The following is a 56,856-nucleotide window of genomic DNA, read 5'->3' as shown; positions in this document are numbered from 1 at the left end:
CTCGCCTGATGAAGTGGCCAACGCCGTGGTGTGGCTGTGCTCCGAAGGCGCGTCGTCCATCACCGGGCAGGCCATCTCGGTGTCCGGCGGGGAGGTCATGTGAGCAAGCCACGCAAAACCGTTTTGGCCACGCGTGCGTCCGGCTACCACGCCGTGGCGCAGGCGCTGGGCGACGAGCACATCGGCCTGGAAGCCCGTGCGCATGTGGATGACCACATCGATGTAAAAATCTGGCTTCGCCTGCTCGCGTGCAGCACGCAGATCGAACAGCAGATCCGCCAGCGCCTGCGCACGCGCTTCAACACCACGTTGCCGCGCTTTGACTATCTGGCGCAGCTTGACCGCTATCCGGACGGCATGCGCATGAACGTGCTGTCGCGCTACCTGATGGTGACGGGCGGCAACGTCACCGGCTTGACCGACCAGTTGGAGAAGGAGGGGCTGGTCAAGCGCGAGCCTGATCCGGACGACCGCCGGTCTTTCCGCGTGTCGCTCACCGAGGCCGGCCGCCGCAACTTTGCCGAGATGGCCGCTGAACACGAACGCTGGCTGATCGAGATGTTCGACGGCCTGGGCGCTTCGAATAAAGACGCACTGTATGCGCAACTCGGCAGGCTGCGCATGCATCTGGCCGAGCGCGAAGCCGAGCTCGACGCCCGCGAAGATCAACCTTGAACGAACTCGATCCAACCATGACCGACCGCATTGATCCGGCCCTGCTGGCCGGCAACCGCCGCCCGCTCGCGGGCTATCAGGCCAAGCACTTTCTGTGGAGCGTGCAGGGCGGTGTCGCCACCATCACGCTCAACCGGCCCGAGCGCAAGAACCCGCTCACGTTCGATTCGTATGCCGAGCTGCGCGACTTGTTCCACCAACTCAAATGGGCGGATGACGTAAAGGCCATCGTGCTCGTGGGCGCCGGCGACAACTTTTGCTCCGGCGGTGATGTGCACGAGATCATCGGCCCGCTCGTGCAACTGAAGGCGCCCGAGCTGCTGATGTTCACGCGCATGACGGGCGAGCTGGTGAAGACGATGCGGGCGTGTCCCCAGCCGATCGTTGCCGCGATTGACGGTGTGTGCGCGGGCGCCGGGGCCATCCTGGCGATGGCATCGGACCTGCGCTTGGGCACCGTACGCAGCAAGACGGCTTTCCTCTTCAATCGCGTCGGCCTGGCGGGCTGCGACATGGGCGCGTGCGCCATCCTGCCGCGCATCATCGGCCAGGGCCGCGCGAGCGAACTGCTGTACACCGGCCGCTCGATGAGCGGTGAAGAGGGTGAGCGTTGGGGTTTCTTCAACCGCCTGTGTGACCCCGCTGAGGTGCTGACCCAAGCGCAAGCGCTGGCTGCCGACCTGGCCGCCGGCCCCACCTTCGCCAACGGCATCACCAAGACCATGCTGCATCAGGAATGGACGATGACGATCGAGCAGGCGATCGAGGCCGAGGCGCAAGCGCAGGCCATCTGCATGCTGACCGAAGACTTCTCGCGGGCGTACCACGCGTTCGTCGCCAAGCAAAAACCGGTATTCGAGGGCAACTGACATGAGCGACAAGGACTACCTGCAGTGGCCGTTCTTTGATGACAAGCACCGTCAGCTTGAAGCCGAGCTGGATGCGTGGGCCACAAAGCATATCCCGCACGACCACGGCGCTGATGTGGATGCCGAATGCCGTGCGCTGGTAAAGCTGCTCGGCCAAGGCGGCTGGCTGCGCCATGCGGTGGGCGGCACGGCCAACGGTGGTGCGGGCGAGACCATCGACACGCGCGCCATTTGCCTGATCCGCGAGACGCTGGCCCGCCATTCCGGCCTGGCCGACTTTGCGTTTGCGATGCAGGGGCTGGGCTCGGGTGCGATCTCGCTGCACGGCACGCCCGAGCAGCGTGAGCGCTATCTGACGAAGGTGGCGCGTGGGGAGGCGATCTCCGCATTCGCACTGTCCGAGCCCGACGCCGGCTCCGACGTGGCCGCCATGGCCTGCGCCGCACGCGAAGATGGCACCGACTACGTGCTCGACGGCGAGAAGACGTGGATCTCCAACGGCGGTATTGCGGATTTCTATGTCGTGTTTGCCCGAACGGGCGAGGCACCGGGATCGCGCGGCATCAGCGCGTTCATTGTTGAGGCTGGCACGCCAGGCTTTGAGATTGCCGAGCGCATCAACGTGATCGCGCCGCACCCGCTCGCACGCCTGCGCTTTACCAACTGCCGCATCCCGGCCAGCCAGCGCGTGGGCGCGGCGGGCGAGGGCTTTAAGGTCGCCATGCGCACGCTGGATGTGTTTCGCACGTCGGTTGCGGCAGCCGCACTGGGCTTTGCGCGCCGCGCGCTCGATGAGGCACTGACGCGCGCCACCACCCGCAAGATGTTCAGCGGCGTGCTGGCGGACTTCCAGCTCACGCAGGCCAAGCTCGCGCAGATGGCCACCGCCATCGACAGCGCTGCGCTGCTGACCTATCGCGCCGCCTGGCAGCGTGATCAGGGCCGCAACGTCACGCGCGAAGCGGCCATGGCCAAGTTGACCGCTACCGAGAACGCACAGCAAGTGATCGACGCCGCCGTGCAGATGTGGGGCGGCCTGGGCGTGGTGAGCGAGCAGCCGGTCGAGCGTCTGTACCGCGAAATCCGCTCGCTGCGCATCTATGAAGGTGCGACCGAAGTGCAGCAACTCATCATCGCGCGCGAACTCTTGCGCACCGCCACGCCCGCAGCGCACTGATACGTTTCAGAGACGGAGAGCTCGCCATGCCCAGCGCCCATATCGACACCTTCGCCCGCGACCGACTGCCGCCGGCGGAGCAGCAACCGGTGTATCGCTTCGATCTGCCATCGCTGCAGTTTCCGGCGCAGCTCAACTGCGCGACCGAATTGCTCGACAAACGCGTTGCGGCGGGTGAGGGCGACCGCCTCTGCATCCAGGCGCCCGGTGGTATCCGCTGGACCTACGCCGATCTGCAGGAGCACGCCAACCGCATTGCTAACGTGCTGGTGAATGAGATGGGCGTGGTGCCGGGCAACCGCGTGCTGCTGCGCTCGCCCAACAGCCCGATGCTGGCGGCGTGCTGGTTTGCGGTGATGAAGGTGGGCGCGATTGCCGTGGCGACCATGCCGTTGCTGCGCGCGAAGGAACTGGGGCAGATCATCGCCAAGGGTGAGATCGGCTTTGCACTGTGCGATGCGCGGCTGTTCGATGAACTGCGGGATGCTGTCGCGCAGGCGGCCAAGCCGGTGCAGGTGCTGTGCTTCCACGATGACACGCCGGAAGGATTGGAAGCGGCCATGGCGCGCCAGCCGGCCATCTTCACCAACGTCGATACGGCGGCCGATGACACCTGCCTGCTCGCCTTCACCTCGGGCACCACTGGCGTGCCGAAAGCGACGATGCATTTCCACCGCGACATCCTGGCGATCTGCGCATGCTGGCCGCCACACGTGCTCAAACCGCGTGCGGATGACATCTTCATCGGCAGCCCGCCCATGGCGTTCACGTTCGGGCTGGGCGGCCTGCTGCTGTTTCCAATGAGCGTGGGCGCGTCGACGGTGCTACTGGAGAAGGCATCCCCGAACGATCTGGTGGAGGGCATCCGCAACTTTGGCGCGACGGTGCTATTCACCGCGCCCACCACGTACCGCAACATTGCCGCGCGTGGGGATGAGCTGCGTGCCACGCCGCTGCGCCGCTGCGTATCGGCTGGGGAAGCACTGCCCGTGGCCACGCGCACGCTGTGGAAGAACGCCACCGGCATCGAACTGATCGACGGCATTGGCGCGACGGAGATGCTGCACATCTTCATCTCCGCTGCGGATGCCGACGTGCGCCCCGGCGCCACTGGCAAGGCCGTCCCCGGTTACGTCGCCCGCGTGGTGGACGACCAAGGCAACACCGTGCCGCCGGGCACCGTCGGCCGTCTGGCCGTGCAAGGCCCGACTGGCTGCCGCTACCTGGCCGACGACCGCCAGCGCGCCTACGTGCGCGACGGCTGGAACCTCACGGGCGATGCCTACGTGATGGACGAGGAAGGCTACTTCCACTACCACTCGCGCACCGACGACATGATCATCTCGTCGGGCTACAACATCGCCTCGCCCGAGGTGGAAGATGCGCTGATGCAGCATCCGGCCGTGGCCGAGTGCGGCGTGATCGGCGTGCCGGACGAGGAGCGCGGCCAGATCGTCAAGGCCTTTGTGGTGCTGCATCCTGGCCACGAACCGGGGCCGGAGATGGTCAAGACGCTGCAGGATTTTGTGAAGCAGACGGTGGCGCCGTACAAGTACCCACGTGCCATCGAGTTTCGCGCTGCACTGCCGCGCAGCGAAGTGGGTAAGTTGCTGCGCTATCGCCTGCGCGAGAACACCAAATCATGACGTATCACTTCGAGCGCACTGCGCGCATCCGCTTTGGCCACTGTGACCCGGCCGGCATTGTGTACTTTCCGCAGTACCTCGTGCTGTTCAACGGGCTGGTCGAAGACTGGTTTACCGATGGCCTGGGCATCTCGTATGCCAACATGCTGGGCCCGCGCCGCATCGGCCTGCCCATCGTCAAGCTGCATTGCGAGTTCAGCGCCATCAGCCGCATGGGCGACGATGTGCAGTTCAAGCTGAAGTTGGACCGGCTGGGTGGCAAATCGCTGTCGCTGTCGCTCGACTGCTGGGCCGGTGATGAGCAGCGTGTGCGCTCACAGCAGGTGCTGGTGTTTACCGATCTCAATACGCATCGCGCGATTGCGGTGCCGCAGGATGTGCGGCAGGCAATCGAGGCGCGCGTTCAACAGTAGAAATCGAACTAGAAGGAACCGCATCATGGAAGTACTCCTCCCCCCCGGCTGGCCGCGTCCGAAAGGTTATGCCAACGGCGTGTCCGCAAGCGGTCGCATGGTCTTCGTGGCCGGCATGATCGGCTGGGATGCGCAGGGCGTGTTCCATACGGATGACCTTGCCGGCCAGGTACGCCAGGCGCTGCAGAACATTGTCGAGGTGCTGGCGGCGGGCAACGCCAAGCCCGAGCACATCGTGCGCATGACCTGGTACGTGACCGACAAGAAGGCCTACGTGGCCGCGTACCCGGAAATCGGCCAGGCTTTCCGCGAGTTGATTGGCAGCTTCAGCATTGCCATGACCGCGGTGGAGGTGGTGGCGCTGGTGGAAGATCGGGCGAAGGTGGAGATCGAGGTGACGGCGGTGGTGCCGGACTGAGCATGGTCGCCAGGCTTCGGGCACCTCAGCCACGCAACCACCGTTGGTGTTATTGCACGCCGTCCCGGCGCATCACGAATGTCTCTTTGCGGTTGCCGTGGCGCTTCGTGATTTCCGCTTCCGTCATCAGTGTGGATGACTTCAGGATGGGTTTCGCCACGCCATAGAGTCGATCGGGATCGGGGCCATACATATACAAATAGCCCTCATTGCCATCGAGGTGGAGTTCGGTCTCGCCGAGTTCGCCGGCGCCCGCCCGCTGGATCGCCTTTTGCAACCGCTGTTCCAGCGCACGAATGAGCGGGTGGTCCTTCGGGTAGTAATCGAAGTGGACCATCAGCGCTGGCTCCGGTGGCTTCTGCGGCTGCGCAGAAGCCACCTTGCCGGCAAAGAAAACGCCGCAAAGGAGTACTGCAAGTACGAAATTCTTCAGCATGAACATGGCAGCGACGCCACGACAAGCGTGCCTTCGCGTTGAAGTCCGTGAAGTGCCATCAAGGTTCGTGCCGCAGATACCCTTCCTTGCTCGGGTCAGGCATGAAGTACGTCACGATGAACGACACGGCGCACAGCGCGGTCACGTACCAGTAGAACGTCGATTCGCTGCCGGCCTGCTTGAACCACAGCGCCACATACTCGGCCGAGCCGCCAAACACCGCATTAGCAATCGCATACGACAGGCCCACGCCCATGGCGCGCACTTCCGGCGGGAACATCTCGGCTTTGATCAGACCGCTGATCGACGTATAGAAACTGACGATGGCCAGCGCCACCGTGATCAGGCCGAATGCAGCGACCGGGCTTGACACCGTAGCCAGCGCGTTCATGAGCGGCACCGTACCGATGACCGACAGCGCCCCGAACAGCAGCATCGAATTGCGGCGGCCGATGCGATCGGACAGCGCGCCGAACGCCGGCTGCAGCACCATGTACACGAACAGCGCCACCGTCATGACGTTGGAGGCGGTCTTCTTGTCCATGTGAGCTGTGTTGACGAGGTACTTCTGCATGTACGTCGTGAACGTGTAGAAGATCAGCGAGCCGCCGGCGGTAAAGCCGATCACGCGCAGGAACGCGCCTTTGTGCTTCCACGCGCCGCGGATCGTGCCTGCGCCCTCTGCCTTGCGCGATGCGGTGGTCTGCGTTTCGTGCAGCGATTTGCGCAGATACAGCGCAATCAACGCAGTGAGTGCACCCACCACAAACGGAATGCGCCAGCCCCAGGCTTCCATTTCAGCGGTGCTCAGGAACTGCTGCAGGATCACCAGCACGAGCACCGCGCCCAACTGACCGCCGATCAGCGTCACGTATTGGAATGAGGCAAAGAAGCCGCGTCGCCCGGCCAGTGCCACTTCGCTCATGTACGTGGCGCTGGTGCCGTATTCCCCGCCCACCGACAGGCCCTGGAACAGGCGTGCCACCAGCAGCAGGAACGGTGCGAGTGCGCCGATCTGTGCATAGGTGGGCAAGACCGAGATCAGCAGCGAGCCGCCGCACATCATCAGCACCGAGATCATCATGGCCGTGCGCCGGCCGTGCCGGTCGGCAATGCGGCCGAACAGCCAGCCGCCAATCGGCCGCATCAGGAAGCCTGCTGCAAACACGCCGGCCGTGTTCAGCAACTGCGTTGTCGGATCCCCTTTGGGGAAGAACGCCGGCGCGAAGTACAGCGAGCAGAATGCGTAGACGTAGAAGTCGAACCACTCGACCAGGTTGCCCGACGATGCACCGACGATCGCAAGGATGCGGCGCCGGGTGTCATGTGGGTCGGCGGCTTGCTGGGTGGCTGTGATGTCCATGGGAGCGTCTCTGGTGAATGTTCTTGTGGAGCGGCTTTGGCTGGGTCTAAGCCGGACCTCAGAATTGTAGCGACAAGTGACGGATTGCCGCGCCCCGGAATTGCCCCGATTGGGGGATATGGCACGTTGCCGGAAGTGCGCGAAACAGGGCACTTCCAGCGGTTTTTGGCTACGCAGAAACGGGTACGCTTTGGCGATTCAGGCTGGCACAGCGTGTAACCGAATACCCAACGCACGCATGACCTTGAGCACGGTGGCGAAGCTTGGATTGCCTTCTTCCGACAGTGCTTTGTAGAGGCCTTCACGTGTCATGCCAGTGTCACGCGCGAGTTGCGTCATGCCGCGTGCACGAGCAACCACGCCCAGCGCGTGCGTGATGAAGGCGGGGTCATCGCCGGCTTCTTCGAGGCAGGCGTCGAGATACTCGGCCATGTCGGCCTCGGTTTTGAGGTGTTCGGCAGAGTCCCAGAGGCGGGTTTTGACAGATTTGTCGGTCGGCATGATTACTCCACGTCGAGATGGCGCGACAAGTCGATCGCGCGCCGGATGTCCGCTTCCTGTGTCGACTTGTCGCCGCCGCAAAGCAGGATGATCAGCACCGCGCCACGCTGTACGAAATACACGCGATAGCCGGGGCCATGATCGATCCGAAGCTCACCGATGCCATCGCGCACCGCCTTCGCATCGCCCGGATTGCCCAGTTGCAGACGGTCGATGCGCACCTGGATGCGCCGCTGCGCAGTCTTGTCACGCAGCTTCGCGAACCAGGCATCGAACACTTCGGTGGTGCGGATCGTCAGCATGCGGGCATGCTAGGCACCACAAATCAACCTGTAAACTATAGTTCACAGATGATGACATCGGCAAGTGCTGCCCGTACTCGTGCGTGCATGCGTGTTTGTCAGCGCGCCCCTTGCCGCGCGTTGAACACCACCCGCAGCACCAGCGCTACGAGCGACGCCACCGCGCAGAACGTCATCAGCCCCGACCAGCGCGCGCTGGTCCACGCCAGGCTGGCGCCGTAGGCCCCCACCGACATGCCGATGAACAGCGAGGTCATGAACACCGCGTTGATCCGGCTGCGCGCTTCGGGCGCGAGCGCATAGATGATGGTCTGGTGCGAGACCAGTGCCGCCTGCACGCCCACATCAAAGAGCAGCGTACCGATCACGATGGCGATGAGCGAGTGTGGAAAGAGCGTCATCGTGGCAAACGTCACCGCCATCAGCAGCGCACCGCCCACGACGATATGGCCTGGCGCGACGCGGCCCGATAGGCGTCCGGCGATGCTCGCGCCCAGCGCACCCGCCGCGCCCGCCAGCCCCAGCAGACCGGCTTGCCCGGTCGACAGCCCGAGCGAACTTGTCAGATGCAGCGCCACGGTTGACCAGAACCCGGAAAACGCAATGCCGATGAACGCCTGCGTGAGTGCCGACGCCCGCAGCCGTGGATGCTGCATGAACAGCGTACCCAGCGAGCGCAGCAGCGTGAAGTACGGTTGCCGCGTGGCCGGCGCCACACCAAAGTGGGATGCGCGCACGGCAATCGCCAGCCCGACAATCGCCACGGCCGACACGCCAAACGCTGCACGCCAGCCAAAGTGATCCGCCACGATGCCGCTGAACACGCGCGAGCTGACGATGCCGATCAGCAGCCCCGTCATCACCGTGCCGATGTTGCGGTTGCGGTTCAGGTCTGTGCTGATGGCGGCGGCGCTGGGCACGAAGTCCTGCGCGATGGTGGCCGACAGCCCGATCACAAAGCCGGACGCTGCCAGCAGCGGCAGGTTGGGTGCCAGGCAACTGCCGATGAGCGCGAGCGTGAGCAGCACTGCCTTCCATAGGATGACGAGGCGGCGGTCGTAGCGGTCCCCCAGCGGGCCGAAGAAGAAGATGCCGCTGGCGTAGCCGGCCGCCGTGAGCGTGGGCAGCACGCCCAGCGCGTGTGGCGCGATGGCGAGGTCGCGGCTGATGAGCCCGAGCAGCGGGTGGTTCAGGTAGATGCACGCTACGCTGATGCCGGCACCGGCCGTGAGCAGGCGGATCAGCCCTTGCGTGTCGCCATGGGAGGCGGCAGTCGCGGCGGTTGCAGTGGAGGCGGGGGGCGTGGGGGGCGCAGGCGAGGCCGACATGGGAACCTCATGCAGAAGGTTGCTGCATCGCAGCGAAGCGGCGATCCTAGCAACTTTCCTTTGAGATTGCTGACGGCGGAATAACCCCGTTGCCGGTGATGTCGGCCAGATCCGACCAGGAAATCAGGCGCGCGTGAATCAGGCGCGCGTGCTGGCGGGGGTGGCCGACGCGGGGGAGGCGTCTTCCACGTCTTCACTGTGGCCGCCCTGCACGTCGTGGCCGGCGTTGTCGATCCACAGGCGGGCACGGTCTTCGCCCACGCGCGAGAGTTCCATGCGGTATTCGTAGCGGTCGGGCCGGTACAGGCCCTGCAGCAGTTGCACCGGGCGCCCGCTCATCTCACGCACGATGCGCTGCACCGACAGCAGCGGCGCGCCGACGGACACGTCCAGGTACTGCGCCGTCGCCACGTCCGCCAGCCGTGCGGAGACCACCTGCGATGCGCGATCAATCCGCACGCCAGAGGCCTCGATCAGCCGCAGCAGCGATTGGTTGGCCAGCCGCTCCAGCGTGAGCTTGCTGGTCACGTCCAGCGGCAGCCACGTGGTGATGAGCGCCATGGGTGTGTCTTCCAGATGGCGCACGCGCACGAGTTTCTTGATCGGCGTGCCGGGGGCCAGGTCCAGGCACTTGGCCTCGTCGGGCGGGGCCAGCACGTCTTCAAATTCGACGACGACGGCGGAGGTGCGCTCGCCCACGTCGATGATGTTCTGCAGCAGCGTCTGCCCGCCGCCCATCACCAGCGGGTCATCGGGCTTGACCACGAAGGTGCCCATGCCGCGGTGGCGCCGCACCAGACCTTCCTTGACCAGATAGTCGAACACGCGCCGCATCGTGACGCGTGACGCGCCAAACTGACGGGCGAGTTCGATCTCGCCCGGCATCGGCCCATCCCCGAATTTGCCTTCGAGAATCTGCTGACGCAGGACAACGTAGATCTGGTGGTAGAGCGGTACCACGGCATCGGGCATGGCGGTCGTGGGTCCGTGCGTGTGCGGCGAGGTCGAGATCGGAAAGGGTGGTCGTTAGGAGAGAACGACCAAGTGCGGGATGACTTTAGAAAAAGACGACAAAAAGCCGGGCGTACGCCCGTCCATACGCGACGATAGGGGGTTTTGGTTAGCGTGTAAAGTTGTGTGTTACCCGCTTGTTACCCGTTCGTTAGCCGTTGGCCACTGGCGTGTCGGCGTCATTCGCCGGCGGATGCTTGCCATGGCTGTAACGCGGGTTCGGCTCGCGCATCGAGTTCTTGGGCGCCACCGGTTCGCCCAGCGCGTTGACCAGCGCCACATGGATCGGCGTGCCGCTTTCGCGGTCGCGCAGCAGCATCGGGCCTTCACCATCGGGGGTGAGATAGCGGTCGCCCCATTGCATGAGCGCCACGATGGCGGGCAGCAGATCGACGCCCGCACGCGTGAGCCGGTACGCATCGCGCACGCGGTCGCCCGGCTCCTGGTAAGGCACGCGGCGCAGGATGCCGTACGCCACCAGCGCCTTGAGCCGTGACGACAGGATCGCCGTCGAGCATCCCGTACGGCGCAAGAACTCATCGAACCGCGTCACACCTGAGAACGCTTCGCGCAGCACGAGCAGCGTCCACTTCTCGCCGACGATCGATACCGCCGCCGCGATCGAGCAGGGCTCCTCCATCGACGTTACCAACGCGGACGCTGCAGGGACGGGGAAGGGTTCCGGGATTTTCATACCAAAATCATAGTCAATTCTGACTTTACTTGCAAAAGTTAGGGTTTCTGCTAATCTAGGTTCAAATTGAAAAGTCAGGTGGTGATCCCGCGCTGGCAGCCATAAGACGATCCATCGCGTGAGGAGATCCCCATGCTTTACACCATCTACCGCTATCCCGCCGAATGGATCGACCGCTGGACCATGCACGACGGCTCCATCGCTACCGTGCGCCCGATTTTGCCGCAAGACGCGCCACTGGAGGCCGCCCTGGTCGAGGGGTTGTCGTCTGAGTCGCGCTATGCGCGGTTCCTGGTGGGCGGCGGGCGGCTGTCCGACGAGATGCTCGCCGCCTACACGCAAATCGATTACGTGAACCACATGGCGCTGGTCGTGAGCGTGGCCCGCGCAGACGGCACCGGCGAAAACCTGATTGCCGATGGCCGCTTCGTCATTGAAGACGGCGTGGCCGAGTTCGCCATGCTGGTGGCCGATGCATGGCAGGGCAAGGGCGTGGGCCGACGCCTGTTCGCCACGCTGGTACGCGCGGCGCGTGTGTCCGGCGCCCGCGAAGTCTTTGGCGAAGTGCTCTCCACCAACCGTCGCATGATCGGCTTGGCGCGCGACGCCGGTTTCCGTGTCGCCGCCGTGCCGGGCGACGCCACCGTGTGCACCGTGCGCCTGCCGCTGGCACAGGTTGAGGCAGCCATCACGCCTTTCGTTTTCGCCTGATCTTTCCTCCTTCGCGTGCCTGCTGCCCATGCAGGTGCGCCTACCGTGTGTCTCTTTCGCCGCCGTTGTGCGGCTTCTTTTTTGCCTGATTCATCGAAATTTATGGTGCTCAGTGCAAAAAAACATCGCTTTTATGGATGAATGGATGCGCATAGACTCGTTCGCGTGGCCTGGTGCGTGGGTGGCCCCCCCTCCTGCGTGCCGGCGCCGCCTGATTCCAACCATTCAAGATCCATAGCCCCATACCATGAGCGACCAAAGCGACGTCCGGCCTGTGCTTGCCCCATTCCATCTGGCCTTCCCCGTGCACGACATTGCCGCCGCGCGCGCGTTCTATGGCGACATCCTCGGTTGTCCTGAGGGACGCAGCTCGCCGGACTGGGTTGACTTCAACTTCTATGGCCACCAGATCGTCGCCCACCTCGCGCCGGACGAAGTCGGCCACCGCCAGACCAGCGCCGTCGATGGCGACAACGTGCCGGTGCGCCACTTTGGCGTGGTGCTTTCCATGGCCGAGTGGGAAGCCGCCGCCGACAAGCTGCGCGCCGCCGGCATCGACTTCATCATCGAGCCGCACATCCGCTTCAAGGGTGAGGTGGGCGAGCAAGCCACGATGTTCTTCCTCGACCCGTCGGGCAATGCGATGGAGATGAAGGCGTTTGCCAATATGGCATCGCTGTTTGCCAAGTAAGGCGGCGGGGCGCGCGTATCCTTGCGGTTCTCTTCTGATCTGCGCGCGCCATGCTTCGAGAACTCAAGACCTTCATCGCCGTTGCCCGGCACGGCACCTTTGCGGGCGCGGGCGAGCGCATTGGCCTCACGCAATCGGCCGTGAGCGCGCAGATCCAGCGGCTGGAAGAGTCGCTCGGCTTCCAACTGTTTGACCGTACCGGCCGCTCGGCCACGCTCAATGCCGCCGGGCGCGATGCGCTGGCGCTGGCCGAGCATATCGTCACCCTGTACGACCGGCTTGGTGAACAGGCCAGCGGCAGCGAGCAGCGCGGCCTTGTTCGCGTTGGCGCGATTGCTTCTGCGCAAACGTCGTTCCTGGTGGATGCGCTGGTGCAGTTCCGCGCCGAATTCCCGCACTGCCGCGCGCGCGTGTTGCCCGGCGTGTCGCTTGACCTGCTCGGTCTGGTGGACGCGGGTGAGATCGATCTGGCCGTGCTGATCCGCCCGCCGTTTGCGGTGCCGGCCGATCTGGAATGGCGCACGCTGGTGGCGGAGCCTTTCGTACTGCTTGTGCCTGACAGCCTGCCCGGCGACGACTGGCGCGTCTTGCTGGAGCACCAGCCGTTTATTCGCTATGACCGCCGCTCGTTCGGTGGCCGCCGCGTCGACCAGTTCCTGCGCGATCAGCGCATCACCACACACGACGTGATCGAACTCGACGAGCTGCAAGGCATGACGCTGCTCGTGGCGCGCGGGCAAGGCGTGGCACTTGCCCCGCAGACCGCTGCACAGGGCGCCTGGCCGCCCGGCGTGCGCGCCATCAGCCTGGGCGACGACACCTTCACCCGCGAGATCGGCCTGATCGAACGCCCGCGCCACAGCCGCCAGCCGATTGCCGGCCGCCTGGCCGATTGCATCGATGAAGCGGCGCGCGGCGTCTGAACCAGCCATGAGCATCGCGTGATACCTGGCATGCGTCACTGCGCGTTGACCAGGCGTTATATCGGCTCGTATATTACGGCGATCCTTCCACCGTTCCTCTGGGTCTTTCATGCAACGTTTCTCGCTTCGCCCGCACGTGCGCGCCATGGGTCTGGTTGCCGTGCTGTCGTTGGGCCTGGCCGCGCCGGCACACGCTGCTGATCTGGTCGTCTCGGCCGCCGCCAGCCTGACCAACGCCTTCAAGACAATCGCCCAGCAATACGAAGCGCAGCATCCGGACACCAAGGTCGTGCTCAACTTTGGCGCGTCGGACGTGCTGATGCAGCAGATCGTGCGCGGCGCCCCCGCCGACGTGTTTGCCTCTGCCGACCAGGAAGCGATGAACAAGGCCGTGGACGAGAAGGCCATTGATACCAAATCGCGCCATGACTTCGTGGCCAACCAGCTCGTGCTGATCGTGCCGACCACCGGCACGGTGCCCGTGCACGCGTTGACGGATCTGACCAAGCCCGAGGTGAAGCGTGTGGCGATCGGCAACCCGGCGTCGGTGCCGGTGGGCCGCTATGCCAAGCGTGCGCTGGAAGCCGCCAAGCTGTGGGAGCCGGTGGAAGCCAAGGCGGTGCTGGCGCAAAACGTGCGCCAGGCGCTGGACTATGTGTCGCGCGGTGAGGTTGAGGCCGGCCTCGTGTTCTCCACCGATGCCGCCATCGCTGCCGACAAGGTGAAGGTGGCGAGCCCCGTGCCGCTGAACGTGCCGCTCACCTACCCGATTGCCGTGACGGCCGGCACGAAGCAGCCGCAGCAGGCGGCCGAGTTTGTGGCCTTCGTGATGTCGCCGGCTGGCCAGGCAGTGCTGGCCAAGTACGGTTTCTTGAAGCCGTAATTACGCCGAGGGTGCGGTAACTGGCTGACCTGCACGCCCAGCATCCTGCTTGGGGCCACGGTGGATGCGCAGCACCAGGAAGGCGCCTGCCACGCACAGCCCGCCCGAGATCATCGAGGCCAGCGTGTAGTTGCCCAGCGTGGAGCGCATCATGCCCGCGCCCAGCGTGGCAAACGCCGCGCCCAACTGGTGCCCAGCAACGATCCAGCCGAAGACGATGGGCGCTGCAGCCTTGCCGAACACATCGTTGGTCAGGCGCACGGTCGGCGGCACGGTGGCAATCCAGTCCAGACCGTAGAAGAGCGCAAACACCGGCAGGCCGAAGAACTCGAAGCCGAATGCATACGGCAGGTAGATCAGCGACAGCCCCCGCAGGCCGTAGTACCAGAACAGCAGCACGCGGCTGTTGTAGCGGTCGGACAGCCAGCCCGACAGCGTGGTCCCCACCAAGTCGAAGATCCCCATGACGGCCAGCAGGCTGGCGCCCTTGACCTCGGTCAGGCCGTGGTCTGCACACATGGCGATGAAGTGCGTGCCGATATAGCCGTTGGTGCTGGCGCCGCAGATGAAGAAGCTGAAGAACAGCAGCCAGAAATCGCGCTTGCGTGCCGCTTGCACGAGCGTGTTCATGGCCAGCACGATTGGGTTGGCGCGGGGGCCTTGATCGACTTCCGGTGCATCGGCGGGTTCACCATAGGTGCGCAGGCCCACGTTCTTGGGCGACTCCGGCAGCAGCATCGCAACGATCGGCAGCAGCAGCGTCAGCGCGCCAGCCACGATCAGCACCACCGGGCGCCAGCCGTAGCGCTCGACCACCGCCGCCATCATCGGCAGGAAGACGAGCTGACCGGTGGCAGAGCTGGCCGTCAGGATGCCCATGGCCAGCCCGCGGTGGCTCGTGAACCAGCGGTTGACCACCGTTGCGCCCAAGGTGATGGCCGCCACGCCCGTGCCGCCGCCCACCATCACGCCCCACAGCAGCACCATCTGCCACGGCTGGCTCATCATCGCCGAGAGCGCCGTGCCCGAGACCAGCACGGCCAGCGCGACCAGCACCGTGCGGCGAATACCGAAGTACTGCATCGATGCCGCCGCAAACGGCCCCGTCAGCCCATACAGCGCAATGCCGATCGAGATGGCCAGCGAGATCGTGCCGCGGCTCCAGCCAAACTCGTGCTCAAGCGGCAGCATCATCACGCTGGGCGTGGCGCGCGTGCCGGCCGCGCACAGCAGGATCAGGAACACCACCGCCAGGGCGATCCAGCTGTAGTGAAAACGTGGGGCGATGAGGCGGGCAAGTCTCTGCATGGGGGCGTCCGATTCCGGCGTTCGATTCTTGTGGGCTCGACAATGCGCTATTCGTTACCGACCGGTAACAACGTGCTTGCGATGGTAGGTACCGCTCGGTAACATGTCAAGCAGCAATCGAATGTCATCGACACGGCTGGGGTTTGTGACCCGCCGTGTCTGCAGGAGCACCCACATGGCAGCACGCGGTCCACGCGCCGTTTCTCCTTCCGTCGAGCAACCCAAGCCGACTTCCCGCCGCATCAGCGGTGAGGATGCGCATGCCAGCCTGCTCGAAGCCGCGCGTGAGTTGTTTTACTACGAAGGCGTGCGTGCCGTGGGCGTGGAGGCGGTGGTTGAGCGCGCAGGCGTCAACAAGATGAGCCTGTACCGCCAGTTCAAGTCGAAGGATGACCTCGTCCTCGCTTACCTGGAGCGCAGTGACGAGAACTTCTGGGGCTATTTCAACGCGAGCATGGCCAAGCACCCGGACGATGCGCGCGCGCAACTGCTGCAGTTCTTTATTGATGTCTCCGAGCGTGCCTCGCGCCCAGGTTACCGGGGCTGCCCGTTCGTGAATGTGGCGGCGGAGTTTCCGGACCTGTCGCATGCAGCGCGGCAATTCGTCCAACGCAACAAGGCCCTGTTGCTCGCGCGCCTGCGTGATCGTGCCGAAGCTGCCGGCGCCACTGACCCGGATGCGCTGGCCGATGATCTTGCCTTCCTGATCGAGGGGGCCTATACCGCCAGCCAGACGTTCGGCACCGACGCGCCGCGCCTGATCAAGAGTTTGCCGCGTACGGCACGCGTGCTGCTGGACGCCGGTATTCCCGCAGCCAAGTCGAACTGATGTTGTAGCCGCAGCACGGAGTGGAGACGGGCGCGTACCGGCGCAGCACGATGCCGCTACACTCGCTGGCATTGTTGCTTCGGCCGCACCCGACTCGATGACGCCCAACCAAGTCCCGCTTTCTCCCGTTCGTTCGACGCCGGTTGCTCCGGTGCAGCCGCCTGCAATGCTGTCGCTGTCGGCAGCGTTGTCGCAGGCGCAACGCGCACTCGACCGCATCGTGCTCGGCAAGCCGCTGCAGATTCGTTTGGCGCTGGCGTGTCTGCTGTCACGCGGGCACCTGCTGCTGGAGGATCTGCCGGGCGTGGGCAAGACCACGCTTGCACACGCGCTGGCCCGCACGCTCGGGCTGCAATATCAGCGCGTGCAGTTCACCAGCGATCTGTTGCCGACCGACCTGATCGGCGTGTCGATTTACGTAAAAGAAAAGAGCGCGTTCGAATTCCACCCCGGCCCGCTGTTCGCCCAGGTGGTGTTAGCCGACGAAATCAACCGCGCCACGCCCAAAGCGCAGAGTGCGCTGCTCGAAGCAATGGCCGAAGGGCAGGTGACGCACGATGGCGCCACGTATCCGCTGCCCGAACCGTTCTTCGTGATTGCCACGCAGAACCCGTTGAACCAGATTGGCACGCATCCGCTGCCGGAGTCGCAGTTGGATCGCTTCACGATGCGGCTCTCGCTCGGGTATCCCGACCAAAGCTCGGAGCGCGCGCTGTACCTGGGTGGCGGCGCGCCGCAGGACATCCAGCCCGTGCTGACTGCCGCGCAGGTCGTCGCGCTGCAAGCGGCTGCGGATGCCGTGCACGTGGCACCCGCGCTAGTCGACTATGTGCTTGCGCTGGTCAATGCCACGCGCACCGATACACAGGTGCAGATGGGCCTGTCGCCGCGCGCTGGTCTGGCGCTGCTGGCGGCGGCCCGCGCGTGGGCGCTGATCGACGGCCGCGATGTCGTGCTGCCCGAAGATGTGCAGGCCGTGTTCAAGGCCGTGGCGGCGCACCGGCTGCTGCCGACGGGCGGTACGTTGTCGGCCACCGCGCTGGCGCAGCGGCTGCTCGATACGGTCGCCATTCCATAAGTGCACGGCGCCATGGCGCGTTTCACCTCCCGGCTGGCGGCACCGTTCCGCGCGCTGTTTCGCATCCTGGGTGCGGGCTTGGCGGCGTTGCCCGGCGTTCGCTTTGCGCGAGCACGCGTGCAGCGCTTTCTGCAACGGCCGCGCAAGCCGCGCGAAGGCCGCATTCGTCTAGACCGCAACCACGTCTACATTCTGCCCACGGCGTCGGGTGCCGGCTTTGCGCTGCTGCTGGTGGTAATGCTCGTCACCTCGCTCAACTACAACGTGAGCCTGGGCTTTCTGCTGACGTTCGTGCTGGCTGGTGTGGCGGCCTCTGCCATGTGGCAGACGCACCGCAACCTCGTCGACCTGGAAGTGCGCGGCGCGGCGGGCGAGGCGGTGTTTGCCGGGCATGCGCTCAACGTGAGCGTGGCGTTGGCCAACGTAACACCCTGGGCGCGCGTGGGTTTGGATGTGAGCGCGCACGAGGCCGCACCGGTTGAAGCCGCGCTCGATGCGCAGGACGCCACGGTGGCGGCATTGGCGTTTGCCGCACAACCGCGCGGCTGGTTCAAACTGCCGCGTCTGACGGTGTCGACGCGCTTTCCGCTGGGCCTGTTTCGCGCATGGAGCTATGCCGATGCGCCGCTCACGCTGTTGGTCTATCCCGAACCCGAGCCCTCTGCGCCGCCGCTGCCCGCCAGCTTCGCGCCCGACCCTGGTGAGGAAGACAACCCGCGTGCCGCGCGTACCCAGGTCGAAGAGGCTGCCGACCAATTGCGCGCCTATCGCCCGGGTGATCCGCTGCGCAGCATCGCCTGGAAGCACAGTGCCCGGCTCGACACATGGATGAGCCGCACCGGCCAACAGGTGCGCCATGCGCAGTGCGTGCTCGCGTGGGATGCACTGCCGCCATCCATGAACGCGGAGCAGCGCCTGTCGCGCCTGTGTGCCTGGGTGCTGGCCGCCGAACACGCACCCGCCGGTGATGAACCCGAATACACGCTGACCTTGCCGGGCATCTCGATTGGCCCGTCGCGTGGACCAGCACACCGCGATGCGTGTCTGCGCGCGCTGGCGCTGTGGGGCAAGCCGGCAATGCCTGAGGAATCAGCATGAGCACCGCCACCATCGGCACGCAGGCTGCGGCGTTTGGTTCGGCCCGCGCCCTCACACACCGAGAGCACGGCTGGTTGATCGCACAACTTGCCGTCGTGCTGGTGCCGTTGCTGCGCGCACTGCCGCTGGTGACGTGTGCCGTGTTTGGCGTACTGCTGCTCTGGCGCACCCTGCTGTGGGTACGCCGCGCGCCGTTGCCAGGTAAATGGGTGCTGGGCCTCACAGGTGTGGCGACACTGCTCGTGACGCTGGCGCTGTCCTTGCGCACCGGCGGCAACATCGGCCGCGACCTGTCGGTGGCATTGCTGGGCGCGTTCCTGGTGCTCAAGCTGATGGAATCGCACACGGTGCGCAACGGCATTCTGGCGACGCAGCTGTGCTGTTTCCTGCTGCTCTCGCAAACGCTGTTCGACCAGCCGCCCTGGATGGCCGTTTCCTTGCTGGCAACGGCGGCGCTGCTGTTGCGCAACTGGCTGCTGCTGTTGCATCCGCAGGCGCGCATGCGGGTGTCGGCCGTGCGTGTGTTGGGCCGATTGGTGGCGATGGGTCTTCCATGCGCGGCCGTACTGTTCCTGCTGTTCCCGCGCCTGGATCATCCGCTGTGGAGCCTGCCGCGCTCCGCTGAAACCGGCACCAGCGGCATCACAGATCGCATGGCGCCAGGCTCCATCGGCCAGTTGATCCTGTCGGATGACCTGGCCTTTCGGGCCGACTTTGCCGGGACGCCGCCGGCGCTCGATACGCTCTATTGGCGCGGCATGGTGCTGTGGCGTTTTGATGGCCAGGCATGGACGGCAGCGTCGATGCGGCAACGGGCCGTGCCCGGAAGCGTACCCAATTCTGCGAGCGCGGAAAGTGTCGCAATCGGTGGTTTGCCAGGCGTGGTCGACTACAACATCACGCTGGAAACGACGCACCAGCGCTGGCTGTTTGCGCTCGATCGCGGGCTGTCGATCGACGCGCGCGACGACATCGGCCGCAGCATCGACGCAGAGTTCCTCAGCCGGCAGCCGATCGACCAGCGCATGCGTTACCACGCGCGTTCTCGCTTGCCTGATCGTAGTCGCGTGGATGATGCACAGCCGCTGGACCCGATCACGCTGCAGACGGCATTGGCGCTGCCGCCGGGCAACAACCAGACGCGCGCGCTGGCCGCGCAATGGGCAGAGCTGCCGCCGGCCGACCGCGTATCGGCAGCGCTCAAGCTGTTTGGCAGCGCCCCGTTTGCCTACACGCTCGACCCCGAGCCGCTGCAGGGCCAGCAGATCGACGACTTTCTGTTCCGCACGCATCGCGGCTTTTGCGAGCACTACGCGGGCAGCTTCGTCTTCCTGATGCGGGCGGCGGGCGTGCCGGCGCGCGTGGTGGTGGGCTACCTCGGTGGCGAGGTGAACGCCGTGAGCGGCGACATTATCGTGCGCCAGTCCGATGCGCATGCCTGGGCCGAGGTGTGGCTGGCCGGACGTGGCTGGGTGCGTGTGGACCCGACCGCCGCCGTCGCGCCGCAGCGCGTGGAACGTGGCCTGGCTGCTGCCGTGCCCGCCAGCGAATTCCGCTCGCGCCGCGTGGAGGAACCCGCGTGGCTGCGCAGCGTGCGCTGGGGGCTCGATGGCCTCATCAGCGGCTGGAACCGCTGGGTGCTCGGCTACGACCGCAACCGGCAGGCGCAGCTCTTTGCATGGCTGGGGTTGGAGGCGGCAGACCCGCGTGCGGTGCTGTGGGGCGTGTCGGCCATCTTCCTGCTGGCGGCGCTGCCGCTGCTGTGGCAGCAGCGCAAGCCGAGACCCGACCCCGTGCAGGTGCAATGGCAGCGCGTGTGCAACCAGTTGGCACGGCATGGCTGCCCGCGCAGCCCGACTGAAGGGCCGATGGCCTACGCCGAGCGTGCCGCCGTGCGGTTTCCGCAATCGGCTGAGGCGTTGCGCCGCGTGGCCGCCGGTTATATCGCGCTGCGCTATGGCCGTGATGATGGCGATACGCAGGCGCGTGCCCAGCGGTTGGCGCGTTGGAAAGACGATGTGGCCGCGCTGCGCGTGTCCGCATGACCCAAGGACGACGAAATGGCTCAACCCGACGCGCACGTGCTCAACAACCCCATCTGGTCATCGCTGGCGAGTGGCCACCTGCATTTCCGGCAGGGCGGCCCGCTTGCCTGCCGCTACCGTGCCGACGTTGCACCGTTTGCGGCCATTGCTGCCAGCTCTGACGAGACGGCCGCCGCATGGCAGGCACTGTACGGGTTGCTGGAACCGGGTGAGCAACTGTCACTGTTTGCGCGTTCGGCCATTGATGTGCCGCAGGAATTTGACGTCGAGCGGGCGGGCCTCCTGCAGCAGATGATGGTGGTGCGTGACCCTGGCGGGCCCGTTGATACCACGGGCATCGTGCGCTTGGGGCGTGCCGATGCGGCCGACATGTTCGACCTGACAGAGCGCACCAAGCCTGGCCCGTTCCGCACACGCACGCAGGAGACCGGCCAGTACATCGGCATTCGCGAAGGCGGCCGGCTGATCGCCATGGCCGGCGAGCGCATGCAACTGGATGACTACGTGGAGATCAGCGCCGTCTGCGTGGACGATGCTCACCGCGGCAAAGGTTTTGCCAACCGGCTCATCCGCGTTTTGCAACATGACATCGCCCAGCGCGGGCAGACGCCGTTCCTGCACGTGTTCGACCATAACCGTGTGGCGATTGCGCTATATGAGCGCCTGGGGTTTGCAATCCGGCAGTCGTTTTACCTGACCAAGGTCACCCGCCTGGACGCGTAATCGGACGCTTTCCAACGCTGTGGCGCGGCGCGGTGATTTTATTTGCACGCGTGTCGGTATATTACTCATATTGAGTAATTTAGAGTCAGCGTTCAGAACATAATCCCGTTTTTTCTCCGTTTCTCGTCAACGTTTGCGCCCTTGCTGCGGCTGGATTCGTGCCGCTTGCCGTCAAGGCAGGGCGGCTTCGGTCAGGGTTCTGCACCGTTTGAAAATGTTTGCAATTCAGCCAATATGGCTTCATAGACTGCATTTCAAGCCGATATGCGGTTAATGGGCTGGCCCATTTGAATCATGAATGGGGTTGAGTGGGTTGGTACATTATCAAGCGCATTTTTGAAACGGGAGACTGACATGGCGAAAATGCATCGCGGTACGCTGGTTTCAGCCACGCTGGCCGGGTTGCTGGTACTGGGCGGTTGTGCAAGCTCGGGTTCGGGCGACATGAGCGGAACCAGCGGTGGCGGCACCTCTGCCAACAACGGCAGTGGTGGCTCGGGTGGTTCTGGGGGCTCCGGTAGCACGGGTGGGTCCACCACGACCGCCTCGAACACGCCCACGGGCGACGTCGCCAACAAGGGCGGCGGCGTGCTCACGGCCACGGGCGGTGCCATCAGCGGCTTGGGTGCAGCTGTGGGGGGCTCCAATGCGCCGGGTGCGTCTGGATTGGGTAGCGTGGTCGACAACGTCGGCAACACCGTTTCCGCGCTCGGCACCGGCGTGCAGTCCGGCCTGGGCAGCATGGGCACCAACCCGAACCCGGTGGGGACCACGGTGTCCAGCACGGGCAACGTGGTCACCCAGGTCGGCAATACCGTCAATGCCACGGGTGGTCTGCTGACCAGCCTGGGCGCGGGCCCGCTTCAGCCGCTCGCGCCGGTGACTACGCCGGTGGGTGGCGCGGTCTCGCAAGTGGGGCAGGCCGTGGCCAATGCGGGCGGCACGCTGGGTACGGCCCTGTCGACCGGGCCAGTGGAGCAGGTCACGCAACAGCTCAGTTCGACCGTGGTGCCGCTCACCTCGCAAGTCACCACCACCACGCAGACACTGGGTAATGCCACAGGCCTAGGCGCACCCGCGACCAACTTGCTGCAGACCGTGGGCGGTACGGTGGCGAACGTCGGTACGTCGCTCACGGGTACGAATGCGCCGGTGGTGTCCAACTTGGGCGGCGTGGTGACCGCCACGGGCGGTACGGTAGCGGCGTTGGGTGGCGCGGTTTCCACGCCGGGCGGCGGCACATCGGGCAGCCCGCTGGCGCCCATTACCAATGCGCTGGGCGGTGCTGCGGGCGGCAGCAATCCGCTGGGTGCGGTGACGGGGGCTCTGGGCGGTGCCACAGGTGGTGGCGCGGGGAGCAACCCGCTGGCCCCGGTGACAAGTGCATTGGGTGGCGCTGCGGCGGGTGGAAGCAACCCGGCAGCCGGTGTGACGGCGCCGGTTGGCTCGTTGCTGACTGGTGTGGGCTCGTCGCTCAGCTCAACCGGTGCGGCCACGCCGCTGGCCCCGGTCACGGGCGCTGTGGGTGGTGCGGTCGGGTCGGTGGGCGGTGCGCTGGGGGGCACGCCGCATCATTGATTCACGCTGTGCTGATGGGCCGTCCATGCCTTGCGCTGGACGGCTTTTTTTATGGACACGGCCTACGTCGCGCGCAACTCGCGAATGCCCTTGCCAAGCCGCTTGCGCAGCAACGTGCGCAGTGTCACGCCATCGGCATAGCCCACCTGTTCGGCAATCTGGTCGACGCTGTGCTTGCTGGTCTTGAGCAGATGCACCGCACGCTCGATACGCAAGTCCTGGATGTAGGCGATGGGCGTTTTGCCGAGCACCTCGTTCAAGCGCCGCGATAGGGTGCGTTTGCTGGTGGCCAGCGCATCGGCAGCGGCATCGAGCGTGATGGCGGTGTCGAGCCGCTCGCGCACCCAGCGGTCGAAACGCTCGACCAGCGGGTCGGCATGCGAGAGGTGGTCGGCAATCACGTAGGCCGATTGCGACGGCCGCGTGTCGAACACAAGGTACCGCGCCACCAGCGCGGCCAGCTCCGGACTGCTCTGGCGGATCACCCACAGCGCCATGTCGATGTGGCTGAGCGCGGCACCAGCCGTGAGCATCGTGCCGCTGGGCACGATGATGCGATGCGCGTCGAGCCGCACCTGCGGGTAGCGCTGACGAAACAACGGCGTGAGCCACCATGTGGTGGTAGCGTCATGGCCGTCCAGCAGGCCGCTTTCTGCCAACACAAATGTGCCGATGCAGGCAGCCGCCATGCGCGCACCACCCGCCGACCACGTGCGCAGCGCGGGCAGCGCGTCCACCACATCTTCACGGCCCAGCGCGGGCACCAGCACGTCGGGCATCTTGGCGCTGATGGCCGGCACGATCACCCAGTTGGGGGAGGGCGCATCGGCCACGCTGCACACGGGCACCTGCAGGCCCAGCCCGCTGCGCACCTGCGGCCGCATACCGACCACTGCCACTTCAAACGCCGGCACATCAATGCCGGCTACCCGCGCCAGTTCATTGGCCGTGGCAAAGGCATCGAGCACCGTGGCCAGCCCCGTATCGAACACACCTTCCAGCGTGAGCACGACAATCCGCATGGCAGTATCGATATCAAAGTTGTCAATCGAGACAGTATTTTCCGTCACGACCGCTTTGTAAAGTACGTCTGTCCGAGCAGACCCCCTGCGCGGCATCTGGAGACCCAAGATGATCAAGTACGCATTGTTCGCCCGGCTGACTGCCAAGCCGGGCAAGGAGCAGGCTGTGGCTGACTTTCTGCAGGCCGGCCTGGAGATGGCCAATCAGGAAGCCACCACCCCGATCTGGTTTGCGTTGCGCATTGCGCCCAACGTGTTCGGCATCTTCGATGCCTTTACCAGCGAGCAGAACCGCCAGGCCCACCTGGATGGCCCAATTGCCAAGGCGCTCATGGCCAACGCAGACGCGCTGCTGGCCTCGCCGCCCGAGATCGCACCTATTGAAGTGCTGGGCTTGAAGAACACGCTGGCAGGCTGATCTTGTCCGAGCCTGTCCGAGGGATTGGCCCATGCGTCGGGTCGCGCGCTGCGGCAAGCGGCCTGATGCATCACGCAAGAAAAGTGTCTGCCCGAGGCACTGTTCGTGCACTGCAAGCTATCCGCCATGCGGGCGACTTTGTGACGCTGCCGAGCAGCATGGCGCCCGCGGCATCGGGCCACTGATCACGCCATTCCATCCATTCGCCACGTCTCAGTGGCATCTAAGTCTGCGTGCCTAGCCTGTCACCGTCATCACTTTTTCGCGCTCGCGAAGCTGACGGCGCAATTGACGGAGGAAGCAATGCACACACGACCGGCACGCGAGGTGCCCAGCCTGCTCAACAAGGTGCCCCAGGTGGCGCTGGGCTTCTGGATCATCAAGATTCTTTCCACCACGGTGGGTGAGACGGGCGCGGATTTTCTGGCCGTCAACGTTGGGCTGGGTACGGCCATCACCGGCGGTGCAATGGCGGGTTTGCTTGCTGTTGCACTCGCGGCGCAGGTGCGCGCGCAGCGCTATGTGCCGTGGTTGTACTGGCTGACGGTGGTGCTGGTGAGCATTGTCGGCACGCAGATTACCGACCTGCTGACCGACAAGCTTGGTGTGAGCCTGTACGTGAGCACAGCGGTGTTTAGCATGGTGCTGCTCGCGCTGTTTGCGATCTGGTATCGCGTGGAACACACGCTGTCGATCCAGTCCATCGACACACGCCGCCGAGAGTTGTTCTATTGGGCGGCCATTCTCTGCACGTTCGCGCTGGGCACGGCCGCTGGTGACCTTGCCACCGAAGCGCTTGGCCTCGGGTTCCAGCTAGGCATCGTGGCGTTTGGTGCGCTCATTGCGTTGGCTGCCGTTGCGTACTGGCTGGGCGCCAACAAGGTGCTGGCGTTCTGGCTGGCCTACATCCTCACGCGCCCGCTGGGTGCGGCATTGGGGGACTTCCTTTCGCAATCGCAAAGCTATGGTGGATTGGGCCTGGGCGCGATGCTGACCAGTGCCGTCTTCCTTGTCGTCATCGTTGTGCTGGTGGCGTTTGCTCAACACCATGAAGGCCGTATTGCCCGTGCGGCGCACGCTGTGTCGACTGCCTGATCCGCAAGCCCCTGCTTTTCATCCAACTCAGGAGATGTCATGAAGCTCGTCAAACTGACGCCGCCGCTGGCGGCTGCCGCGCTCGTTTTGTTCATGGCGGGTGCCGGCCATCTGGTGCCCGCCAACTTTGGCCCGGTGAAAACCGTGCAGGCGGCCACGCCCTCCAGGCTGGGCGATCTGGGCCCGTTCCGCGCGATTGCGGCCGACACAGCTGCCATTGTCGACAAGGGCGACCTGGCCGGTGCCAAGACCCGGATCAAGGATCTGGAAGTCTCGTGGGACAGCGCCGAGGCCGGTCTCAAGCCGCGTGCCGCATCGGATTGGCACGTCGTCGACAAGGCCATCGACCGCGCGCTTGAAGCGTTGCGTGCAGGAAAACCGGATGTGGCCACCTGCAAGCAGGTGCTGGCTGACCTGATCCAGACCATGGACCAGGTCAGCGGCAAGCGCTGAGCGCCTGCCGTTTGCGTGTCAGCCCGGCACGCGCACCCAGCCTTCCATCAACACACGCGCGCTGCGGCTCATGATGGCTTTGTGACGGTCCATTCACCGTCGACGAGCTTGGCCTCCGCACCCACGCGCAGCGTGCCGGACGGATGCCCGAAGCGCACTGCGCCACGTTCGCCACCACCCGCCGCGAGGTTGACCAGCGTGCCCGGAATGGCCGCTGCCGTACCGATGGCCACGGCGGCCGTGCCCATCATCGCGTGGTGCAGCTTGCCCATCGATAGCGCGCGCACCAGCAGGTCCACATCGCCCGCACCGACTTTCTTGCCACTGGAGGCGACGTAGTCCTTCGGCGGCGCAACGAACGCCACCTTGGGCGTGTGCTGCCGCGTGGCGGCTTCATCGATGTTCTTGATGAGCCCCATGCGCACCGCGCCGTGCGCGCGGATGGTCTCGAACATCGCCAGCGCTTTCGCGTCGCCGTTGATGGCGTCCTGCAGCTCGGTGCCGGTGTAGCCGATGGACTCGGCATTCACGAAGATGGTCGGGATGCCGGCATTGATCATCGTCGCCTTGAACGTGCCCACGCCGGGCACCTCCAGGTCATCGACGAGGTTGCCGGTGGGGAACATCGCGCCGCCGCCGTCGCCGTCTTCTTCCGCTGCCGGGTCGAGGAATTCGAGCTGCACTTCCGCGGCCGGGAAGGTCACGCCGTCCAGTTCAAAGTCGCCCGTCTCCTGCACCGCGCCGTTGGTAATGGGCACGTGCGCAATGATGGTCTTGCCGATGTTGGCTTGCCAGATGCGCACGATGGCGGTGCCGTTGTGCGGCACACGGCTGGCGTCCACCAAGCCGTTGCTGATGGCGAACGGGCCGACCGCTGCGGACAGGTTGCCGCAGTTGCCCGACCAGTCCACAAACGGCTTGTCGATGGAGACCTGGCCGAACAGGTAATCCACGTCATGGTCCGGACGCGTGCTCTTGGCGAGGATCACCGTCTTGCTGGTGCTTGACGTGGCACCGCCCATGCCGTCGATCTGCTTGCCGTACGGGTCGGGGCTGCCGATCACGCGCATGAGCAGCGCGTCACGGGCCGCACCGGGCTGCTGCGCGGCTTCCGGCAAATCCTGCAGACGGAAGAACACGCCCTTGCTGGTGCCGCCACGGATGTACGTGGCGGGCACTTTGATTTGAGCGGGATGCGTCATGCGGTCACCTCCTTGAGCTTGGCGTTTATTTCACGTGGGTGGTGTCGATGGCTGCTTGCATTCGCGCACGTGCGCCTCCCCACTGCGTGGGGCCCCTGCTTACTGCTCATGCAGCCTCCTTGTTCGATTCCAGGAAGTCCTGCGCAAAGCGTTGCAGCACGCCGCCCGCTTCGTAGATCGAGACTTCCTCATCGCTGTCGAGGCGGCACGTGACGGGCACTTCCACACGCTCGCCGTTCTTGCGATGGATCACCAGCGTCAGGTCCGCACGCGGCTGGCGCGCGCCGATCACGTCATAGGTTTCGGTGCCGTCGATGCCCAGCGTCAGGCGCGTGGTGCCCGGCTTGAACTCCAGCGGCAGCACGCCCATGCCGATCAGGTTGGTGCGGTGGATGCGCTCGAAGCCTTCGGCCACGATGACTTCCACACCGGCCAGGCGCACGCCCTTGGCAGCCCAGTCGCGCGAGCTGCCCTGGCCGTAGTCGGCGCCGGCAATCACGATCAGCGGCTGCTTGCGGTCCATGTAGGTCTCGATCGCTTCCCACATGCGCGTGACCTTGCCCTCGGGCTCGATGCGCGCCAGCGAACCCTTCTTCACCACGCCGTCCACCACGGCCATCTCGTTGATGAGCGTGGGGTTGGCGAACGTCGCGCGCTGTGCGGTCAGGTGGTCGCCGCGGTGCGTGGCGTACGAGTTGAAGTCCTCTTCCGGCAGGCCCATCTTGGCGAGGTATTCGCCGGCGGCACTGCTGGCCAGGATCGCGTTGGACGGCGAGAGGTGGTCGGTCGTGATGTTGTCGCCCAGCACGGCTAGCGGGCGCAGACCCTTGAGCGTGCGCTCTCCGGCCAATGCACCTTCCCAATACGGCGGGCGGCGGATGTAGGTGCTCTGCGCACGCCAGTCATACAGCGGGCTCACGTTGGCCACAGACGCGCTGCGCTGCTCAAACATCGGGATGTAGACCTTGCGGAATTGCTCCGGCTTGACCGAGGCACGCACGATGGCGTCGATCTCTTCGTCGGTCGGCCACAGGTCCTTCAGCAGGATCGGCTTGCCGTTGGCATCGGTGCCGAAGCTGTCGCGCTCGATGTCGAAGCGCACCGTGCCGGCAATCGCATAGGCCACCACCAGCGGCGGCGAGGCGAGGAACGCCTGCTTGGCATACGGGTGGATGCGGCCGTCAAAGTTGCGGTTGCCCGACAGCACGGCGGTGGCGTACAGGTCGCGGTCGATGATCTCTTGCTGGATCTTCGGGTCCAGTGCGCCGCTCATGCCGTTGCACGTGGTGCAGGCAAACGCGACGATGCCGAAGCCGAGTTTCTCCAGTTCGGCTTTCAGGCCGGCCTCTTCCAGATACAGCTCCACTGCCTTGGACCCGGGCGCGAGCGAGCTCTTCACCCACGGCTTGCGCGTCAGACCCAGGCGGTTGGCGTTGCGCGCGAGCAGCGCGGCGGCAATCACGTTGCGCGGGTTGCTGGTGTTGGTGCAGCTCGTGATGGCGGCGATGATGACCGCGCCATCCGGCATCTGGCCCGGGGTCTCTTCCCACTTGCCGGCGATGCCCTTGGCGGCGAGGTCGGTCGTTGCCACACGGGCGTGCGGGTTCGACGGGCCGGCCATGTTGCGCACCACGCTCGACAGGTCGAAGCGCAGCACGCGTTCGTATTCGGCGTTCTTCAGCGTGTCGGACCACAGGCCCGCGGCTTTGGCGTACGTGTCGACCAGCTTGACCTGCTCGTCGCTGCGGCCGGTCAGGCGCAGGTAGTCGAGCGTGTTGTCGTCAATCGAGAACATCGCGGCGGTAGCGCCGTACTCGGGGGCCATGTTGGAGATGGTGGCGCGGTCGCCCAGCGTCAGCTTCGATGCGCCTTCGCCGTAGAACTCCAGATACGCGCCTACCACCTTTTGCTTACGCAGGAATTCGGTCAGGGCCAGCACGATGTCGGTGGCGGTGATGCCGGGTTGGCGTTGGCCCGTCAGCTCCACGCCGACGATGTCCGGCAGGCGCATCCACGACGCGCGGCCGAGCATCACGTTCTCGGCTTCCAGGCCGCCCACGCCGATGGCGATCACGCCCAGCGCATCGACGTGCGGTGTGTGGCTGTCGGTGCCGACGCAGGTGTCGGGGTAGGCCACGCCATCGTGTGCCTGGATGACCGGCGACATTTTCTCCAGATTGATCTGGTGCATGATGCCGTTGCCCGCCGGGATCACGTCGACGTTCTTGAACGCGAGCTTGGTCCAGTCGATGAAGTGGAAGCGGTCTTCGTTGCGGCGGTCTTCAATGGCGCGGTTTTTGGCGAAGGCGTCGGGGTCGAAGCCGCCGCATTCGACGGCCAGCGAGTGGTCGACGATCAACTGCACTGGCACGACTGGGTTGACCTTGGCGGGGTCGCCGCCCTGGTCGGCGATGGCGTCACGCAGGCCGGCGAGGTCCACCAGTGCGGTTTGGCCGAGGATGTCGTGGCAGACCACGCGGGCGGGGAACCAGGGGAAGTCGAGGTCGCGTTTGCGTTCGATCAGTTGCTTGAGGGAATCGGTGAGCGTGGCGGGGTCGCAGCGGCGGACCAGATTCTCGGCTAGGACGCGGGAGGTGTACGGCAGCTTGTCGTAGGCGCCTTGGGCGACGGCTTCTACGGCTTCTCTAGCGTCGAAGTAGTCGAGCTTTGTGCCGGGGAGGGGCTTTCTGTGGGTGGTGTTCATGGTGTCTGGTACATCCCTTGTTTCATCCCCTGCCGGGGCTGACTCACTTTCTTTGTCTTGCCAAAGAAAGTAAGCAAAGAAAGGCGCGCCCGAGATGGCGAAAGATTCCTTGAATTTCCGTAACCGGGCGGAGACGGGAAAAACTCGCTTCGCTCAGACAGTTTCCCGTCTTTTTTCCGCCCGCTTACAAAAATTCAAGGCGCCATCAAGGGCAGGAACGTCAACGGCCAAACCGTCTAAGGGCTTGGGTTGACGTTCTTTGTTTCTCTTCTCTCTTTTCTCTTCTTACGGGCGCTTGGCGATCGGTACGAACTTCAGATCGTCCGGGCCGGTGTAGTTGGCGCTCGGGCGGATGATCTTGTTGTCGATGCGTTGCTCGATGATGTGTGCGGCCCAGCCAGAGGTACGTGCAATCACGAACAGCGGGGTGAACATCGCGGTCGGCACGCCCATCATGTGGTACGACACGGCGCTGAACCAGTCGAGGTTCGGGAACATTTTCTTGATGTCCCACATCACCGTTTCCAGGCGTTCGGCAATGTCGAACATCTTGTTGTTGGACGCTTCCTTCGACAGCTTGCGCGCGACTTCCTTGATGACCTTGTTGCGCGGGTCGGACACGGTGTACACGGGGTGGCCGAAGCCGATCACGACTTCCTTGGCTTCCACGCGGCGGCGGATGTCGGCCTCGGCTTCGTCCGGGGTGTCGTAGCGCTTCTGGATTTCGAACGCGACTTCGTTGGCGCCGCCGTGCTTGGGGCCACGCAGCGCGCCGATGGCGCCGGTGATGGCCGAGTAGATGTCGGAGCCCGTGCCGGCAATCACGCGGCCGGTGAAGGTCGATGCATTGAACTCGTGTTCGGCATACAGGTTGAGCGACACGTGCATCGCGTCGACCCACGATTTGGACGGCTCCACACCGTGCAGCAGGTGCAGGAAGTGGCCGCCGATGGAGTCGTCGTCCGTTTCGACTTCGATGCGCTTGCCGTTGTGGCTGTAGTGGTACCAGTACAGCAGCATCGAGCCGAGGCTCGCCATCAGGCGATCAGCGATGTCGCGCGCGCCGGGGGTGTTGTGGTCGTCCTTCTCGGGCAGCACGGTGCCGAGCACGGACACGCCGGTGCGCATCACGTCCATCGGGTGAGCGGAGGCGGGCACCCATTCCAGTGCGGCCTTCACGTTGGCGGGCAGGCCGCGCAGGGCTTTCAGCTTGGCCTTGTAGGCGGCCAGTTCGGCCTTGTTGGGCAGCTTGCCGTGCACCAACAGGTGGGCGACTTCTTCAAACTCGCACGCGCCGGCCAGGTCGAGGATGTCGTAGCCGCGGTAGTGCAGGTCGTTGCCGGTGCGGCCGACGGTACACAGCGCGGTGTTGCCGGCGGTCACGCCCGACAGGGCCACGGATTTCTTAGGCTTGAAAGCGCCGGCGTTCGGGGTGCTGTTATCGGCTTCGCTCATGGTGATGGTCTCCTTGGATGCGTGGAATGTGTAGGCGTTATTTCTGTGCAGCAAACAGTGCGTCGAGCTTGTCTTCGTACGCGTGGTAGCCGAGGTATTTGTACAGATCGTTGCGCGATTGCATGGTCTCCACGGCGGCCTTTTGGGTGCCGTCACGCATCACGGTTTGATAGAAGTTGAGCGCAGCCGCGTTCATCGCGCGGTACGCGCCGCAGCAGTACAGGGCGATGTCCACGTCGGCGCTGGCAAGCTCTTGCGTGGTGAAGAACGGCGTGCTGCCGAACTCGGTCAGGTTGGCCAGGATGGGCACCTTTACGGCGGCCTTGAAGCGGCGGTAGTCGTCCAGCGTCTTCATCGCTTCGGGGAAGATCATGTCCGCACCCGCTTCCACGTAGGCCACGGCGCGCTCGATGGCGGCATCCACGCCTTCCGAGGCAGCCGCATCGGTGCGGGCCATGATGACGAAGTCGTCATCGGTGCGGGCATCCACGGCGGCCTTCACGCGGTCGACCATTTCTTCGATGGGCACCACTTCCTTGCCCGGGCGGTGGCCGCAGCGCTTCTGGCCGACCTGGTCTTCCATATGCACCGCGGCCACGCCTGCCTTGATGAACGAGCGGACGGTGCGGGCGATGTTGAAGGCGCCGCCCCAGCCGGTGTCGATGTCGACCATCAGCGGGATCTGGACGGCGTCGGTAATGCGGCGCGCGTCGATCAGCACGTCTTCCATCGTGCTGATGCCCAGATCCGGAATACCGAGCGAGTTGGCTGCCACACCGCCGCCCGACAGATACACGGCCTTGAAGCCGGTTTGCTCCGCCATCTTGGCGGCGTAAGCGGTAATGGCGCCCACCACTTGCAGCGGCTGGCGCAGTGACTGTGATTCGGCAACGGCCGCGCGGAACTTGGCGCCGGCGCTGGTGGGGTGTCGTTGGGTTGTGCTCATGTGGGCTCCAAAAAGGTTGGCCCCATACAGCAGGAAGCGGGCCACCTTCGCCACCCCACGTAACCCGTTGATTTGTATGGAAGTGACGTTGCCGCCCTCGCGCACATCATTTCAAAAATGAAATTTCCAATTTCAATGTGGAAATGCGCGGCGCATAATGACCGGACCGCCGTTTCTTCACCTTGCACCGCACCATGAGCCCCACCCCCGCTGATCAGGCCGACCGCCCGCGCATCTGGGCCTGCGGTATCAGCCGCCTGAGTGACCTGTTCCTCGACATTGCCGCCGAGTACAACGACCGCGCCGAGCTGCGCGTCGTCACGCGCGGTTTTGAAGACATCGTGCGTGAGATCGACGCAGCCGGTGCTGACCGCCCCGACGTGGTGGTCGCTGGCGGGTCCAATGGTGCGTATCTGAAACCGCGTCTGTCGCTGCCCGTGGTCGTCATCAACCCGAGCGGCTTTGACGTGATGCACGCGTTGGCCCGTGCGCGGCGTGATGCAGAGTCGGTGGCGCTTGTCACCCACGGTGACACGCCGGATGAAGTGCGCCGCTTCGTCGCTGCCTATGGCATGGACGTGGTGTTTGCCTCGTACACCTCGCGCCAGGGCGCAGAAAGTTGCGTGCTGGACTTGCGCGACCGGGGCGTGGGGGTCGTGGTAGGCCCCGGCCTGGTGACGGACCTGGCCGCGCAGGCTGGCATGAACGCGGTGTTTCTGTATTCGCGCGACTCCGTGCGCGCTGCTTTCGACACCGCGCTCGAAGTCGTACAGGCCACCCGTCGAGAATCGGCGCGCCGCCAGCGGCTCGACAACCTGCTGCAGCACTTGCGCGACGGTGTGGTCGCGCTGGACGCACAAGGCCGCGTGGAGGCCATCAACCAGCGGCTTGCCACCGCGCTGGACATCGACGCCAAGCAGGCTGTCGGCCAGCCGCTGCTCAACATCGCACCCAACCTGTTGGGCCTGCTGCCCGATACCGAGGGGGATACGCTGGGCACCGTGCACGGCGTGAACTACGTCATCCATCGCGGCCCGCTCGCCAGCACGGGCGCGGGCGCTTCAGAAGGCACCGTGTTCACCTTCCAGGAATCCCGCGCGGTCGAGCGGCTGGATCGCACGCTGCGCTCACGCCAGCGCCCGCAACAGTTCAGCGCGCGTTACCGGCTGGATGATCTGGTGGGAGAATCCGCGCCCATCGAGCGTGTGCGTACGCTGGTGCGCCGCTATGCAAAGTCCGACGCCACCGTGCTCGTGCTGGGCGAATCCGGCACCGGCAAAGAGATGGTGGCGCAGGGCATGCATCAGCTCAGCGCACGGCGCGACTTTCCGTTTGTCGCCATCAATTGCGGCGCGTTTCCTGAGGCGCTGCTGGAGAGTGAACTGTTCGGCTACGAAGAGGGTGCTTTCACCGGTGCACGCAAGGGCGGCAAGACCGGGCTGATTGAAGCTGCGCACCGCGGCACGCTGTTCCTCGACGAGATTGGCGAGATGCCGCTGCCGCTGCAAAGCCGTCTGTTGCGCGTGCTGCAGGAGCGCGAAGTGGTGCGGTTGGGCTCCACCGAGCCCACGCGCGTGGACATTCGCGTGGTGGCCGCCACGCATCGCGCGCTGACGGATGCCGTGGAGGCCGGCACCTTCCGCGCCGATCTCTATTACCGCCTCAACATCCTCAGCATCGCGCTGCCGCCGCTGCGCGAACGCCCTGAAGACGTGATGACGTTGGCCGCCGAGTTGCTCGTGCAGGCCGCACGCCGCGAGCCGCGCCTGCTGTTGCGTATTCCCGATACCGAAGTTGCCGCGCAAGTCCTGGCCGACGTTGCCGAGCCGCTGCGGCACTACCCTTGGGCGGGCAATGTGCGTGAGCTGCAGAGCGTGGTCGAGCGCATTGCAGTGGAGCTGGCCCACGCAGACGACGCCGACGCAGGAACCATCACGCAAGACGTGCTGCGCCTGATTGCGCCGGAAGTGTTTGCCCATGGTGCACGCAGCAAGACGCCCGTGTTGACGCTGCGTGAGCGCAGCCGGGGTGTGGAAGCGGAAGAGATACGCGCCGCGCTGGCGGCGCATGACGGAGATCGCGACGCGGTGTGCGCCGCGCTGGGCATCAGCAAGACGACGTTGTGGCGGCGGTTGCAGGCGGGGTAACTGAGTCCCGCGTCAGGATCGTTGCGCTATTCCAGCAACCGCAACGCGTCCACCAGCGACAGCACCGTGGTGCGCGACTCGAACGCCGTGGCAAACAGATGATCGTGCACGATTGGGTCCGGGTCGTAGCAGCAATCCTTCACAGTGAATAACCGGAAGTCCGCATCGCTCGCGTGCGCAATCGACGACAGCATCACGCCCGTTGATGCAACGCCTACCATGATCAAGGTATTCACACCGTGCGCGGACAGCCGCACCTGCAGATCGGTGCCATAGAACACGCTGGCGCGATGCGCGATGACGAGCGGTTCATCGTCCTGCTGGCCAAGCTCTGGCGAGATCCGGTCGTGAACGAACAGTCCAAGCTGCTTGACCCCTTGCCCGTTCTTGTTCAACGGACTGACTTCCGGATAGCCTGGGCTGAAGTGGAACTTGGCGAAATAGATGCGGATGCCCTTGGCCCGTGCCGCGTCGCACAGCGTGCGCGTGTTGGAGAGCAGCGTGGGCGCGACCGACGGAAACAACCCCATGATGTCGGTCTGGTAATGCATGACCAACAGCGCGGTTTGCGACGGAACAATGGTCGGAGTCGGCATGGCCATGTTGGGTGGTGGGCGGTGGTGGCCGACTCTATCACGGCCCCCTGGCGCCGAATTTCAGGCAACCACGCGTGGCGGTTTTGCGTCAATTTGGCCGCCGCCCGTCACCTGAGCGTGACGTGGGGTCCTATGGTACGGTTAAGAAGTCTTGCCCGTGCACACGCATCAACGGTGGGTGCATGGGCCACATGAATGTGCTGTTGAGGAGAGTGACGCACCGTGAGTGATGCGAAACAGGACGCACGGCGCACGCTTCAAACGGACAAAGCCGCCGTCAGCCGGGCTTTACGCCTGAGTGTGCCGCCAGAGGCCAGACCCGCGCCGGTGAGCCGGAAAGACTGGCTGAAGCAAAGGAAAGCGCAATTGCAGGCCGCTCGGGTAGCGGCCAAGCAACGGCGCGCGCAACTCAAGGCCGAGATCCTGTCGGCCGCGCAGGATGTTGCCCGAGAAGAGCGCGTGGCCGCCAAGCTCGAAGCCGATCGCCTGAAGGCAGAAGCCAAGACGGCCAGCATTCATGCCAAGGAAGACGCCCGCGCCGCTGCCAAGTTCGAGCGTAGCAAGCCCGCCCGTTCCACGTCAAAACGCAAGACGCTGAGCGCCGGAAAACGGAAACTGGTTTCGTACGCCGATCTGCTGCGCATGCGCGGGTGATTTGCGGATCGTCAGCAAAGACGATCCGCCCAGCGTTGCAGGTTACGGGTTCCGACGTTACATTGACGTCCAGTCGAAAAAGGCAGACTTGGTGTGGTCCAGCCCAAGTCCTTCCCTGAGCAAGATCCAGCGGAAGCTCTGTCCATGCCTCGTGCATGAGTCCCACGACGAACATCGACGCCGCTCAGGCGTTGTTTTCTGTTCGTCCGTGCGGTTCTCAAGACATCGAGCTGCTCCGGTCGAACGACCATCACGGAGTCGCTCATGCACGATGTACCCATCTACGACGTTGTCATTGCCGGCGCAGGCCCGGTTGGCTTGTTCCTCGCCTGCGAGCTGCGCCTCGCCCACCTTTCGGTGCTGGTGCTGGAGCAAGCCGAAGATCCACATTCGCCCCTGAAACAGCTGCCGTTCGGCTTGCGCGGGTTGTCTTCTCCCACCCTTGAAGCCTTCTACCGCCGCGGCTTGCTGGATGACGTTGTTGCACCGCAGCGCGCAGCGGTGCCAGCCACGCATTGGAGGCAGCAGACCCCGCGCCGCGGTGGCCCCGGTGGTCACTTTGCGGGCATCCAGTTTTTCCACGACAGGGTCGACGGGTCGGGATGGCTGTACCGCCTGCCGAGCCCGGCCGGCACCCACATGGCCAGCGACATGGCGCACATCGAATCCGTTCTGGCCACGCGTGCCAACGTGCTGGGTGTGGAGATCCGGCGCGGCCACTGTGTGGATGACGTCGCGCAGACGGACGCAGACGTGACCGTTCGCGCCGGCGGCCAGACCTTCCGTGCGCGTTGGCTTGTCGGGTGCGATGGTGGGCGCAGCGCAGTGCGCAAGGCAGGCGGGTTTGAATTTGTCGGCACCGAACCCGAGTTCACCGGCTATTCCGTCGTGGTGGAACTGGCCGATCCGCACACGCTCGCCCCGGGGCGGCAGTACACGCCCACAGGCATGTTCACGTATCAACCACCGGGCACCATCGCCATGGTGGATTTTGACGGCGGCGCCTTCCATCGCACCCAGCCGATCACGCAGGACCATGTGCAGCGGGTGCTGCGCCAGGTGTCCGGCACTGCTGTCACTGTGACGGCGCTCAAACAGGCGACCACCTGGACAGACCGCGCCTTCCAGGCGACGACCTACCGCAAGGGGCGTGTGCTGCTTGCCGGGGATGCGGCGCACATTCATTCCCCGCTGGGCGGTCAGGGGCTGAATCTCGGGCTGGGCGACGCCATGAATCTCGGTTGGAAGCTCGCGGCCACCCTTCGCGGCGATGCGCCGGACGGTCTGCTCGACAGCTATGAGGCGGAACGGCATCCGGTGGGCGCACAGATCCTGGACTGGTCGCGCGCGCAGGTTGCACTCATGCGGCCGAGCCGCAGTACGCGCGCGCTGGCAGCTATCATGCGCGATCTCATCGAGACACGCGACGGCGCAACTTACTTTGCCGAGCGCGTCTGGGGACTGTCCTTGCGCTACGAGATGGGCGGCAGCGGCGGTGGCCATCCGCTGGTCGGCCGCAGTGCACCCGATTTCGCACTCGCCGACGGCACCCGGCTCGGCGAGCGTTTGCGCAACGGCAAGGGCCTTCTGCTGGACTTTGACGCGCGTGCACCGCTGCGGGCGCTGGCAAGCCGCTGGCACGGCCGTATCGCCTATGTCGCAAGCGATGCCACCGACAGGCTTGGCCTTGCCGCGGTGCTGGTGCGCCCCGACGGCGTCGTTGCCTGGGCGGGGGAGGGGGCGGCCGACCAAGTGGCGTTGACGCAAGCCGCATTGCAATGGTTTGGCGCGGCCTGACAATGCCAGGCTGCGAGGTGACGGAGGCGGCACGTCGTCAGCGTCGCTTTCGGTGTTAACAGCTTCCTTACGGAAGCCCCATGCAAGGCGATTTTTTAAGTTTTCCTTAACGAATCGACTGTTACGATTTATTACGGGGTGTGCTCTGGAGGCCTGATGTGACGGCTTTCAAGGGCGAACAAATCAAAAAATGGGCCAGATCCATACGTGGGCTGGCCGTATCACCGCAATGCAGTGCGCGACAGAGCCGTCGCAGCCGCATGCGGTTTTGGGGAGAGGCGCAATGCGATTGCTGGTGGTCGAGGACGATCCGATGATCGGGGAGGACCTCGAAGAGGGGCTGCGCCAAGAAAACTATGCGGTGGATTGGGTGCGCGATGGCGAAGCCGCGGTGCTTGCCCTGCGCCAGCAGGTGTATGACCTGCTACTGCTGGATCTGGGCTTGCCGGGCCGCTCCGGAAGCGAAGTCCTGAAGGCCTACCGCGATCAGGGCGGCGACATTCCCGCACTGATCATCTCTGCGCGAGACACGCCAGCCGACCGTGTGATGACGCTGGATGCCGGTGCGGACGACTACCTGATCAAGCCATTCGATTTTGGTGAACTCATGGCGCGCATACGCGCCTTGCTCCGTCGGCGCTCCGGTCGGCGCTCCGCCACCATCGTGTACGGCGGCCTCAGCCTGAACCCCGGCACGCACGAAGCGCACTTGCGTGATCAGCCGCTCAATCTGTCCAAGCGCGAGTTTGCCTTGCTGCTTGTGCTGATGGACGCGCGCGGCGAAGTCGTGTCGCGCGAGCTTCTGAAAGAAAAGCTCTACGACTGGGATGCCGACATCGAGAGCAATACCGTTGAGGTCTACATCCATGCGTTGCGCCGCAAGCTCGGGCGTGATGTCATCAAGAACGTACGGGGCGTGGGCTACAAGCTGACGCAGGCGTCATGAAGACGATCCGGGGGTACCTCCTGGCCTGGCTGATCGGCGGCATGCTGCTCTGCACGTTCATTGCCGGTGTCTTGCTGTACAACGTTGTGCGGGCAGAAAACCGCCAGCTGTTCAACAACCAGCTCAAGCACATCGCAGGGTCGTTGCTGATCCATTTGCCGCCGCTGACCACCGAGCCCGGCAAGCCAGGCACCGACGAAAGCGATGCCCCGGATGATGGCATCGTGGTGCAGGTCTGGGACACCGGTGGCAAGCTGATCTACACGTCGCGTCCGGCGCTCATTTTCCCGCGCTACCCGGATGACGGACTGAAGACCGTTCCATTTCGCGGCGAGCGCTGGCGGGTGTATGGCGAGGCACGCTCGGGGCAATTCGTGCAGGTGGCGCAGCCGATTGGTGTGCGCAAGGCCCTGGGCTTGCGGCTGATCTGGCTGGCGCTGGCGCCGTTCTTTGTGCTGGTCCCGATGCTGGCGGCCATCATCTGGTTCACCGTCCACCGCGGTCTGAGCCCGTTGCGCCGCACCGCTGCGTCCATCGAACAACGCGGGCCCAATGCGCTGGAACCGGTGGAGACGCTCGCATTGCCGCGTGAGCTGCGCCCGATGGTCGATGCGCTGAACAGCCTGATGAAGCGCCTGGAGCGCGAGCTGATCTGGCGACAGGAGTTCACCGCGGAAGTCGCGCACGAACTGCGTTCACCGTTGACCACGCTGAAGCTGCAACTGCAGTTGGCCGAGCGCGTGCAAACCGACGAGCAGCGCGTCAAAGCCTTCGCCAAGCTGCATGCCCGCCTGGATCGGGCGACGCATCTGGTGCTCCAGTTGCTCACCCTGGCGCGTCACGAGCGGGGTTTGCAAGATGAGGACATGCGTCCTGTCGATCTGGCCAAGCTCGCGCATCAGGTGGTGGCCGATTTCGTACCGCTGGCAGAGAGCAAGGACATTGCGCTGACATTGGACACGACGGGCGATGTGCCCTCCCGCGTTCAAGGAGACGAAGACGGTCTGCGCACGCTGCTCAGCAATGTCGTCGACAACGCCGTGCGCTACACCGCGCCGGGTGGCCGCGTGGAAGTGACCGCGCTGTGGCAGGACGATGCGCCGGCATGGCGCGTGGTGGATTCGGGCCCGGGCATTCCGTGGCAGGAGCGCCTGCGCGTGTTTGACCGCTTCTACCGCTTGGTCGACGCCGCGACGGTCGGCAGCGGTCTTGGTCTTGCCATCGTCAAGAACATTGCCGAGCGCCACCACGCCACCGTTGCGTTGAGCGACAACCCGGCGGGGCATGGTCTTGTCGTCACCGTTGCGTTTCCACCGGTCGACCGGAAGGCCGTCGAGCTTCCGTTCGCAGACACCGCAGCACGCCGATACGTTCAGGACTAGGCCGGGCTCGCTCCCGGTATCCGCGCGCGATAGTGGTACCGTCAACAGCGGGCACGCCGTCGCGCGGCGTTGTATCTCATTCATTTTGGTCGATCAGTCAATGCAAGCCACATCCTCTTCTGCACCCATACTGCCCGTGCCGGTGCCGCCCGTTCTACGGTCGCTGATCGACCAGACGATCAATGCGATTCTGGAGGAGGCCGCGTCGAGTTCCGGACTTGAGGCTGGGCCCATCGGGCGATGTGGCGACTACGCAATCGTTGGTGCGCGGGTGCTGACCTTGCTGACCCGCCACCCCTATGTGGCGGTCTCTGGCGGCGAGCTCATCGACTGCGGTAGCGGCCGCTACGTTGTGCTGAATCCTTCCAGGGCTGCGCGACGCACGGCGCGCAAGCTGTCGGAGCTCAGGGAGTACCACTGCTGGATTCAATCACTGCACGACGACGCGCCCAACCGGCCCCGCGTGGAGATCGTCGACTTTACCGCCAGGCATGACCAACAGGTGGCGAATCTGCTCGGCGTGCCATTCACCCGAACGGGCGCACCCAGCTACTTGTGGGAGTGGGAAGAAGCCCTGGGTGACGTGCCGGATGACGCCCGCGCACACATGAACACCACGCGCAAGAAGCTCGGTTGGCTATGGGAAGACGCCAACTGCACGCGCCTGCTGCACAAGTATGAGAAGGACTACGACGCCCTGTTCGGGCGGCTGACCGCACTGACCATCCTGCGCCTGGCCGACAGCTTTCAGACGGCGCTGGCCGTACCCAAACCGGCCACGCTTTCCGAGACCGGTATCGGATAGGCGATCATGTGGTGTCTGCCAGCACGCCATCTGAAAAACCATGACCGCCCCCACGCCTGACAACCCGCAACCCACGCTGGTTGGCAGCAACGTCGAACTGCGCCCCCTGCAGGCAGACCACGCCGCAGCACTCGTTGCCGCTGCTGCAGATGGCGAGCTGTGGAATCTGAAAGTGACGGTGGTGCCGGGCCCGGACACGGTGGACGGCTACATTGCGACGGCGCTGCAAGGGCGCCAGGCCGGCGCGGTTATGCCGTTTGTGATCGTCCGGCGTGACACCGACCAGATCGTCGGTAGCACACGCTTCTGGAAGATCGACCGCGCCAACCGGAAGCTCGAAATCGGGCATACGTGGCTGAGCCGGTCGGCCCAACGATCGAGCGTCAATACCGAAGCCAAGCTGCTGCTCCTGACGTTTGCGTTTGACGTCATGCAGTGCGTGCGCGTGCAGTTCACCACCGACGAGCTGAACGAGAAATCTCGCGCGGCGATCCTGCGCATCGGCGCCAAGCAAGAGGGTATCGTCCGCCACGAGCGGATCATGCCCGATGGCCGAAAGCGCAACTCGGTGCGCTTCAGCATCATCGATACCGAATGGCCGGAGGTGAAGGCCATGCTGGCAGACAAGCTTGCTAGGGGCTGACGAACCCCACCAGATTGCCCACCGAGTTGATCAGTGCACCGCCCGCTGCGGCGCTGCAGCCGCAGCGCCGCCCAGGAATGCCGGCGGAATCGACCAGAACTGGCACAGCGCGCCCAGAATGCCGACCGTTGCAAACGTGAGTGCCAGGACCGCCATGGCTGGCTGATGCGACACCAGCATGCTGGCCACCAGACCCAACGCACCAACCACTGCCGGCAGCGCAACGTGCCAGCAGCGCTCCTTGGTGCGGTCTGAGCTGCGGTCGATCATGATCACTGTGCAGATAGCATCAGGACCACAATTGCAGGTGCTCGGCAATCGAGCCCAAGGCCAGTGCCGGCAGATAGCTCAGCACACCAATCAGGAAGAGGGCGCCGACCAGCGCCATGGCAAACATCAGGCCATCGGTCGGCAAGGTGCCCAGTGAGATGGCGCGACGCCCCTGGTTGGCAAAGCGACCGGCCAACGCCAGCGCCGGAATGGCCAACCCAAAGCGCCCCGCCAACATGGCGATGAGGGTGGTCACGTGATAGAACGGCGCGTCTGCGCTCAACCCGCCAAACGTCTGCCCGTTATTTGCAAAGCACGAAGCATAGGCAAACAGAATGGTCGTAAAGCCATGGGCGCCGTGGTTGGTGCTCAAGGCCGCTGTGCCCGCGCTCGTAACCACCGCCAGGGCTGTCAGTGCCAGGATCACCACCGGGCCGATCACGATATAGAGCCCGACCAGCTTCACCTCTCTGGGCCCGACCGTCTTGCCCAGGTACTCCGGTGTGCGGCCGATCATCAGCCCGGTCACAAACACCGCCGACAGCGCGGTTAGCACCATGCTGTACAGGCCCGTCCCCAATCCGCCAAAGATGGCCTCACCCAGCAGCATGTTCACCAGAAGCACCGCACTGCCCAGCGGCGTGTTGCTGTCGATGGATTGGTTTTGCGAACCGGTTGCGCCATTGGAGGTGGTGATGGCCGCCAAGGTTGAAGAGGCAATGCCGAAGCGCGTTTCTTTGCCCTCCATGTTGCCGCCAGCCTGATCTGTGCCAACACGCAGGTCGACACCCTGTGCGGCCAACTGCGGACTGCCCATTTGCTCGGCATGGTCGTACACGCACAACCCCACGGCAAACAATGCCGCCATGACCGTGTACAGCATCCACCCGTGTGCACGGCGTCGTGCCACGCTGCCAAAGGCATACGTCATTGCGGCGGGAATCACGGCAATGGCCAGCATGCCGATGAAGTTGGTCAGCCCCGTTGGGTTGGCATACGGGTGCGCACCGTTGGCACCAAAGTAGCCACCGCCGTTCGTGCCCAGGTTCTTGATGAACTCCAGCGTGGCCACCGGGCCTTGTGGCAACAGTTGGTTGGCGCCCTCAAGGGTTTGTGCCACCGTGTAGGGGCTCCAGTTTTGCGGCACGCCCAGTGCGATCAATAGCAGCGCACCCATCACGGAAATGGGCAGCAGCACCCACAGCGTTGCGCGCGTGACATCCACCCAGAAGTTGCCGATGGTGCGGCTGTGCGACCGGCCGAAGCCTCGGATGAATGCAAAGCCCACAGCCAGGCCGGCAGCACCGGCAAGAAAGTTCTGCGATGTCAGCGCCAAGGATTGGCTCAGATAACTGAGCGCGGCTTCACCGCTGTAGGCCTGCCAAGTGGTGGTGGTGGCAAAGCTGACGGCCGTGTTGATGGCCAGCAGGTGGCCCAACGGGCCGGGGTGGTAGTTGGGGTCGCCCGGCTGCAGCAGCGGTTGTAGCAGGAGCAGGCCGTAGATGAACAGGGTGCCGAGCAGGCTGAACAGCACAAAGGCCGTGGCGTACGCTTGCCAACCCATCTCCTGCTGTGGATTCACGCCGGCGATGCGGTAGATGGCGCGCTCCAGGGGGCGCAAGCCGCGATCCAGCCAAGTGGGCTGGCCGTTGAACACGCAGACAAGATAGCGGCCGACTGGCTTGACCAGCAGCGTAACGATGCCCAGAAACAGCGCGTACAGCAGCAGGTGCGGTGGTGGTATGAAGGCTTGCATGCCTGTATTGCAGCACTCGGCGCGCAAAGACGGCGGCAAATTTGGACGACCCACCGTAAAAATGGCGTCAAGACATCTTCCAGGCCTGAGGGGGTCTCCACGCAAGAGACCCCATTCGACAGCGCTTAGCAACGCTGCATCTTCAGCACGCGAGACACTTGTCCGCTGGTGAAGCTCGTGCCCCGTGCGTACGGTGCGCAATCCAGCGGCGTCGTCAGCGATTCCACAACCTTGTACTGACCCACGTAGCGCAGCCGGTCCGCCGTCAACTCGATAAACACAGGAATCGCCTCCGCCTGGTGCGCCAGCGTCCGGCCTGCCGCGCGGGCTGCGGCCCCGCTATTGCAGACGATCACATCAGGGGCCTGCGGGTTCAGATCGGGGCGCAGGCATGCGGCCACGACTTTGCCGTTCTTGGTTGGCAAATGCGATTGCTTGTTGCCACCGCAGATGACATGGATGTCTTCACGTGTGTACTCCTTGCCTTGCTCAAACATGGGATGCTCCTTGCATCGCTAAAAAAAAAGAAAAAAACGGGCCCTGCCGGGCCGCGCGGGCGGCCCGGGCTGTCAAGGGAATGACGGATCAGGCTGGCAGTGAGAGCGCTCAGCCGTGCGAGGCGCGCCGGCTAAAGCGGTGCATCAGCCGTTGCCACAGGCTTGGCTGCGCGTGCGTTGCCGCTGTCTGGACGATGGGGGTGTGATCGTCATCGTGGTGGCGATCCTGTGCGACGAGTAGTGCGAACAACATGGCGCGGCTCCTGGAGCGGTCTCCAGAGCGCCGAGGCCGATCAATGCCTGGACTGCGCCGGAGACGAATTAGCGAAGGTCTGCTGGGTAAGGTCGAGGTCGACTGTCGTCTGCGGGCATAGCGTTACCTCCGGCTGTATTTCTGTTCTTGATTGCTGAGCGGGCTGTCGTGTTTTGCCGCGTTCATCAACCACCCAAAACAAAAGCCCAGCATCCTGAGCGGATCACCGGGCTTGAGGGTTGGATCGAGCTATCGATCTAGCGCATGGACGCATTCCGTGCGCGTTGTGACGGTCCCCAAGGACGACTCCGCGGATGGTTTGTGTGCGATCGGCACGGCTTGGGCGGCACCACAACACTGCGCCCAATTCCGGCAATGCCAGCACGCGCACAAGCGCGTTCCGCCAGTGCCTTGACCCGCAGGTCGGCAACGGCCGTCGGAACAACTGCAACGTGGATGCGCACTCGGTTCATGGCGTTTCTGCCAGGGCTGTTGGGGTCAATGGGCCTGCAATCAAAGTGCGGGCAGTATGGCACGCAGCAAGTAAAGATTGCGTAAATTCGGCATGCCGTGCGCTCAGTTCGCGCCGCCTGTGGCTGCAGGGGCGGAAGCCGGTGCCGGCGTCGGCATCGTCGATGGCGTGGTTGCCGCAGGCGCCGAAGCCGGTGCGGATTCAGCATGCGCTTTGACCTCCGGCGCGGGCACCGTAGCTGCGGGTGCAGATGCCGCCGCAGGGGTAGCAACCGGAGCCGACGCTGGTGCCGCAGCAGGCGCCGCCACCGGCACAGGCGGCGCCGGCGGCGTTGGCACCACGGGCGTGGTCATCTTCATCGGCTCGCCTTGCGCCGTGGGTGCAGGTTCGGGCAGCGGGGCCACGTGTTCCTTCTCGGCCGCCTCTGCCACCTTGACCGCTGCGCGGTCGCGGCGCACCGGGTCAATCTTCAGGAAGTGATCAACCAGGTTGAAGTAGCGCTCGTAAAACACGCCGGCCGGAATCGTCTCGCTGGCCACCTTCACCATCGAATCGTCACCCGAGCCGATCGGTAGCGACACCGAGCCCAGGATGCTCAACCCCACGCTGGCCGACGTGCTCGTCTTCTTGAGCGAGTAGCGGTCTTGCACCGCGTTCACATACGCCGTGCTGGATGTGCCGTCTGCATTGGCATCTGCACACACCACGTGGAAGGCAATCACCACGTGTGAGTCATTGCTCGGCTGGAAATTCTTGCTGCCGTCGATGGTGTCTGCACGCGGTGATGTCGACACATACCCCTGGCTCAGCAGCGCGCGGCGCGCGGCCTCACACGTGGCATCCGCCTTGGCGTGGAACGTGCGCGAGTACGGGCTGGCCGCCGCATCAAACTGCTCTTGCTGATAGAGCGGCGTGGGCGCAGAGCTGCATGCCGACAACAGGGCGGCAACGGCACACGAGGCGGACAACAGGCGGAAGCGGTAGGGCATGGTGTGGGTCAAAAGGGCAAGGCCTGGCGATGTGCGGTGCTTTGACATCGCGGGTGCGGCGCAAGTTTTGTGCGCGACGCTGGCTGGCGGCCACGTGGGTTTGCGTGGCCGGGCGTCATTATAAGTTTGTTGGGTGATGGGTGATGGGGGATGTGAGCGCACGAGAGTGCGCATCTGTGTATTGAACGTGGCGTTGGTGTTGACCGCTGGAGCCGCGCAATCGTGGGTGGCGATTGCCGGATAGCTGGATTGCAAAAAAGTCCTTTTATGTGACCATCACAGAATCAGACTGTGATCTCCACCCACTTTCTGGAGTTCCAGATGAACCGCACAAATGCAAACCACAAGTCGAACCAGGCCAACCCGAACAACCGGACTCACCGGCAAGCGAATAACAACAGCTCCAATCAGGGCAACCCGAACAACCGGGCTTTTCACAGCAGCCGCAACGTGCCGGCTACCTTGAAGAAGTAATCCAAAAGAACGAAGCGGCCCTGGTGGCCGCTTTTCGGAGAGCTACGTGAAAACAGGTACCAAAATGCATTCCGAACCGGGCTCGAAGAAGCCTGGGCGGCCCAAGGGCAAAAACGGCGTTGTCGCAACCTTGGAGAAGTTAACCGATCAATCACCGCTTCCAAGCTATCTGCGCGAACGTGCCTACAAATACCTTCGAACCAATACCGGTCTCTTTTCGCAGAAGAAAGGAACGAGCAATGCGGCGAAGCTGGCCGAGGCGGGGGCGCCCAGGTTGCTCATGAATGCGTTACAACTCGACGAGATTCTCGGCGGAGACACTTCTGCCGTTGTCAGGATCATGAAGGGCGAGGAGCGTACGGAGGGGCTGCAAGAACGGCTCAAGCGCGCTGAGCAGGACATCGCCAAGCGTGCAGAAATTTACGCGTACTGGAATCAACGCATGTCTGCCGTGAAGTCCTTGCTCACAAGTGGGTCAGTCGATTTCAAGGAGGATGACCTTGGTGCATTGCTCAGCAATCATCGAGATGTGCCAAACACGAATGCGCCTTTACCCTTTGCACTGCGGGCGGTGCGTCAACTTGAACATATTGAGCGGCGCGGCCGGCCCTCTGGCCCCAACGCTGAAGACCTGCTCGAGCAGGCCGAAGCATATCTGGCACTGAATGATCTGCCGATGGCGGGCGACAAAGCCGAGGCTGCGTTAGCGCTTGATTCGACGTGCGCTAAGGCGTGGTTTATCAGGGTGGTGGCTGCCTTGAAGCAGAGAAACGCGGGCCTGGCACGTGTGCGTCGTCACCAACTCGAGGCTAGCGAAGTTGCAGAGCCGATGTCGGCACACGAGCGCATGGCCTACCAATTGGCCGACGATGCTTCCGACGAGGTGTGGGTGCATCAAAACACGCTCGACGCCGTGGTGCCTGAAGCGCTTTTGAATTGGCCGACACGAGGTCGTGACCAATATGAACACCTGGAGTGGCGCGCGCTTGTACGTGACCTCCTGCTAGATCAGGTTTTCCAGAAAATTAAGCTGGATGGGGACCTGGGACACTCGCGCAGGGCATTTGCGCTCAATGGGTTCGGGCCTGAGTGGTACTTGAAATACGACAATGTGGAACTCGTTGTGGATGCACCGCCCACCGACCTTAAAAGCTTGCCACTAAGACAGAACGAACGCGACGCGCTCAATCTACTGTTTGAAGAGCACGAACACGATCGGTCGATGTTCTTCGGGTTTGGCCGTAACGATTTCTTGGTGAGGGACTTCCGTGTGTTGCATTTGCGTTGGGCGATGCAGGACTCGGGCTACGAGAAGCATTGGCAGGCATGGTCAGCGGACGCCGAATGGTTGGATGCATCCATCCTGAACCACGCCGTTCTGGCACCGCTATGGTTTTGCCATCAGGCGCGCCATGGTGGCGTGGAAGCCGTTGAGCAGACCTTAGACCGATGGCAGGCTCGCGCAAGCAACCGGCGCCGTGAACTCGATCGGCGCCAGGAGATGCAAGTAAGGGTGATGGCATATCACTACCAGCTGGCAAGAAACGACTTTGCTGGCTGCTGGAAAACGTGCGTTGAGGCAGAAAGATCGACAGACGGTGTCAACCCTGGCGCGGGCTATGAGCATCCTCTTGAGCCGTTGATCATGATCCCGGCGGACAACGCAGCGTATTGGCAGTACTTGAAGGCGTTGACTGCGGTATTCGCAAGGCACGCCAGCGTTGCTCTACAAGCGGACGCGGCTGAAATCTTGGCCGATGCCGAACACTGGCGCACCGTGTTCCGTAACAACAACGCGTGCTGCTGGCAGGTCGCAGAAATGTACGAAGAGGGCGGCGGCGACGAGTATCCCGTGCCTCCATACGACATTGACCTGACCAATGCATCCAGTTGGGAAACACCGGTTCGAATCACCGGGTCTGTTCAGACGTCGTAGACGGTGCCCGCCGCGTGCGGTGGGCACGTTGCACTGAACCGTTTGCTGCTAAGACCTCAGCCGCCCGGTGCGCAACGCAACCGTCCAGTCTGCCCGCCCGCGTTGTTCCGCAAGCGCTGCCGCTTCATCCCACGCATACTCGACCGCGCGAAACTCAACGGTCCAATCATCCCCACACCGGGTCACGACGGCATAGCGCGCATGCGGGCTGCCAACCTCAATGGAGTGGGTGATGGGATGCGTATCGCTATACGCCTGCAGACCAACACTGCCGGGGTTGACGAAAAAGCGGCCGTCCGTCAGCCGCATAGCGCGCGGCACATGGGTGTGGCCGCACAGCACGAGCTTGGCGTCTGCATTGACAGCGCGCGCGAGCACTTCATCGTGCGTGGCCGCGCGATGCCCGTTTTCCGAAAGCGTTTCCAGAAAGTAGGTCAGGTCGCTCTCAGCAGACCCGTGGACGAGCAGCACGTCTTCGATGTACTGAAGCTCCGGCAGGCTGGCAAACCATGCGAGCTGGTCGGGCCGCAAGGCGGCAAACGCGTACTGGTCTGACGGGCCCATGCGTGATGGGTCGCCTGCGAGCAGTTGCCTTTCATGATTGCCGCGAATGGTGGGCAGGTTCAATGCCATCAACCTGTCGACGGTCTCGCCAGGTTGCAGCGGGCCGGACGCAATATCGCCAAGGTTCACGATCAGATCAACACCCTGGCTGCGAACGTCTTCCAGCACGGCGTCTAGTGCGGCCAGGTTGCCGTGAATATCGGAAAGGGCGGCGATTCTCATGAGAATGTGGCGGGCAATAAGCCCGGAATCGTACCGCAGAGGTATTAGGTCTGTCAGCGTACGTGTGGGGATTTCAATCGACATTGGATACTCAGAAACCCCTACCACTGAGGGCTTCCCAACCCCCAAACCTGGGCTATGCTATTTGCCGACAAAATCACGGCGCGATTACCTTATTCGGATTATAAAAAAGCGCCTAATCCAAAATGTCTAAAGGGGTGGTATGGCAACGCTAATCCCCAGCTTGAGTAGCTGCGTGGGGCGCATGACCTCGGGTGAGAAGCGCTTTGCGCAGCGGCTCGAAGCCTTTCTTGAAGACGATTATCTTTGCTGGTACGACGTCACGGTCGGCGCCAAGCGTAGGCGACCAGATTTCCTGATTTTGAATCCGCATCGGGGTTTGCTGGCGCTGGAAGTCAAAGACTGGAAAATCGGCAGCATTATCCGGCTCGACCCGCAACTGGTGGAGGCGGAATTTGACGGCCGGCTCCATAAGGAAGTGAACCCGCTACTCAAATCGCGGGATTTCATCACGACCACCGTCGATATGCTCAAGCGTGACCCGTTGCTGGTCGAGCCCGCCACCAGCAGATACGCCGGCAAGCTATGCATGCCCTACGGCCACGGGTTGGTGCTGCCCAATATCTCGCGTCGGGAGTTCGAGACCTCCGGCATGCAAGACGTCATGACCGGCCGTCTCGTCATCTGCAAAGACGAGATGACCGAATCGGCGGACCCCGAAGCCTTCCAGCAGCGGCTGTGGGACATGTTCACCCAGCCCTTCCGTTGCCTGCTTCAACTGCCACAGATCGATCGCATCCGCTGGCACCTCTTTCCCGATGTGCGCATCGTCAGCCGGCAAGGCAGCCTTTTTGAGGCCGATGACGTGCCGGCCACGCAGGATGCCAGCTCCGCCATTCCCGATCTCATCCGCGTCATGGATCTGCAGCAGGAGCAGCTTGCCCGCAGCCTGGGCGATGGGCACCGCGTTATCCACGGCGTGGCGGGTTCCGGCAAGACGATGATCCTCGGCTATCGCGCCGAGTATCTTGCGCAAGCATCCGCCAAGCCCGTGCTCGTGCTGTGCTTCAACCGCGCGCTCGCGCAAAAGCTGACCGGCTGGATGGAGCACAAGGGACTGTCGCAAAAGGTGCACGTGCGCACCTTCCACAGTTGGTGCTCGGACATGGCGACGACCTACCAACTCGACAAGCCTTCTGTCCTGCGGCGCGATGAAGACTATGCGGTGCTGGTGCAGAACGTGATCGACGGTGTGAACCGGGGCCAGGTGCCCGCCGGGCAGTACAGCGCGCTGCTGCTCGATGAAGGCCACGACTTCGATCCCGCGTGGCTGCGACTTGTCGTGCAGATGGTGGACCCGGAAACCAACTCCGTGCTCGTCATGTACGACAGCGCGCAAGACATCTACCAGAAGTCGCGCAAGCTCAAGTTCAGCTTCTCCAGCGTCGGCATTCAGGCGCGCGGGCGTACCACCATCCTCAAGCTCAACTACCGCAACAGCGCCGAAGTGCTGGCCGTGGCCTACGCGTTTGCCAACGATCTGCTGACCGCCGAAGAGGCCGAAGAAGACGGTGCTCCGCTCATCCTCCCGCAAACGGCAGGGCGACACGGGCGGGCGCCGGAGTTCATCCGCCTGCCTAGCTTCAAGGCCGAGTTGGATTACGTGGCTGATCGACTGCGCGCTGCCAACGAAGCTGGCACGCCTTGGCGCGATATGGCGGTGCTCACGTATCGCAAGGCGCAGAGGGAAGAGGTGGTCCGCCTTTTGGCGATGGCTAAGGTGCCCGCGAGCGCAGGCCTGAGCAAACACGACAACGACTGCGTGAACGTGCTCACGTTACATGGGAGCAAGGGGCTGGAGTTTCCTTTGGTGGCGATTCCCGGTCTCGGCCAGATGCCCTATGCCAGTCATGACGCCAATGAACAGGCGCGCGTGTTGTATGTGGGGATGACCCGGGCGATGAATGAACTGGTGATGACGGCGGATAGGGATTCGGAGTTTGCGGCTAGGGTGGGGGAGGCTTGTGGGACGCTAGCTGAATAAACGAATTGCTTCGGTGGCGCGCTAGTAACGCGCCGAACTGAACTTGACTAAGTTTAAAAAGTAATTGCGATATTTATTCTGTTTCACATTGTGGCGAGATTGACGGATTTTGCGATTCATAAATTATGAAGCTTTACTACTGCAAATTTGATGGGCTTCCTGGTTTTCCATCTTTGGAGTTGGAGGGGTTGAAATCAGTAACGGCGCTGATAGGGCCAAACGGATCCGGAAAGAGTTCAATACTCAAGGCGATTAGATTTGCGTTTGATTTGCTCAATAAAAGAACGCTTTGCGACGAATTACCGGATCACGATGGTTGGGAGAAATTCGAGAGGGTGACATTATTATTTTCTACTGGCGGAAAGATAGATTTCGGTGAGTTCTCTGATTATCTTGATAGCAACTCTGATGCCTTCCTGATTGGCATAAGATGCGACGAGGCAGTATTTTCGATCGATCGTATCGAGTGCGGGGCGGCGTGCATTGAGTTTGATAGAAATCAGACTTCACTATCAGTGATAAACGATAGGATAAAATCTATAAATCAAATTAAGACGTCCATAGACAACATGGTGTCGCAGTCACAACAGATTCCGCATCAATCGCAGCACTATCTATCTCAAGCACAGTCTATGCGTGACCAGTTGCGAGAGAGCGAAAAGGAACTGATTCAAGAGCGTGTTGTGACAGCAACGTTGTCGGCTGGCAACGATAAGCTGGCCCTCTCCAGAGAGCGGGTTGACGACCTGCTGTCGATGATGAGTTTTCCGTCAATCGAATATATTGACGCCAGTCAATTCTTGGAGGACGGAGTTCCTAAATTAATCAGTCAACTAATGAGGCAGAAGAAGGGCAGGAAATTTGAGTTCAATCAATACGATGCCGCGGTAGAAAGATTGAATCACTTGCTGCAAGCGGATGTTGATTTCTCAGACGTTGACGGGCGTGAGTCTTTGCATATTGACGGTGTATCACATGAATTTACATCAACGGGGACAAAATCTTCTCTGAGTTTCTTTGGTGCAACGAAACTGATTGAGAGGAATTGCATTGTTTTGTGGGATGAGCCTGAAAATGGACTTCATCCCACGAGAAGAACTCGCGTTCTAGAATTAATGGTTGAAGACGGGCGGCAGTACGTAATCGCGACACATGCTGCAGAGTTTGCGCCAGTGTTTTCTGAGGCTGGTCGTGTTTTTCGCTGCATTGCGATCTACGATGGAAATGTTCCAACCGTGAGTCTTGCGGCCAGTCCCGTTGCCACTCGACGAGATGCATTCGCTGCGCTTGAGGCGCTGGGCGTACATCCTGCCAAGACATTGTTTACCTCCAACGTCGTGATCTGGGTTGAAGGGCCAACAGAACTATTCTTCTATCGTCACTGGCTTAATTCCCGCTTGCAACGCCATGGTCTAAAAGAGGGATTCCATTACACCTTTATGCAATACGGAGGTGCGCTGGTGTCATATCTATCAGCGGCGGATGACGATAATTTTTTATCCGCTTTTGATGTACTTAGCGTTTGCCGTTATCCGATATTTATTGTTGACTCGGATTTGAGAGAGGCGCCAGATGCGGGCCAGAAGCCTTGCGACTATCTGAAGCAAGGGGCTGGTCGCCTCTTGAGGCAGGTAGACATGCTGAATCAAGAGCGTCCCGATTCTTCGATCTTTGAGTGGACCTCTGGGCGTGAGGTCGAAAACTATCTACCGAGTGATGCAATTAAGCATGCAATGAAGAATTTGTGGAAAGAGTGCGATAAATATTGGGGCGATATATCCTCGACAGAGTTCCAGGTCGCTCAGTACGACGCATATCATGAGACCATTGGGGAGAAATTGATATCTCTTGGGATTGTTGATATTGATCGAGAAAATAAAAATCTTCGTCTCGCAAAGGGACGCTCAATTTGGGGGGCTGGAAATAAAGTGGAGTTCATGCGGGCTGCGCTTACAATGGATAACTTGTCTGAGCGAGATTTGCTTTGGGATTGCGCAAAGATGTTTGACAGAATCGAGGGTTTTGTGCTGCGTAAATGTGGGATTGGACACGGTTCTTGATTTGGAAATATTTTCCGATTTGTGTGTGTTGTAGACGCGGGAGCCGAGTAAGACCAAATGGCATGAATTGAAGTCGATCATGTGCAAGGTACGGGCATGCCTGGTTCCCAGGTGCCGGCGTACAAGATTAGGTGGGGCGTGTTTTATTCCTTGCCTAGCATTGGGATGTCGGCGTAATAATTTCCGAGTAGAACCGCCAAAAACTCCCGAATAGACCAGCGATTCTTGATTGCATGCGCGCGCTCGATCAGGACAAGCAAGCCACGCTGCTGGCGAAGGTGTTTGAGCTGGATTACCAGACGCTTTCGTGTCCGGCTTGTGGGGGTGAAGTTGGTGGCGCGGAACGGGATGTACTAATCATCGATCAGGGCGTCGATATGCGTTGCAGATGGGGAGAGCGTGGTCGTTACTTCGGATGACCATGGCTTTGAGGTGGCGCCCTACAGCTAACGATAACGCCAATAAGGTCACTGCGTGCTGAATAGTGCAAGTGATAAAAACGTTGTAGATCACAAGCGCTGAATCAGGTTGTGTGTCAAAACTCTTGAGGGAATAGGGGGGGGATATGGCGGTATTGATTGAGAAGGTTGTTGTGCGGAATTTTAGATCGATATCTTTGGCCGAATTCAGTTTGGGTATCTATACACCGTTGATCGGATATAACAACTCAGGGAAGACGAACGCTATCTCTGCGATTCAATGGCTGTTGCGTCGAACTTCGTTGGCGAAATCGGATTTTACGAACTCCGACGAGCCAGTAGAAGTGGAGGCAGAAGTTGTCGGCATCGCACAAGAAGATTTGGACGCGATGCCTCTGCGTCAGCGCCCGCAGATTGAGCCGTACGTTGTCGACGGAAGACTGAAGATCAAACGCACACAAGCGGTGCCACTTGCGCGAACAGCGGAGATTCCCCTGTCGGTGTGGGATCCTCGGCAGAATGCATGGGCTCCCAACCCTACAGGCATAGATAATGCGCTCGCAGCATTGCTACCCGAGCCAATTAGAATTGGTGCTATGGAGGACGCGGCAGAAGATGCATCAAAAGCGAAAGCCTCAACGACAATCGGAAAATTGCTGGCTGAGTTTGTTGCTCCAGTTCGCGCTGCACATGAGGTCCAGCTTTCTGCACTTTTATATGAAATCGAGCGTCGTCTTTCGGCGGATGGGGACACCAGATTCACAGAGCTTAGTGCAATCGAGGAAGCCATAAGTGACAAGATCGGCGATTTATTTCCCGGGATTGGTGCGAGACTGCATTTCCCGACTCCAGCGATCGACGATTTGATTAAATCCGGGACCTTGAGGCTCTATGAAGGTGTTGACGCCACGAGAGATTTTTCTTCCTACGGTCACGGGACGCAGCGCTCAGTTCAGATGGCATTGGTTCGACATCTCGCAGACGTCAGACGGGGTGGAGCCAGAATGCCTGGTACAACGCTATTGTTGATCGATGAACCTGAGCTTTATTTGCATCCATTCGCGGTCGAGCAGGTACGTGTTGCTTTGAAAACGCTTGCTAGCAACGGGTACCAAGTTATCTTTTCAACTCACTCGGCTCAGTTGGTTCCGGCTGTTGATGCGCAGCATGCGCTTCTCATGAGAAAAATCCCCGGCTCGGGTAGCCATGCTCGCCGTCGCTTGCGCGATGCGATTCAGATTGTGGTCCCCGATTCCGTGCACCAAATGGAGCAACTTTTTACTTTGGGGAATTCAAGCCAGGTTTTATTTTCCGATCGCGTCATACTGACCGAAGGAAAGACAGAGCAGAGATTGGTTCCTCACCTCTATCAAGCGGTTCGCCGTTGCTCCCTGGGGCAAGACAAAAGTGCGCTCGTGGCGCAGAGCGGTGTAAATGATACGAAGAAGTCAATGCAAATATTGACTGAAATGGATTTGCCCGTGAAGGCGATTGTGGATCTCGACTATGCGCTCACCGGCGCTATCAGACATGGGTTTATTGTGGAGGATGACCCAGACGTGGTAACGCTATTGGGTATCCTTCAGCGATTGGCTAACGCAGGGCAGATTTCAGTTACTGCAGCGGGGCTCCCTACGAAAGGAGTGGTTACCGCTGCGGACGCATTCAATTTGCTGGCAACTCAGACGGATGCGCAAGCCGCGATTAATGCTCTACATAACAAGCTGCTTCCCCAAGGGGTGTGGCTTTGGACTAACGGTTCGATAGAGGTCAGCCTGGGGTTGAGAGAAAAAAATGAGAGAGAGTGGGCGCGGTTCCAAGCACAGTTGGATTCTTCCGGTCTTCACGCTTGTTGCGCTGATCCAGCCATGGTTGAACGGATGATAAATTGGATCGCCGCGTGAACTTTTCCTCCGAGAGTGGCGGATGAAAGCTCTCTTCGCATGAACCGCAACTCAAACTTGCCCCATGACAACTACGCCGCTAAACTCCCCCCGCTGCGCAAACAACCGCAGCCGAGACTGCAATCTCGAACGTTCCTGTCCGGAAGAAACTCGAGTTTCTACCGCTGTCGTCGTTCGCCTATTTGGGCGGGCCCGACAGGGAGGGCTTCGGCCCTGCCGTCATGACAGTAACGTCGGTATTGCAGACCTTGTCGTGTGCCCGCCCACCCTCACCGGTGGGTGGCTCCCCACTCAATCAGCAGAGGGCAAGACAATGGATCAACCGACCCAAGCCGTACCCATCCCACGCGGGCATCGCCCCGCACGTTCTCGTCTCACCCGCATCGCGCAACACCCTCCCTCCGGAGGCGCCCGATGAGCCTTGAAACCAAGCGCGACTATTTGCAAGGCGCCCTGAGCGGCCGAGATTTTCTGCGCCGCACGCAGGCAGGCCTGAAACTGCATCGCCAGTTCGAGCCCAAGACGCTGCGCTGGGAATACCAGCTCCACATCCAAGACAAGCCCGCTGAATATCAGGCCGGGTTTCTGGATGCGATTGGCGCGTATATGCTGACCACGCTGGAGGGCGTGCTGGTTGACCTGTACCGGTGGGAAATCCTGCGCGTGCTGGAGCGCGCAAATCGGCAGAAATAAAAGAACCGCAGTAAATGCGACCCCGAGACGGGCGGGGGCGTCAATCAACGCGGGCAATGCCGCTGCGCAAATCTTCAGCGCTCTGGCCCTGGCTGCCAACTGGATGGCTGCTGGCGCTTAGTCGGAGGCAACGTTAGTTTCCGCGCACTCCTGCATCTCCTTTCCCACTCACTGCTGCACCACCTTCCGCAGCACGTAGTAGTGATGCCGTCCGCTGCGGTCCGCAATGTCAAAGAGATAGCCTCTCTCCGGAACCACCATCGTCGCGAACGAGGCCGGCAGGGTGCCGGAATTCACAGGGTCTGGGTTGGTCTGTCGCTGCAATGAAAAGAAGTTGATCTCGCGGATGTCTGCATCGCACTGCACGGCCGTGTAGCGGTGGTTGTCTGTGTGCCACCCGCGACAGCCCGATCCGTTCAATGCTGTGGCGCCGGTCTTCGGGCTCGTCATCACAAGGCTCAGTTGATCCGTGCCGTCTTGCTTGCCGACGACCACCTGCACGTAGCCGCGGCCATCGTCGTTACGGCTGTCCGCCACCTGGTATGAGCCGGCGAGTTCGTCAGCAGCCGCGTGCAATGCAGCGATCTGATCTGCGCGGCTGCGAGGGTCCTGATAGGTCATGCACCCAGCGATCAACGACGTGGCGCAGAGCAATGCGATGTTGCGAACGAGCATGGTCGGGTGCGTTTCGTGGCGGGCAAGCTCCACCGCCGGGTTCAGAACCCCAAACGCCGAGCTTGGAGCTTGGCGCATGGAGCAAAAAGCATCATTCACCGAACTTTGACCTGCGCAGTGCCTGAGCCAACAGCACCTTATAGATTTGTGCGCAGGAACTCCACGACCTCATGTTCGATCTGGCGATGCACCGCCGTACGGTCCACCCCGGGGGCATCCTCACAAACTGCCGCCGCACTGGCCGCAATTGCCGCTGGGCACGGGTCAACAAAAACGAAGTGGTTGCCCGGCACAACATGCACCGCAGGTGGGGCGGCCAAGCCAGACGCAACCGCAAGCGCGTTTCGTGCAGCGCCGAGATAGCGATCGTCTTGCGGTCGATAGAGCGTGGTCGGTATGCGCACGGCAGACAACCCAGATGCGTCAAACAGCATGGCCAGCGGGTCCATCAGCACCAAGGCTTTCAGGCGATGATCGGCGGGCGGTTGCCAGGCAAGCAGCTCAGCGGGGACTGCCGCTTTGCCTTGGGTGCCCTGTGCCTGCGTGCCGGCTGCTGGTTGCGGGCACGATCCCGGATCATCGTGGTTTGCGCAGTACACACTGGCGTATGCAAAGTCGGGTTTCGCCCCCGCCAGGATCAGC

Annotated in this window: 53 protein-coding genes and 2 pseudogenes (2 of these 55 cut by a window edge); 33 read left to right on the top strand and 22 right to left on the bottom strand. The window is 62.9% G+C overall.

The genetic code is table 11. The annotated features are described in order from the left end of the window. The 7 genes in view from C404_RS33745 to C404_RS33715 are tightly spaced (at most 26 nt apart) and all read left to right on the top strand, a layout consistent with a single transcriptional unit that may run on beyond the window. Positions 1 to 103 carry the final stretch of an SDR family NAD(P)-dependent oxidoreductase gene (locus C404_RS33745; protein WP_031328798.1) on the top strand. It extends 671 nt beyond the left edge of the window, so only the last 103 of its 774 coding nucleotides appear in the window; its start codon lies beyond the left edge, outside the window; its stop codon occupies positions 101 to 103. Continuing rightward, the gene (locus tag C404_RS33740) at positions 100 to 675 is read left to right on the top strand and encodes a MarR family winged helix-turn-helix transcriptional regulator (RefSeq protein WP_021193114.1); all 576 of its coding nucleotides are present in this window, start codon (positions 100 to 102) and stop codon (positions 673 to 675) included. Before C404_RS33745 ends, C404_RS33740 begins: the two co-directional genes overlap by 4 nt. A 17-nt stretch (positions 676 to 692) precedes the next feature. Then, complete coding sequence (locus C404_RS33735; protein ID WP_021193113.1) at positions 693 to 1,544, top strand: enoyl-CoA hydratase family protein; 852 nt, start codon at positions 693 to 695, stop codon at positions 1,542 to 1,544. Position 1,545: 1 nt separating this feature from the next. Next, complete coding sequence (locus tag C404_RS33730; RefSeq protein ID WP_021193112.1) at positions 1,546 to 2,721, top strand: acyl-CoA dehydrogenase family protein; 1,176 nt, start codon at positions 1,546 to 1,548, stop codon at positions 2,719 to 2,721. A gap of 26 nt (positions 2,722 to 2,747) precedes the next feature. After that, positions 2,748 to 4,367: an AMP-binding protein gene (locus C404_RS33725; protein ID WP_021193111.1), complete on the top strand. Its 1,620-nt coding sequence runs from the start codon at positions 2,748 to 2,750 to the stop codon at positions 4,365 to 4,367. Continuing rightward, positions 4,364 to 4,780, top strand: coding sequence for an acyl-CoA thioesterase (locus tag C404_RS33720; protein WP_021193110.1), 417 nt, complete (start codon positions 4,364 to 4,366; stop codon positions 4,778 to 4,780). Before C404_RS33725 ends, C404_RS33720 begins: the two co-directional genes overlap by 4 nt. Positions 4,781 to 4,805: 25 nt before the next feature. Further along, the gene (locus C404_RS33715) at positions 4,806 to 5,198 is read left to right on the top strand and encodes a RidA family protein (protein ID WP_021193109.1); all 393 of its coding nucleotides are present in this window, start codon (positions 4,806 to 4,808) and stop codon (positions 5,196 to 5,198) included. A gap of 49 nt (positions 5,199 to 5,247) precedes the next feature. On the opposite strand, the gene C404_RS33710 is transcribed toward C404_RS33715, so the two are convergent. From C404_RS33710 to C404_RS33680, 7 genes are all read right to left on the bottom strand, one after another. Further along, positions 5,248 to 5,640, bottom strand: coding sequence for a hypothetical protein (locus C404_RS33710; protein WP_021193108.1), 393 nt, complete (start codon positions 5,638 to 5,640; stop codon positions 5,248 to 5,250). Between the two features lie 52 nt (positions 5,641 to 5,692). Continuing rightward, entirely contained in the window at positions 5,693 to 6,997 is a 1,305-nt protein-coding gene (locus C404_RS33705; protein ID WP_021193107.1) for an MFS family transporter, read from the bottom strand. 198 nt (positions 6,998 to 7,195) lie between these two features. Further along, entirely contained in the window at positions 7,196 to 7,498 is a 303-nt protein-coding gene (locus tag C404_RS33700; protein ID WP_021193106.1) for an addiction module antidote protein, read from the bottom strand. 2 nt (positions 7,499 to 7,500) lie between these two features. Continuing rightward, positions 7,501 to 7,800, bottom strand: a complete 300-nt coding sequence (locus C404_RS33695) for a type II toxin-antitoxin system RelE/ParE family toxin (RefSeq protein WP_021193105.1) — start codon at positions 7,798 to 7,800, stop codon at positions 7,501 to 7,503. A 98-nt stretch (positions 7,801 to 7,898) separates the two neighbouring features. Then, complete coding sequence (locus C404_RS33690) at positions 7,899 to 9,128, bottom strand: MFS transporter (protein ID WP_021193104.1); 1,230 nt, start codon at positions 9,126 to 9,128, stop codon at positions 7,899 to 7,901. Between the two features lie 138 nt (positions 9,129 to 9,266). Continuing rightward, entirely contained in the window at positions 9,267 to 10,100 is an 834-nt protein-coding gene (locus tag C404_RS33685; protein WP_021193103.1) for a GntR family transcriptional regulator, read from the bottom strand. 190 nt (positions 10,101 to 10,290) lie between these two features. Beyond that, positions 10,291 to 10,833 (bottom strand): winged helix-turn-helix transcriptional regulator, encoded by a 543-nt coding sequence (locus C404_RS33680; RefSeq protein ID WP_031328796.1) that lies wholly within the window; start codon positions 10,831 to 10,833, stop codon positions 10,291 to 10,293. A gap of 132 nt (positions 10,834 to 10,965) precedes the next feature. On the opposite strand from C404_RS33680, the gene C404_RS33675 reads away from it, so the two are divergent. The 4 genes from C404_RS33675 to modA all read left to right on the top strand — a co-directional run bounded on the left by C404_RS33675 (position 10,966) and on the right by modA (position 14,041). Beyond that, positions 10,966 to 11,544 carry a GNAT family N-acetyltransferase gene (locus C404_RS33675; protein WP_021193101.1) on the top strand — a complete coding sequence of 193 codons (579 nt, stop codon included), beginning with the start codon at positions 10,966 to 10,968 and terminating at the stop codon, positions 11,542 to 11,544. 247 nt (positions 11,545 to 11,791) lie between these two features. Next, entirely contained in the window at positions 11,792 to 12,235 is a 444-nt protein-coding gene (locus C404_RS33670) for a VOC family protein (protein WP_021193100.1), read from the top strand. A 50-nt stretch (positions 12,236 to 12,285) separates the two neighbouring features. After that, a complete protein-coding gene (locus C404_RS33665; RefSeq protein ID WP_021193099.1) occupies positions 12,286 to 13,158 on the top strand; it encodes a LysR family transcriptional regulator in 873 nt (290 codons plus the stop codon). A 109-nt stretch (positions 13,159 to 13,267) separates the two neighbouring features. Then, a complete protein-coding gene (modA, locus tag C404_RS33660) occupies positions 13,268 to 14,041 on the top strand; it encodes a molybdate ABC transporter substrate-binding protein (protein WP_021193098.1) in 774 nt (257 codons plus the stop codon). On the opposite strand, the gene C404_RS33655 is transcribed toward modA, so the two are convergent. After that, positions 14,042 to 15,349, bottom strand: a complete 1,308-nt coding sequence (locus C404_RS33655; RefSeq protein WP_021193097.1) for an MFS transporter — start codon at positions 15,347 to 15,349, stop codon at positions 14,042 to 14,044. Between the two features lie 175 nt (positions 15,350 to 15,524). Here C404_RS33655 and C404_RS33650 point away from each other — a divergent pair, with 175 nt between their 5' ends. From C404_RS33650 to C404_RS33625, 6 genes are all read left to right on the top strand, one after another. Further along, on the top strand, positions 15,525 to 16,178 hold the full coding sequence (locus tag C404_RS33650) for a TetR/AcrR family transcriptional regulator (protein WP_021193096.1): 654 nt from the start codon (positions 15,525 to 15,527) through the stop codon (positions 16,176 to 16,178). A gap of 97 nt (positions 16,179 to 16,275) precedes the next feature. Further along, positions 16,276 to 17,256: an AAA family ATPase gene (locus C404_RS33645; protein WP_031328795.1), complete on the top strand. Its 981-nt coding sequence runs from the start codon at positions 16,276 to 16,278 to the stop codon at positions 17,254 to 17,256. Between the two features lie 12 nt (positions 17,257 to 17,268). Continuing rightward, positions 17,269 to 18,354, top strand: a complete 1,086-nt coding sequence (locus tag C404_RS33640; protein WP_031328794.1) for a DUF58 domain-containing protein — start codon at positions 17,269 to 17,271, stop codon at positions 18,352 to 18,354. Beyond that, positions 18,351 to 20,399, top strand: coding sequence for a transglutaminase TgpA family protein (locus C404_RS33635; protein ID WP_021193093.1), 2,049 nt, complete (start codon positions 18,351 to 18,353; stop codon positions 20,397 to 20,399). Before C404_RS33640 ends, C404_RS33635 begins: the two co-directional genes overlap by 4 nt. Positions 20,400 to 20,414: 15 nt before the next feature. After that, on the top strand, positions 20,415 to 21,122 hold the full coding sequence (locus C404_RS33630) for a GNAT family N-acetyltransferase (RefSeq protein WP_021193092.1): 708 nt from the start codon (positions 20,415 to 20,417) through the stop codon (positions 21,120 to 21,122). A gap of 354 nt (positions 21,123 to 21,476) precedes the next feature. Further along, positions 21,477 to 22,700 carry a collagen-like triple helix repeat-containing protein gene (locus tag C404_RS33625; RefSeq protein WP_031328793.1) on the top strand — a complete coding sequence of 408 codons (1,224 nt, stop codon included), beginning with the start codon at positions 21,477 to 21,479 and terminating at the stop codon, positions 22,698 to 22,700. Between the two features lie 62 nt (positions 22,701 to 22,762). Here C404_RS33625 and C404_RS33620 read toward each other — a convergent pair whose 3' ends face one another. Further along, a complete protein-coding gene (locus C404_RS33620; protein ID WP_021193090.1) occupies positions 22,763 to 23,722 on the bottom strand; it encodes a GlxA family transcriptional regulator in 960 nt (319 codons plus the stop codon). Positions 23,723 to 23,831: 109 nt separating this feature from the next. Here C404_RS33620 and C404_RS33615 point away from each other — a divergent pair, with 109 nt between their 5' ends. From C404_RS33615 to C404_RS33605, 3 genes are all read left to right on the top strand, one after another. Beyond that, a complete protein-coding gene (locus C404_RS33615) occupies positions 23,832 to 24,140 on the top strand; it encodes a putative quinol monooxygenase (RefSeq protein ID WP_021193089.1) in 309 nt (102 codons plus the stop codon). Positions 24,141 to 24,443: 303 nt separating this feature from the next. Continuing rightward, positions 24,444 to 25,235: a COG4705 family protein gene (locus C404_RS33610; protein WP_021193088.1), complete on the top strand. Its 792-nt coding sequence runs from the start codon at positions 24,444 to 24,446 to the stop codon at positions 25,233 to 25,235. Positions 25,236 to 25,274: 39 nt separating this feature from the next. Then, a complete protein-coding gene (locus C404_RS33605; protein WP_021193087.1) occupies positions 25,275 to 25,688 on the top strand; it encodes a hypothetical protein in 414 nt (137 codons plus the stop codon). Between the two features lie 18 nt (positions 25,689 to 25,706). Here the strand turns inward: C404_RS33605 and prpF are convergent. The 4 genes and pseudogenes from prpF to prpB all read right to left on the bottom strand — a co-directional run bounded on the left by prpF (position 25,707) and on the right by prpB (position 31,995). Next, a pseudogene (gene prpF / locus C404_RS33600) lies at positions 25,707 to 26,890 on the bottom strand (2-methylaconitate cis-trans isomerase PrpF). 106 nt (positions 26,891 to 26,996) lie between these two features. Then, on the bottom strand, positions 26,997 to 29,594 hold the full coding sequence (acnD, locus tag C404_RS33595) for a Fe/S-dependent 2-methylisocitrate dehydratase AcnD (RefSeq protein ID WP_021193085.1): 2,598 nt from the start codon (positions 29,592 to 29,594) through the stop codon (positions 26,997 to 26,999). Positions 29,595 to 29,879: 285 nt separating this feature from the next. Then, complete coding sequence (gene prpC / locus C404_RS33590; protein WP_021193084.1) at positions 29,880 to 31,049, bottom strand: bifunctional 2-methylcitrate synthase/citrate synthase; 1,170 nt, start codon at positions 31,047 to 31,049, stop codon at positions 29,880 to 29,882. 37 nt (positions 31,050 to 31,086) lie between these two features. Beyond that, entirely contained in the window at positions 31,087 to 31,995 is a 909-nt protein-coding gene (gene prpB / locus C404_RS33585; RefSeq protein ID WP_021193083.1) for a methylisocitrate lyase, read from the bottom strand. Between the two features lie 194 nt (positions 31,996 to 32,189). Between prpB and prpR the strand changes: the two genes are divergently transcribed. Next, positions 32,190 to 34,142 (top strand): propionate catabolism operon regulatory protein PrpR, encoded by a 1,953-nt coding sequence (gene prpR / locus C404_RS33580; RefSeq protein ID WP_021193082.1) that lies wholly within the window; start codon positions 32,190 to 32,192, stop codon positions 34,140 to 34,142. A gap of 26 nt (positions 34,143 to 34,168) precedes the next feature. Here prpR and C404_RS33575 read toward each other — a convergent pair whose 3' ends face one another. Next, positions 34,169 to 34,738, bottom strand: a complete 570-nt coding sequence (locus C404_RS33575; RefSeq protein ID WP_031328792.1) for an isochorismatase family cysteine hydrolase — start codon at positions 34,736 to 34,738, stop codon at positions 34,169 to 34,171. A 222-nt stretch (positions 34,739 to 34,960) separates the two neighbouring features. On the opposite strand from C404_RS33575, the gene C404_RS0129510 reads away from it, so the two are divergent. From C404_RS0129510 to C404_RS33550, 6 genes are all read left to right on the top strand, one after another. Then, a complete protein-coding gene (locus C404_RS0129510; protein WP_031328791.1) occupies positions 34,961 to 35,392 on the top strand; it encodes a hypothetical protein in 432 nt (143 codons plus the stop codon). Between the two features lie 264 nt (positions 35,393 to 35,656). Continuing rightward, complete coding sequence (locus tag C404_RS33570; protein WP_021193079.1) at positions 35,657 to 37,189, top strand: FAD-dependent monooxygenase; 1,533 nt, start codon at positions 35,657 to 35,659, stop codon at positions 37,187 to 37,189. A gap of 283 nt (positions 37,190 to 37,472) precedes the next feature. After that, complete coding sequence (locus C404_RS33565; RefSeq protein ID WP_021193078.1) at positions 37,473 to 38,135, top strand: response regulator; 663 nt, start codon at positions 37,473 to 37,475, stop codon at positions 38,133 to 38,135. Next, positions 38,132 to 39,517: an ATP-binding protein gene (locus tag C404_RS33560; RefSeq protein WP_021193077.1), complete on the top strand. Its 1,386-nt coding sequence runs from the start codon at positions 38,132 to 38,134 to the stop codon at positions 39,515 to 39,517. Before C404_RS33565 ends, C404_RS33560 begins: the two co-directional genes overlap by 4 nt. Positions 39,518 to 39,617: 100 nt before the next feature. Beyond that, positions 39,618 to 40,322 carry a hypothetical protein gene (locus tag C404_RS33555; RefSeq protein WP_049286048.1) on the top strand — a complete coding sequence of 235 codons (705 nt, stop codon included), beginning with the start codon at positions 39,618 to 39,620 and terminating at the stop codon, positions 40,320 to 40,322. Positions 40,323 to 40,362: 40 nt separating this feature from the next. Beyond that, the gene (locus C404_RS33550; protein WP_021193075.1) at positions 40,363 to 40,965 is read left to right on the top strand and encodes a GNAT family N-acetyltransferase; all 603 of its coding nucleotides are present in this window, start codon (positions 40,363 to 40,365) and stop codon (positions 40,963 to 40,965) included. On the opposite strand, the pseudogene C404_RS60940 reads toward C404_RS33550, so the two are convergent. The 5 genes and pseudogenes from C404_RS60940 to C404_RS33530 form a co-directional block, all read right to left on the bottom strand. Next, positions 40,958 to 41,235: pseudogene (locus C404_RS60940) on the bottom strand (MFS transporter); the annotation flags it as partial. The gene C404_RS33550 and the pseudogene C404_RS60940 sit on opposite strands and share 8 nt — an antisense overlap. 19 nt (positions 41,236 to 41,254) lie before the next feature. Beyond that, positions 41,255 to 42,991 (bottom strand): potassium-transporting ATPase subunit KdpA, encoded by a 1,737-nt coding sequence (kdpA, locus tag C404_RS33540; RefSeq protein ID WP_021193073.1) that lies wholly within the window; start codon positions 42,989 to 42,991, stop codon positions 41,255 to 41,257. A gap of 125 nt (positions 42,992 to 43,116) precedes the next feature. Further along, a complete protein-coding gene (locus tag C404_RS33535) occupies positions 43,117 to 43,488 on the bottom strand; it encodes a DUF6697 family protein (RefSeq protein ID WP_021193072.1) in 372 nt (123 codons plus the stop codon). Positions 43,489 to 43,597: 109 nt separating this feature from the next. Beyond that, positions 43,598 to 43,741, bottom strand: a complete 144-nt coding sequence (locus C404_RS60240; RefSeq protein ID WP_021193071.1) for a hypothetical protein — start codon at positions 43,739 to 43,741, stop codon at positions 43,598 to 43,600. Positions 43,742 to 44,317: 576 nt separating this feature from the next. After that, positions 44,318 to 45,202: a DUF2242 domain-containing protein gene (locus C404_RS33530; RefSeq protein ID WP_021193070.1), complete on the bottom strand. Its 885-nt coding sequence runs from the start codon at positions 45,200 to 45,202 to the stop codon at positions 44,318 to 44,320. 321 nt (positions 45,203 to 45,523) lie between these two features. Between C404_RS33530 and C404_RS60385 the strand changes: the two genes are divergently transcribed. Then, positions 45,524 to 45,676: a hypothetical protein gene (locus C404_RS60385; RefSeq protein WP_021193069.1), complete on the top strand. Its 153-nt coding sequence runs from the start codon at positions 45,524 to 45,526 to the stop codon at positions 45,674 to 45,676. Positions 45,677 to 45,722: 46 nt separating this feature from the next. After that, entirely contained in the window at positions 45,723 to 47,612 is a 1,890-nt protein-coding gene (locus C404_RS33525) for a hypothetical protein (RefSeq protein WP_152524397.1), read from the top strand. Positions 47,613 to 47,660: 48 nt separating this feature from the next. Here the strand turns inward: C404_RS33525 and C404_RS33520 are convergent, their stop codons facing one another. After that, complete coding sequence (locus C404_RS33520) at positions 47,661 to 48,398, bottom strand: metallophosphoesterase family protein (RefSeq protein WP_021193067.1); 738 nt, start codon at positions 48,396 to 48,398, stop codon at positions 47,661 to 47,663. A gap of 223 nt (positions 48,399 to 48,621) precedes the next feature. Here C404_RS33520 and C404_RS33515 point away from each other — a divergent pair, with 223 nt between their 5' ends. The 4 genes from C404_RS33515 to C404_RS33500 all read left to right on the top strand — a co-directional run bounded on the left by C404_RS33515 (position 48,622) and on the right by C404_RS33500 (position 55,539). After that, positions 48,622 to 50,463 carry a DEAD/DEAH box helicase gene (locus tag C404_RS33515; RefSeq protein WP_080981228.1) on the top strand — a complete coding sequence of 614 codons (1,842 nt, stop codon included), beginning with the start codon at positions 48,622 to 48,624 and terminating at the stop codon, positions 50,461 to 50,463. Between the two features lie 125 nt (positions 50,464 to 50,588). Then, on the top strand, positions 50,589 to 52,523 hold the full coding sequence (locus C404_RS33510) for an AAA family ATPase (protein ID WP_021193065.1): 1,935 nt from the start codon (positions 50,589 to 50,591) through the stop codon (positions 52,521 to 52,523). A gap of 565 nt (positions 52,524 to 53,088) precedes the next feature. Then, positions 53,089 to 54,846, top strand: a complete 1,758-nt coding sequence (locus C404_RS33505; RefSeq protein WP_021193064.1) for an ATP-dependent nuclease — start codon at positions 53,089 to 53,091, stop codon at positions 54,844 to 54,846. Positions 54,847 to 55,260: 414 nt separating this feature from the next. Beyond that, positions 55,261 to 55,539: a hypothetical protein gene (locus tag C404_RS33500; protein ID WP_021193063.1), complete on the top strand. Its 279-nt coding sequence runs from the start codon at positions 55,261 to 55,263 to the stop codon at positions 55,537 to 55,539. Between the two features lie 168 nt (positions 55,540 to 55,707). Here the strand turns inward: C404_RS33500 and C404_RS33495 are convergent, their stop codons facing one another. Continuing rightward, positions 55,708 to 56,292 (bottom strand): hypothetical protein, encoded by a 585-nt coding sequence (locus tag C404_RS33495; RefSeq protein ID WP_049286049.1) that lies wholly within the window; start codon positions 56,290 to 56,292, stop codon positions 55,708 to 55,710. 59 nt (positions 56,293 to 56,351) lie between these two features. Then, positions 56,352 to 56,856, bottom strand: partial view of an alpha/beta hydrolase family protein gene (locus C404_RS33490; protein ID WP_021193061.1) — the 3' end only. 506 nt of this gene lie beyond the right edge of the window; only the last 505 of its 1,011 coding nucleotides appear in the window; its start codon lies beyond the right edge, outside the window — the gene reads right to left on this strand; the stop codon is at positions 56,352 to 56,354.

Source organism: Ralstonia sp. AU12-08 (assembly GCF_000442475.1).
In the GTDB taxonomy this organism is placed as follows: Bacteria; Pseudomonadota; Gammaproteobacteria; order Burkholderiales; family Burkholderiaceae; genus Ralstonia; species Ralstonia insidiosa.
The sequence above is the reverse complement of the archived record's forward strand: the minus strand, read 5'-3'. Positions and strand labels throughout refer to the sequence as shown.

Coding starts and splice junctions, on each gene's coding strand:
- C404_RS33735 (WP_021193113.1), top strand. CDS start 693: ATGACCGACCGCATTGATCCGGCCCTGCTGGCCGGCAACCGCCGCCCG.
- C404_RS33730 (WP_021193112.1), top strand. CDS start 1,546: ATGAGCGACAAGGACTACCTGCAGTGGCCGTTCTTTGATGACAAGCAC.
- C404_RS33725 (WP_021193111.1), top strand. CDS start 2,748: ATGCCCAGCGCCCATATCGACACCTTCGCCCGCGACCGACTGCCGCCG.
- C404_RS33720 (WP_021193110.1), top strand. CDS start 4,364: ATGACGTATCACTTCGAGCGCACTGCGCGCATCCGCTTTGGCCACTGT.
- C404_RS33715 (WP_021193109.1), top strand. CDS start 4,806: ATGGAAGTACTCCTCCCCCCCGGCTGGCCGCGTCCGAAAGGTTATGCC.
- C404_RS33710 (WP_021193108.1), bottom strand. CDS start 5,640: ATGTTCATGCTGAAGAATTTCGTACTTGCAGTACTCCTTTGCGGCGTT.
- C404_RS33705 (WP_021193107.1), bottom strand. CDS start 6,997: ATGGACATCACAGCCACCCAGCAAGCCGCCGACCCACATGACACCCGG.
- C404_RS33700 (WP_021193106.1), bottom strand. CDS start 7,498: ATGCCGACCGACAAATCTGTCAAAACCCGCCTCTGGGACTCTGCCGAA.
- C404_RS33695 (WP_021193105.1), bottom strand. CDS start 7,800: ATGCTGACGATCCGCACCACCGAAGTGTTCGATGCCTGGTTCGCGAAG.
- C404_RS33690 (WP_021193104.1), bottom strand. CDS start 9,128: ATGTCGGCCTCGCCTGCGCCCCCCACGCCCCCCGCCTCCACTGCAACC.
- C404_RS33685 (WP_021193103.1), bottom strand. CDS start 10,100: ATGCCCGATGCCGTGGTACCGCTCTACCACCAGATCTACGTTGTCCTG.
- C404_RS33680 (WP_031328796.1), bottom strand. CDS start 10,833: ATGAAAATCCCGGAACCCTTCCCCGTCCCTGCAGCGTCCGCGTTGGTA.
- C404_RS33675 (WP_021193101.1), top strand. CDS start 10,966: ATGCTTTACACCATCTACCGCTATCCCGCCGAATGGATCGACCGCTGG.
- C404_RS33670 (WP_021193100.1), top strand. CDS start 11,792: ATGAGCGACCAAAGCGACGTCCGGCCTGTGCTTGCCCCATTCCATCTG.
- C404_RS33665 (WP_021193099.1), top strand. CDS start 12,286: ATGCTTCGAGAACTCAAGACCTTCATCGCCGTTGCCCGGCACGGCACC.
- modA (WP_021193098.1), top strand. CDS start 13,268: ATGCAACGTTTCTCGCTTCGCCCGCACGTGCGCGCCATGGGTCTGGTT.
- C404_RS33655 (WP_021193097.1), bottom strand. CDS start 15,349: ATGCAGAGACTTGCCCGCCTCATCGCCCCACGTTTTCACTACAGCTGG.
- C404_RS33650 (WP_021193096.1), top strand. CDS start 15,525: ATGGCAGCACGCGGTCCACGCGCCGTTTCTCCTTCCGTCGAGCAACCC.
- C404_RS33645 (WP_031328795.1), top strand. CDS start 16,276: ATGACGCCCAACCAAGTCCCGCTTTCTCCCGTTCGTTCGACGCCGGTT.
- C404_RS33640 (WP_031328794.1), top strand. CDS start 17,269: ATGGCGCGTTTCACCTCCCGGCTGGCGGCACCGTTCCGCGCGCTGTTT.
- C404_RS33635 (WP_021193093.1), top strand. CDS start 18,351: ATGAGCACCGCCACCATCGGCACGCAGGCTGCGGCGTTTGGTTCGGCC.
- C404_RS33630 (WP_021193092.1), top strand. CDS start 20,415: ATGGCTCAACCCGACGCGCACGTGCTCAACAACCCCATCTGGTCATCG.
- C404_RS33625 (WP_031328793.1), top strand. CDS start 21,477: ATGGCGAAAATGCATCGCGGTACGCTGGTTTCAGCCACGCTGGCCGGG.
- C404_RS33620 (WP_021193090.1), bottom strand. CDS start 23,722: ATGCGGATTGTCGTGCTCACGCTGGAAGGTGTGTTCGATACGGGGCTG.
- C404_RS33615 (WP_021193089.1), top strand. CDS start 23,832: ATGATCAAGTACGCATTGTTCGCCCGGCTGACTGCCAAGCCGGGCAAG.
- C404_RS33610 (WP_021193088.1), top strand. CDS start 24,444: ATGCACACACGACCGGCACGCGAGGTGCCCAGCCTGCTCAACAAGGTG.
- C404_RS33605 (WP_021193087.1), top strand. CDS start 25,275: ATGAAGCTCGTCAAACTGACGCCGCCGCTGGCGGCTGCCGCGCTCGTT.
- acnD (WP_021193085.1), bottom strand. CDS start 29,594: ATGAACACCACCCACAGAAAGCCCCTCCCCGGCACAAAGCTCGACTAC.
- prpC (WP_021193084.1), bottom strand. CDS start 31,049: ATGAGCGAAGCCGATAACAGCACCCCGAACGCCGGCGCTTTCAAGCCT.
- prpB (WP_021193083.1), bottom strand. CDS start 31,995: ATGAGCACAACCCAACGACACCCCACCAGCGCCGGCGCCAAGTTCCGC.
- prpR (WP_021193082.1), top strand. CDS start 32,190: ATGAGCCCCACCCCCGCTGATCAGGCCGACCGCCCGCGCATCTGGGCC.
- C404_RS33575 (WP_031328792.1), bottom strand. CDS start 34,738: ATGCCGACTCCGACCATTGTTCCGTCGCAAACCGCGCTGTTGGTCATG.
- C404_RS33570 (WP_021193079.1), top strand. CDS start 35,657: ATGCACGATGTACCCATCTACGACGTTGTCATTGCCGGCGCAGGCCCG.
- C404_RS33565 (WP_021193078.1), top strand. CDS start 37,473: ATGCGATTGCTGGTGGTCGAGGACGATCCGATGATCGGGGAGGACCTC.
- C404_RS33560 (WP_021193077.1), top strand. CDS start 38,132: ATGAAGACGATCCGGGGGTACCTCCTGGCCTGGCTGATCGGCGGCATG.
- C404_RS33555 (WP_049286048.1), top strand. CDS start 39,618: ATGCAAGCCACATCCTCTTCTGCACCCATACTGCCCGTGCCGGTGCCG.
- C404_RS33550 (WP_021193075.1), top strand. CDS start 40,363: ATGACCGCCCCCACGCCTGACAACCCGCAACCCACGCTGGTTGGCAGC.
- kdpA (WP_021193073.1), bottom strand. CDS start 42,991: ATGCAAGCCTTCATACCACCACCGCACCTGCTGCTGTACGCGCTGTTT.
- C404_RS33535 (WP_021193072.1), bottom strand. CDS start 43,488: ATGTTTGAGCAAGGCAAGGAGTACACACGTGAAGACATCCATGTCATC.
- C404_RS60240 (WP_021193071.1), bottom strand. CDS start 43,741: ATGTTGTTCGCACTACTCGTCGCACAGGATCGCCACCACGATGACGAT.
- C404_RS33530 (WP_021193070.1), bottom strand. CDS start 45,202: ATGCCCTACCGCTTCCGCCTGTTGTCCGCCTCGTGTGCCGTTGCCGCC.
- C404_RS60385 (WP_021193069.1), top strand. CDS start 45,524: ATGAACCGCACAAATGCAAACCACAAGTCGAACCAGGCCAACCCGAAC.
- C404_RS33520 (WP_021193067.1), bottom strand. CDS start 48,398: ATGAGAATCGCCGCCCTTTCCGATATTCACGGCAACCTGGCCGCACTA.
- C404_RS33515 (WP_080981228.1), top strand. CDS start 48,622: ATGGCAACGCTAATCCCCAGCTTGAGTAGCTGCGTGGGGCGCATGACC.
- C404_RS33510 (WP_021193065.1), top strand. CDS start 50,589: ATGAAGCTTTACTACTGCAAATTTGATGGGCTTCCTGGTTTTCCATCT.
- C404_RS33505 (WP_021193064.1), top strand. CDS start 53,089: ATGGCGGTATTGATTGAGAAGGTTGTTGTGCGGAATTTTAGATCGATA.
- C404_RS33500 (WP_021193063.1), top strand. CDS start 55,261: ATGAGCCTTGAAACCAAGCGCGACTATTTGCAAGGCGCCCTGAGCGGC.
- C404_RS33495 (WP_049286049.1), bottom strand. CDS start 56,292: ATGCGCCAAGCTCCAAGCTCGGCGTTTGGGGTTCTGAACCCGGCGGTG.